Source organism: Agathobaculum sp., from assembly GCF_022775115.1.
Lineage (GTDB): Bacteria > Bacillota > Clostridia > Oscillospirales > Butyricicoccaceae > Agathobaculum.
In genome coordinates, this window is record NZ_JALFLA010000021.1 from 1 (window position 1) to 57671 (window position 57671).

At 58.7% G+C, this 57671-nt stretch carries 47 protein-coding genes and 1 riboswitch (1 of these 48 running past the window's edge); of the genes, 40 read left to right on the forward strand and 7 right to left on the reverse strand.

Annotation, left to right across the window (positions count from 1 at the left end; translation table 11 throughout):
* Positions 1 to 123: 123 nt before the first annotated feature.
* Positions 124 to 318, reverse strand: a complete 195-nt coding sequence (locus tag MR935_RS02890; RefSeq protein WP_290570872.1) for a LytTR family transcriptional regulator DNA-binding domain-containing protein — start codon at positions 316 to 318, stop codon at positions 124 to 126.
* A 522-nt stretch (positions 319 to 840) separates the two neighbouring features.
* Here MR935_RS02890 and MR935_RS02895 point away from each other — a divergent pair.
* The 6 genes from MR935_RS02895 (at position 841) to MR935_RS02920 (ending at position 8296) form a co-directional block, all read left to right on the forward strand.
* Positions 841 to 1557 (forward strand): SDR family oxidoreductase, encoded by a 717-nt coding sequence (locus MR935_RS02895; RefSeq protein ID WP_290570874.1) that lies wholly within the window; start codon positions 841 to 843, stop codon positions 1555 to 1557.
* Between the two features lie 111 nt (positions 1558 to 1668).
* The gene (locus MR935_RS02900; RefSeq protein ID WP_290570876.1) at positions 1669 to 3366 is read left to right on the forward strand and encodes a LytS/YhcK type 5TM receptor domain-containing protein; all 1698 of its coding nucleotides are present in this window, start codon (positions 1669 to 1671) and stop codon (positions 3364 to 3366) included.
* Entirely contained in the window at positions 3363 to 4070 is a 708-nt protein-coding gene (locus MR935_RS02905) for a LytR/AlgR family response regulator transcription factor (RefSeq protein ID WP_290570878.1), read from the forward strand. The genes MR935_RS02900 and MR935_RS02905 overlap by 4 nt, the downstream gene beginning before the upstream one ends.
* 244 nt (positions 4071 to 4314) lie before the next feature.
* Positions 4315 to 5736, forward strand: a complete 1422-nt coding sequence (locus MR935_RS02910) for a carbon starvation CstA family protein (protein WP_290570880.1) — start codon at positions 4315 to 4317, stop codon at positions 5734 to 5736.
* 15 nt (positions 5737 to 5751) lie between these two features.
* A complete protein-coding gene (locus MR935_RS02915) occupies positions 5752 to 5964 on the forward strand; it encodes a FeoB-associated Cys-rich membrane protein (RefSeq protein ID WP_290570882.1) in 213 nt (70 codons plus the stop codon).
* A gap of 358 nt (positions 5965 to 6322) precedes the next feature.
* Positions 6323 to 8296 (forward strand): methyl-accepting chemotaxis protein, encoded by a 1974-nt coding sequence (locus MR935_RS02920; protein ID WP_290570884.1) that lies wholly within the window; start codon positions 6323 to 6325, stop codon positions 8294 to 8296.
* Positions 8297 to 8374: 78 nt separating this feature from the next.
* Here the strand turns inward: MR935_RS02920 and MR935_RS02925 are convergent, their stop codons facing one another.
* From MR935_RS02925 to MR935_RS02935, 3 genes are all read right to left on the reverse strand, one after another.
* Positions 8375 to 8605 (reverse strand): hypothetical protein, encoded by a 231-nt coding sequence (locus MR935_RS02925; protein ID WP_290570886.1) that lies wholly within the window; start codon positions 8603 to 8605, stop codon positions 8375 to 8377.
* A gap of 18 nt (positions 8606 to 8623) precedes the next feature.
* Complete coding sequence (locus MR935_RS02930; RefSeq protein WP_290570888.1) at positions 8624 to 10924, reverse strand: ATP-binding protein; 2301 nt, start codon at positions 10922 to 10924, stop codon at positions 8624 to 8626.
* 307 nt (positions 10925 to 11231) lie between these two features.
* Entirely contained in the window at positions 11232 to 12050 is an 819-nt protein-coding gene (locus tag MR935_RS02935; RefSeq protein WP_290570890.1) for a LysR family transcriptional regulator, read from the reverse strand.
* Between the two features lie 651 nt (positions 12051 to 12701).
* On the opposite strand from MR935_RS02935, the gene MR935_RS02940 reads away from it, so the two are divergent.
* The 33 genes from MR935_RS02940 (at position 12702) to MR935_RS03100 (ending at position 52610) form a co-directional block, all read left to right on the forward strand.
* Positions 12702 to 14252, forward strand: a complete 1551-nt coding sequence (locus tag MR935_RS02940) for an acyl CoA:acetate/3-ketoacid CoA transferase (protein ID WP_290570892.1) — start codon at positions 12702 to 12704, stop codon at positions 14250 to 14252.
* 58 nt (positions 14253 to 14310) lie between these two features.
* A complete protein-coding gene (locus MR935_RS02945) occupies positions 14311 to 15012 on the forward strand; it encodes a GntP family permease (RefSeq protein WP_290570894.1) in 702 nt (233 codons plus the stop codon).
* A 12-nt stretch (positions 15013 to 15024) separates the two neighbouring features.
* Positions 15025 to 15654, forward strand: coding sequence for a hypothetical protein (locus MR935_RS02950; protein ID WP_290570896.1), 630 nt, complete (start codon positions 15025 to 15027; stop codon positions 15652 to 15654).
* Positions 15655 to 15781: 127 nt separating this feature from the next.
* Positions 15782 to 16192: a MaoC family dehydratase gene (locus MR935_RS02955; protein WP_290570898.1), complete on the forward strand. Its 411-nt coding sequence runs from the start codon at positions 15782 to 15784 to the stop codon at positions 16190 to 16192.
* Positions 16193 to 16683: 491 nt separating this feature from the next.
* A complete protein-coding gene (locus tag MR935_RS02960; RefSeq protein WP_290570900.1) occupies positions 16684 to 18483 on the forward strand; it encodes a hypothetical protein in 1800 nt (599 codons plus the stop codon).
* 36 nt (positions 18484 to 18519) lie between these two features.
* Positions 18520 to 19371 (forward strand): hypothetical protein, encoded by an 852-nt coding sequence (locus tag MR935_RS02965; RefSeq protein WP_290570902.1) that lies wholly within the window; start codon positions 18520 to 18522, stop codon positions 19369 to 19371.
* A gap of 39 nt (positions 19372 to 19410) precedes the next feature.
* On the forward strand, positions 19411 to 22050 hold the full coding sequence (locus MR935_RS02970; protein WP_290570904.1) for a hypothetical protein: 2640 nt from the start codon (positions 19411 to 19413) through the stop codon (positions 22048 to 22050).
* A gap of 40 nt (positions 22051 to 22090) precedes the next feature.
* Complete coding sequence (locus MR935_RS02975) at positions 22091 to 23314, forward strand: hypothetical protein (protein WP_290570906.1); 1224 nt, start codon at positions 22091 to 22093, stop codon at positions 23312 to 23314.
* 20 nt (positions 23315 to 23334) lie between these two features.
* Positions 23335 to 25377, forward strand: coding sequence for a TolC family protein (locus MR935_RS02980; protein ID WP_290570907.1), 2043 nt, complete (start codon positions 23335 to 23337; stop codon positions 25375 to 25377).
* Positions 25378 to 25395: 18 nt separating this feature from the next.
* Positions 25396 to 27987 (forward strand): hypothetical protein, encoded by a 2592-nt coding sequence (locus MR935_RS02985; protein WP_290570909.1) that lies wholly within the window; start codon positions 25396 to 25398, stop codon positions 27985 to 27987.
* 19 nt (positions 27988 to 28006) lie between these two features.
* A complete protein-coding gene (locus tag MR935_RS02990; RefSeq protein WP_290570911.1) occupies positions 28007 to 28582 on the forward strand; it encodes a DUF4255 domain-containing protein in 576 nt (191 codons plus the stop codon).
* 45 nt (positions 28583 to 28627) lie between these two features.
* A complete protein-coding gene (locus MR935_RS02995; RefSeq protein WP_290570913.1) occupies positions 28628 to 29404 on the forward strand; it encodes a hypothetical protein in 777 nt (258 codons plus the stop codon).
* Between the two features lie 17 nt (positions 29405 to 29421).
* On the forward strand, positions 29422 to 29805 hold the full coding sequence (locus MR935_RS03000) for a DUF4280 domain-containing protein (protein ID WP_290570915.1): 384 nt from the start codon (positions 29422 to 29424) through the stop codon (positions 29803 to 29805).
* 90 nt (positions 29806 to 29895) lie between these two features.
* On the forward strand, positions 29896 to 31602 hold the full coding sequence (locus MR935_RS03005; protein WP_290570917.1) for a phage tail sheath subtilisin-like domain-containing protein: 1707 nt from the start codon (positions 29896 to 29898) through the stop codon (positions 31600 to 31602).
* Positions 31603 to 31638: 36 nt separating this feature from the next.
* Complete coding sequence (locus MR935_RS03010; RefSeq protein ID WP_290570919.1) at positions 31639 to 32133, forward strand: phage tail protein; 495 nt, start codon at positions 31639 to 31641, stop codon at positions 32131 to 32133.
* Positions 32134 to 32257: 124 nt separating this feature from the next.
* On the forward strand, positions 32258 to 32620 hold the full coding sequence (locus MR935_RS03015) for a phage tail assembly protein (RefSeq protein ID WP_290570921.1): 363 nt from the start codon (positions 32258 to 32260) through the stop codon (positions 32618 to 32620).
* 2 nt (positions 32621 to 32622) lie between these two features.
* On the forward strand, positions 32623 to 32826 hold the full coding sequence (locus tag MR935_RS03020; RefSeq protein WP_320767085.1) for a DUF6760 family protein: 204 nt from the start codon (positions 32623 to 32625) through the stop codon (positions 32824 to 32826).
* Positions 32827 to 32846: 20 nt separating this feature from the next.
* Positions 32847 to 33551, forward strand: coding sequence for a hypothetical protein (locus MR935_RS03025; RefSeq protein WP_290570925.1), 705 nt, complete (start codon positions 32847 to 32849; stop codon positions 33549 to 33551).
* Positions 33552 to 33581: 30 nt separating this feature from the next.
* Positions 33582 to 36200: a hypothetical protein gene (locus tag MR935_RS03030; protein ID WP_290570927.1), complete on the forward strand. Its 2619-nt coding sequence runs from the start codon at positions 33582 to 33584 to the stop codon at positions 36198 to 36200.
* Between the two features lie 21 nt (positions 36201 to 36221).
* The gene (locus MR935_RS03035; RefSeq protein ID WP_290570929.1) at positions 36222 to 37079 is read left to right on the forward strand and encodes a CIS tube protein; all 858 of its coding nucleotides are present in this window, start codon (positions 36222 to 36224) and stop codon (positions 37077 to 37079) included.
* 16 nt (positions 37080 to 37095) lie between these two features.
* Positions 37096 to 37875, forward strand: coding sequence for a CIS tube protein (locus MR935_RS03040; protein WP_290570930.1), 780 nt, complete (start codon positions 37096 to 37098; stop codon positions 37873 to 37875).
* Between the two features lie 24 nt (positions 37876 to 37899).
* On the forward strand, positions 37900 to 39159 hold the full coding sequence (locus MR935_RS03045; protein ID WP_290570931.1) for a phage late control D family protein: 1260 nt from the start codon (positions 37900 to 37902) through the stop codon (positions 39157 to 39159).
* Complete coding sequence (locus MR935_RS03050; RefSeq protein WP_290570933.1) at positions 39159 to 39980, forward strand: phage baseplate assembly protein V; 822 nt, start codon at positions 39159 to 39161, stop codon at positions 39978 to 39980. The genes MR935_RS03045 and MR935_RS03050 overlap by 1 nt, the downstream gene beginning before the upstream one ends.
* A 26-nt stretch (positions 39981 to 40006) precedes the next feature.
* Positions 40007 to 40429, forward strand: coding sequence for a GPW/gp25 family protein (locus MR935_RS03055; protein ID WP_290570934.1), 423 nt, complete (start codon positions 40007 to 40009; stop codon positions 40427 to 40429).
* The gene (locus MR935_RS03060) at positions 40416 to 43478 is read left to right on the forward strand and encodes a hypothetical protein (RefSeq protein WP_290570936.1); all 3063 of its coding nucleotides are present in this window, start codon (positions 40416 to 40418) and stop codon (positions 43476 to 43478) included. The genes MR935_RS03055 and MR935_RS03060 overlap by 14 nt, the downstream gene beginning before the upstream one ends.
* A 24-nt stretch (positions 43479 to 43502) precedes the next feature.
* Positions 43503 to 45617 carry a baseplate J/gp47 family protein gene (locus MR935_RS03065; protein WP_290570938.1) on the forward strand — a complete coding sequence of 705 codons (2115 nt, stop codon included), beginning with the start codon at positions 43503 to 43505 and terminating at the stop codon, positions 45615 to 45617.
* 22 nt (positions 45618 to 45639) lie between these two features.
* Entirely contained in the window at positions 45640 to 46722 is a 1083-nt protein-coding gene (locus MR935_RS03070; RefSeq protein ID WP_290570940.1) for a phage tail protein, read from the forward strand.
* Positions 46723 to 46743: 21 nt separating this feature from the next.
* Positions 46744 to 47043, forward strand: coding sequence for an STAS domain-containing protein (locus tag MR935_RS03075; RefSeq protein WP_290570941.1), 300 nt, complete (start codon positions 46744 to 46746; stop codon positions 47041 to 47043).
* A 216-nt stretch (positions 47044 to 47259) separates the two neighbouring features.
* Positions 47260 to 47691 (forward strand): ATP-binding protein, encoded by a 432-nt coding sequence (locus tag MR935_RS03080; protein WP_290570943.1) that lies wholly within the window; start codon positions 47260 to 47262, stop codon positions 47689 to 47691.
* On the forward strand, positions 47681 to 49801 hold the full coding sequence (locus tag MR935_RS03085; protein WP_290570945.1) for a SpoIIE family protein phosphatase: 2121 nt from the start codon (positions 47681 to 47683) through the stop codon (positions 49799 to 49801). Before MR935_RS03080 ends, MR935_RS03085 begins: the two co-directional genes overlap by 11 nt.
* Positions 49802 to 49819: 18 nt before the next feature.
* Positions 49820 to 50743, forward strand: a complete 924-nt coding sequence (locus MR935_RS03090) for a DUF2156 domain-containing protein (protein WP_290570946.1) — start codon at positions 49820 to 49822, stop codon at positions 50741 to 50743.
* Positions 50743 to 51642: a DMT family transporter gene (locus MR935_RS03095; protein ID WP_290570948.1), complete on the forward strand. Its 900-nt coding sequence runs from the start codon at positions 50743 to 50745 to the stop codon at positions 51640 to 51642. The genes MR935_RS03090 and MR935_RS03095 overlap by 1 nt, the downstream gene beginning before the upstream one ends.
* A complete protein-coding gene (locus MR935_RS03100; protein WP_290570950.1) occupies positions 51639 to 52610 on the forward strand; it encodes a hypothetical protein in 972 nt (323 codons plus the stop codon). The genes MR935_RS03095 and MR935_RS03100 overlap by 4 nt, the downstream gene beginning before the upstream one ends.
* Positions 52611 to 52860: 250 nt before the next feature.
* On the opposite strand, the gene dapB is transcribed toward MR935_RS03100, so the two are convergent.
* Genes dapB through asd form a run of 3 tightly spaced genes read right to left on the reverse strand, consistent with a single transcriptional unit; the run spans position 52861 to position 55651 of the window.
* On the reverse strand, positions 52861 to 53628 hold the full coding sequence (gene dapB / locus MR935_RS03105) for a 4-hydroxy-tetrahydrodipicolinate reductase (RefSeq protein WP_290570952.1): 768 nt from the start codon (positions 53626 to 53628) through the stop codon (positions 52861 to 52863).
* Between the two features lie 33 nt (positions 53629 to 53661).
* A complete protein-coding gene (dapA, locus tag MR935_RS03110) occupies positions 53662 to 54552 on the reverse strand; it encodes a 4-hydroxy-tetrahydrodipicolinate synthase (protein ID WP_290570954.1) in 891 nt (296 codons plus the stop codon).
* A gap of 16 nt (positions 54553 to 54568) precedes the next feature.
* Entirely contained in the window at positions 54569 to 55651 is a 1083-nt protein-coding gene (gene asd, locus MR935_RS03115; RefSeq protein WP_290570955.1) for an aspartate-semialdehyde dehydrogenase, read from the reverse strand.
* Positions 55652 to 55788: 137 nt separating this feature from the next.
* A riboswitch (Lysine riboswitch) is annotated at positions 55789 to 55971 on the reverse strand.
* An 82-nt stretch (positions 55972 to 56053) separates the two neighbouring features.
* Between asd and MR935_RS03120 the strand changes: the two genes are divergently transcribed.
* Positions 56054 to 57671 carry the 5' portion of a SpoIID/LytB domain-containing protein gene (locus tag MR935_RS03120; RefSeq protein WP_290570956.1) on the forward strand. 62 nt of this gene lie beyond the right edge of the window, so 1618 of the gene's 1680 nt are visible here — the first part of the coding sequence; it begins with the start codon at positions 56054 to 56056; the stop codon falls past the right edge of the window.

Below are 57671 nucleotides of genomic sequence, written 5' to 3' on the forward strand. Positions count from 1 at the left end.
CACGTTGAACAAACGGGGTGAAAATCCACCAAGGTGCAACCGGACTACACCTGCTGACTTCAGTTTAGCAAATCCTGCGGTTAACGCACAGACTGTATTTTCATTCCCAGCTGTGATGGCCTTTCATGAGGCGTTGATAAAGCTATCGCCGAGCACGTTCTCAAATTCACTGAGGGGCATTCGCGTTGTATATACCTTGCCACCGGAAATATGGATCTCCGTTTTTCTCCCGATCACGAGGACGTAAAGAATCGCGCTGAGCGCAAGCGTGATTCTGGTTCGATTGGAGACGATCGTGATGCTTCGTGTTTCGTGCAAATCGGACGCTCCTTTTTTACTTCATACTAGGACTGGTTTAAAAATAGACGATACGCCCGGAGGGGCGCCTTTTTTCGCCTTGCCTGACGAAAAAACCTTTCAGCTTTGCGCATATCGCCCTATATCAAATAAGGTTAAGTTTATTTTATCACAATCCCATTATAATGCAAGAGAGGAGGCGGCCTGTTTTTCAAATGTATGGCATGTACCGGCAACACGCCCATGGGGCATATGCAACAAGAAGCAGGGTCGCAGCAGGCAGGGTAGGGAGGATGCTGCCACGGCTCGAGACAAGGCTTACAGGCTGAGCAAGACGCTCTGTCCAATTGTGTGCCGCGTAAAAATGCGAAAAAGGGACAAAAACCACCATGAAAATGCGGAAATATTTGACAAGAAGCGCCGTGTACGATAATATAAAGACAGATACCGCTGCATACTGTCGGTCAGTTCACGCCCTGCGAGGGGAAGCCATACTTTATTAGAAGATTGGCAAGAACAGTATGATGGGATAGGGGCATGCATATGTTTCAAAACAAGATAGTCGTGGTCACAGGCGGTGCGCAGGGCATCGGCCGGTGTATCTGCGGGGAATTTGAGAAAGCGGGCGCCAAGGTCTGCCTCATTGACCGGGAGGACAATCCCTGCTTTGTGGGGGATATTGCGGATGAAGCCACGCTGCGCCGTTTTGCAGCAAAGGTCGTAGCCGAGCATGGCCGCGTGGACTGTCTGATCAACAATGCAAAGCCGCCGTTTGAGGGGATAGACACCTGCACCTATGAGCGGTTCAACTACGCTCTGCGCGTGGGTGTATCCGCGCCGTTTTTGCTGACGCAGCTGTTTCTGCCCTATTTTGCAGCGGGCGCGAGCATCGTCAATATCTCCTCCAGCCGGGATCGCATGAGCCAGCCCTTCAGCGAAAGCTACACCGCCGCCAAGGGCGGTATCGCCGCGCTCACCCATGCGCTGGCAGTCAGCCTTGCCGGCCGGGTGCGGGTCAACTCGATCTCGCCAGGCTGGATCGACACGGACTGCACCGCCTACCAAGGGGCTGACGCGGCGCAGCACCCCGCTGGGCGGGTGGGTGCGCCGCTGGATATCGCCAACATGGTGCTTTTTCTCTGCTCGGACAAGGCCGGCTTTATCACCGGCGAGAATATTTGCATCGACGGCGGTATGACGCGGCAGATGATCTATCACGGTGACGGCGGCTGGCATTACGAGCCGGAGAAGAGGATGTGACAGCCTGATGCGCACGTCCTTTGCCAACTATTCCTGCGAAACGCTTGGGCGCATGCTGCACGCAAAAGAAAGAATGGACCTGACGCCGGTTTGAACAAGGGGATGTCAGCAATGGCGGATACGCTTTTTCTCAGCATGATGTTTAACGTCGGCTTTCTGGTGATGATCGCCAGCCTGATGAGCCGGACGGCGCTGGTGAAAAACCTGCTGCTCGGGCGGAGCAGCGGCATGGGTGGCCAATTGCTGCTGGCGCTGTTTTTCGGCATGATTAGCGTGCTGTCTACTTATATTGGCATCGGCGTTAACGGGGCGATCGTCAACACCCGCGCCATCGGTGTGCTGGCCGCCGGGCTGATGGGAGGGCCGGTGGCAGGTATGGGCGCGGCCTGTATCGGCGGCTTGCACCGCTGGCTGTTTGATATCGGCGGTTTTACCTCGGTGGCCTGCGCCTGCTCGACCATCCTGGGCGAGGGCGTGCTGGGCTGTGTGTTCCACCGCCGGTTTCAGTCAGGCCGTCTCAAAGGCTGGCAGCTGGTGCTGCTGGGCGCGGTGGCTGAGATAGGGCAGATGGCATTCATTCTGCTGCTCGCGCGCCCCTTCTGGCAGGCGGTCGCGCTGGTGCGGGTGATCGCACTGCCTATGATCGTTATGAACTCCTGCGGTATTGTGGCCTTTATCGGTGCGTTCCAGCATATTTTTATTGAGGAGAACAGTCTGGTGGACAGCCGCATCCGTCAGGCGATGCATATCGCCGAGCAATGTCTGCCCTATCTGCGCAAGGGACTTTACAGCAAGGCCGATCTCGATCGCGCGGTCGAGATCATCCGTTCTGGCGCGCACTGCGACGGGGTCGCGGTGTGCGACCGGCAGCAGATGCTCAGCAGCAGCGGCTTTGGCTTTGGTGAGCACACCGCGCCGCCTTCGCTGCTGCGCGAGGTGATGGACGGCGGAGAGACCCGCGTGGCCATCCAGACCGAGGACTGTCCCGAACTGGCGGCGCTGTTGGAGCGCCATATCGTGATCGCTGCGCCGCTCACCCGGCAGGGCAGCGCAATCGGCTGTCTGGTGCTGCTCGAACCGCACAGGTGGCTGCCGCTTGAAGCTGAGCGTGGTTTTATCGAGGGGCTTGCCATGCTTTTTTCCACCCAGCTTGAGCTGTCTCAGGTTGAGTATCAGAAAAGTCTGCTGCAAAAGGCTGAATTTCAGCGGCTGCAATCGCAGGTCAACCCTCATTTTCTGTTCAACAGCCTGAATACCATTTCGTATTTTTGCAGGGAGAACCCCGAGCGTGCACGTGAGCTGCTGTTGCTTTTGGGGCAATATTACCGTTATTCGACCGATGAGAACGATGGCTTTGTGCCTCTCGGGCGCGAGCTTAAGCAGGTGGAGACCTATCTCAAGCTGGAAAAGGCTCGCTTTGAAGACCGGATTTCGGTCTCCTTCCGCGGGATCGAGACGGTCGATCTGGAGCGAAGGGTACCCAGCCTGATCCTTCAGCCTATTGTGGAAAACGCCATCAAGCACGGTGCGGACGAGCGTGGCTTGCGGTGGGTGTCGGTCACATTCAGTCCGGAGGGGCAAGGCATAGTCGTTCGGGTGGAGGATAGGGGGCAGGGCTTTCCTCAGGAGGTGCTTACCGCCTTGGATGAGGGAAGCCTGCCGGGCAACAAGGTCGGCCTGCAAAATGTACATCGCCGTCTTAAAAGCATTTATGGCGAGGAAAACGGCTTGAAGATCACATCGGGGGCGGCAGGGTCGACCGTGACTATCTGCTTTCCGGACGGAACAGGAAAGGGGCTGTTGGCATGAAATACCTTTTAACGGATGACGAGCGCCCCGCGCGCAGCGAGCTGTGGCAGATTTTGGCTGAGCTGCGCCCGGAAGCGGAGTTCCGCGAGGCATCAAGCGGCGAGGAGGCTATTGAAATGATGGGCAGCGATGTGTTTGATGCGCTGTTTCTCGACATGGATCTGGGTGACATGCTGGGCACCACAGTGGCCGCCGCTGCGCGCAAGCTGCAGCCGGGCATCCCGATCGTTTTTGCCACGGCTTATTCGGACTACGCGGTCAAGGCGTTTGAAATGGGCGCGATGGATTACATCCTAAAGCCGTTCGACCCCGCGCGCATTGCCAAGACTGTACAGCGTCTGGGCGGCAGCCGGGAGCGGTCGGTCTCGCCGGGTCTTAACAAGCTGCCGGTGAGCCGGGATAAGAAGATACTTCTGCTCCCTGTGGAAGAGGTGATTTATATCGAGACGCGCGAGCGGGGCAGTCAGGTGCATGCGGACAGCGGCGTTTATGAGGATTCCGCGCCCATCGGCAGCTTCGAGCGTCGGCTGGCGGGACGCTCCTTTTTCCGCATTCACAAAAGTTATCTAGTCAATCTGGATCGGGTCAAAGCGGTGTTTCCGTGGCACGGCGGCTATGGGATGACGATGGAGGGCGGCGAGGAGGTTGTGCTGCCGATTGGGCGCAGCCAGTTCCGGGTGCTCAAGCCGCTGTTCCATTTATAAACACGGGGTGCTCTGTGCGGCGCATTTGAAAAACTGCACAAAGCACCCGGGGTCACTTACCCATCTCTTTCAGCATTTCATACATGGTTTTCGACCGGTTGAACATGGAAATTGACCTTTCGCCCAAAAGGGATATACATATCCCCGCTGATTATGGTAAAATCATACCAAACAAAGAGCCGGGGCGCTGGAGAGAGGTCCCGTCCTTTCACAAGATTTCCATGACAAGGAGGAGAAAAAAGGTATGGTAAGTTTCTTTGTATGTCTGGCGATTTTGATCGGAGGATATTTTACTTACGGCAAATTCGTCGAAAACGTCTTCCATCCTGACGATCGCCCCACGCCGGCTATCACCATGGAGGATGGCGCGGACTATGTGCCGATGAAGCCTTGGCGTGTATTCTTGGTTCAGCTGCTGAATATCGCCGGTCTCGGCCCGATCTTCGGCGCGATCATGGGCGCGATGTGGGGGCCCTCGGTTTTCCTGTGGATCACGCTGGGCACCATTTTTGCCGGTGCGGTTCATGACTATCTCTCCGGCATGATCTCGCTGCGGCATAATGGCACCAGCATCTCCGAGGTCGTCGGCAAGTATCTTGGCGGCGGCATGAAGCAGGTAATGCGCGTCTTCTCGGTCGTGCTGCTGGTACTGGTAGGCGTCACCTTCTCGACCGGCCCTGCCAACCTGCTGGCGATGCTTACGCCGAACGTACTGGACGCCAAGTTCTGGCTGGCAGTCGTTATCATCTACTACTTCGTTGCAACCTTTGTCCCGATCGACAAGGTCATCGGCAAGATCTATCCCATTTTCGGCATCTGCCTGATCGTTATGGCGCTGGGTGTGGCTGGCGGCCTGTTCATCAAGGGCTATGCCATCCCTGAGATCACCCTGCAGAATCTGCATCCGAAAAGCACGCCTATCTGGCCTGTTATGTTCATCTCGGTAGCTTGCGGCGCTATCTCGGGCTTCCACGCCACCCAGTCTCCCATGATGGCGCGCTGCCTGACCAGCGAGAAGAAGGGTCGCACCATCTTCTACGGCGCTATGGTGGCAGAGGGCATCATCGCCCTGATTTGGGCGGCTGCCGGCGTTGCGTTCTATCATGGTACCGGCGGTCTGGCGAACGCGCTTGCCGAGATGGGCGGTCAGTCCGGTGTTGTATATGATATCTGCTTCGGCCTGATGGGTCCTGTCGGCGCCGTTATCGCAATGATCGGCGTTATCGCCTGCCCGATCTCCTCGGCGGATACCGCGTACCGTTCTGCTCGTTTGACGCTGGCCGACTCCTTTAAACTCGACCAGAAGCCGATGAAGAACCGCATCATCCTCACCGTTCCGCTGCTGGCGGTTGGCGCGTTCCTGACCCAGATCGACGTGCAGATCATCTGGCGCTACTTCTCTTGGTCGAACCAGACGCTGGCGATGATTGCGCTGTGGGCTTGCGCTACATACTTGTTCCAGAACAAGCTCAACTACTTTATCGCAGCTGTTCCGGCTACCTTTATGTCGGCGGTCACCTCTACCTACATCCTGATGGCGGATGAAGGTCTGAAGCTTCCGACCACCATCGCGTATCCGGTTGGTCTGGTCTTTGCCGCGATCTGCTTGGGTATCTTTGTGGTCAAGGGTCCGGCTCGCGTGAAAAAGGGCGAGCTGGCATCTTAAAGGATGGCGAGTATAATGAGCGCTGTCGATATCATCATCATGGTTGCGGTCTTTGCTGTGATCGGAGTTGTGTACTACCTGATCCAAGACGCGCATAAAAAGGGCGTACCGATGTGCGGCAAGTCCTGCGGCGGCTGTCCGCATCCGTGCCACAGCGATGGCACGCCGAAAAATGCCAAGGAGAATACGCTTGCCGCCAAGGATGAGACGCAGGATGATCCGTCCTGAGTCTATCATGCGGTAAAATCCCGCTCCGCAGTGCAGACTGCGCCACGCTGCGTAAAGCATTTGAAGTCCCTGCTGATACGGCCCGCCGTGTCAGCAGGGATTTTTTATTGACAATACGCGACCCAAAAAAGACCTGCAAATTCGTTTGATTCACAGCTTGATGCATAAATATATTTGTGCTATAATAGTAAAAAATAGACACTCCATCAATTATATAGCAATTATACCGTCAGCGGCATATAGATGAATGGGTTGGGCAAAGCAAGTGACCGCTGCGGTACAAGCGATTACGTCGGTTTAAGCATTCCCAATAAGTAAAAATGGGGTGCTGAAAATAGTAGGATGGGAGAAAGTGCATATGAAATCTATCAAAACAAAGCTGATCACAATGGTGCTGTCGATCCTTGGTATCACGTTGGTCTTGACCATCTTGACCGGTATCTTTACCGCCTATGTGGCAATCAAGGGCAATGTGCGGGGCTACATGGCTTCGATGGGAGACGTTGTCGATTTGGCCATGGGCTCGCAGATCAATTCTCTGAAGGCATTGGCAGACGGACTGTCCGATGCGTGCTACGGCTTTACAGATGGAGAGGAGCACGATATGCTCGGCCGGCTGTGGGGCGCAAAGGCCACGGGCTATCTGTCGCTTTCCCTTGTCCGCGCGGATGGTATGGTTTTCAGCACGGATGACACCTTTGACGGGAGCAATATCGCAGATAAGGATTATTTCCAAAAAGCGCTCGCAGGCGAGACGACCGTCTCCACGACGGAATACGATAACACAGGCAGACTGGTCGTCAGTGCGGCTTCCAAGCTGCTGTGGACAGAGGACTGGGACGGCGTGCTGCTGCTGCGCATGGACGGGCAGGTATTCAGCGAGATCATTCGGGATATCGCCATCAGTGAAACCGGCAATGTGTTCATACTCGACCAGAATGGCACGATGATCGCCAACAAGCGTCCTGAACTGGTAGAGGAGCGGCAAAACTTCATCGAAAAGGCCAAGACCGATAAAACATATGCGACCTCGGCTGAGGTTTACGCGCGCATGATACGGGGCGAAAAGGACGTTGCGGAGTACAGCTACGAAACCGGCACGCGGATATGCGCCTTTGGCCCGGTACAGGGCTCGGATGGCTGGTCGTACGGCGTGATAGCGCCGCTGCGCGAGATGACAGCCACCAGCTCGATCAATATCGCGCTGTGTACGATTGGCGTTATCATGTTGGTGATCGGCACGTTGGTCACGATCACCTTTTCCAACCGCTTGGTTCGTCCGCTGCGGGCGATCACCGATCGTATTGCGCTGCTGGCTTCGGGCGATCTTAGCTCGCCGGTCGAGACCGTCGAGACGCAGGATGAGGTCGGCATATTGGCGGCCAGCACCGCGGATATGGTCAGCGCGCTCAAGGAATACATACACGATATCGAATATGTACTGAGCGAGATATCAGGCGGCAATCTCTGCGTCAGCACAACGGCTGATTTCAAGGGAGAATTTTTGGAGCTGAAGGCCTCGGTCGATCAGATTCATCAGGCGCTGAACAAGGCGATGCTGCGGATATCCAGCGCAGCCGAGCAGGTATCCATGGGTGCGGGACAGGTGTCTGACGGCGCACAGGCGCTGGCGCAGGGTGCCACCGAGCAGGCTAGCTCGGTAGAGCAGCTGGCGGCGAGCATCGGCAGCGTTTCCACGCATGTCCAGGATACATCCAACTATGTGCAGGATGTGTCCGTGCAGACAGAGAAGACCGGAGAGGTGCTCATGATCTGCAACCAGCATATGCAGGATATGTCTGCCGCGATGGCCGAGATCAATCAGTCGTCCATTGACATTGGAAAGATCATCAAAACCATCGAGGATATCGCATTCCAGACGAATATTCTGGCGCTCAATGCCGCCGTTGAAGCCGCCCGCGCGGGCGCTGCCGGCAAGGGGTTTGCCGTTGTGGCCGACGAGGTACGCAATCTGGCCAGCAGATCGGCGGAGGCGTCCAAGAATACCTCGGCGTTGATTGGCCAGTCTGTTGCGACGGTTGAAAAGGGTATGAAGATCGCAAGCGAGACGGCAGAGTCCCTCTCGTCTGTCGTGGAAGGCGCAGGGGTCATTACAGAGGCGGTCAGCAAGATCGCGGAAGCAGCAAAGGAGCAATCGGTCGCCCTGTCCGATATCCGTGAGGGGATCGAGCAGATATCCTCTGTCGTACAGACGACCTCGGCTACCTCCGAGGAGAGCGCGGCGGCGAGTGAGGAGCTGTCGAGTCAGGCAGAGCTGCTGCGCGGCATCGTCGCCCGTTTCCAGCTCAACCACGATGATGCTGCCCAGTAAACCGAGCGGATACCCGCATCATATCAATAGAGTAAAAGCCCGTCGCAGAATTTTCATTCTGCGACGGGCTTGTTTTATTCAGTCCTCCGGCTTGCTGTGAAAAAGTGCCTTTCGGTCAAAGACCGAAGGGGCGGTGTTGATACCGCCAAAGCGCTTGCCGCGGCCGCGGTCGTAGATGGACACGGTGGTGTCGAGCGGCGCATAGGGTGCAAAGGCCAGCTCGTCCTCCATTTCATCGTCTGGCGGAGCGGCTGGATGCTTTTTTGCTGCTATGCGGCGGTTTTGCTCCAATCCCTCAGTTGAACGCATATGCGATCCCTCCCTTTCTCAGCCGAGCACCAGATGGGCGTAAGGCTCAAAGTCCGCGCGGGTGAAGACCTTGCCGGTCTTGACAAACTCATAGCGGATGGCCTGCAAATAGTGTTTCATATGTACGTTGCCATCGCTGTCGGGGTCGGCGGCGGCAAGAAAGGCGGCGTTTAAGATACAGTTTTTGATGTTGCCGCCAACAAACTCAAAGCGCTCGGCCAAAAAGCGGATGTCCACATCCTCGGCTAGCGGCGTGGTTTTGGGGATGGTTGTTTTCCAAAGCATTTCGCGTGTGTCGGCATCCGGGAACTGAAATTCGACGATGAATTTCATGCGGCGGAAGAATGCCGGATCGATGTTGTGCTTATAGTTGGTGGCCAGCACGGAAACGCCGTCATAGGCCTCGACCTCCTGTAGCAGCAGCGCGGTTTTGTTGTTGTTAGAGGACTGGTTGGAGCCGCCGTCGTCCGACCGCTTGGCAAACAGCGTGTCACATTCGTCAAAAAACAGCACCACATTGCATTTTTTCGCCTCACGGAAGATCATGGAGATCGACTTTTCGGTCTCGCCGACATATTTGTCAACGACTTTGGACAAATCCACGCGGTACAGCTCCAGATTGAGCGCGTTGGCGATGACCTGCGCGCACATCGACTTGCCGGTGCCGGGCGCGCCGAACAGCAGCACGGACAGGCCGCGGCCATACTGGTACTTTTTCATGTAGTTCCAGTCCTCATACACCTGCTTGCGGTAGGTCATCTGCTCAACCGCGTGCTGCAATGCCTCACGCTGGTCGCGGTTCATGACGATATCGTCCCAAGTGAAGTTTGCGGGGATGCGGGTGGCTTTTTGCGTCAGCTCGTGGCTCATCTGCGCGTTGCAGGCCTTGAACAGCTGATCGCGGGGGATCAGGAGTGCCTGCGCCATTGATGCAAAGCTGCGCGCTTGATGCAGGGCGTTTTTGATTTTGCCGCCGGTGAACAGGAATTTGGTGGCCATTTCGGTCAAGTCGACCTCGTCGTCGAGCGCATAGCCTTCCGCATAGTGCTGCCAGAGCACGATGCGTTCGCGGTTGTCCGGCGTAGGCAGCTCAAGCTGGGTGAAATCCAGCGAGGTCATCTCGCGCATAGGCAGCTTGTCCTTGCTGTGGGTGAAAACGGTCACGCCATGGTCGGAAAGGCGCTCGAAAAACAGGTCCATGTAGCTGAAAAAGCGCTCCTTTTCCTCCTCGCGGTAGGAGAGGTTGGTCAGGCAGCAGCACGCGCCGGATAGCAGGCATTCACGCGCGACTGCCCACAGCGCCTGCTGGACGAACTGGAAATCGTAGCCAAACAGCTTGGCGCCGTCAACCGTGATGCAGCGCAGGTTTTTCTGCGCACAGAAGTGCCGAATCGTAAAGCGCCGCCCGGAACCCTCGTCGCCATAGAGAGAGAACAGGCGCACGCCGTCATCAAAGGAGATGGTGAGCGCGTCAAGGATGTGCTGGTTGGCGAGGAGGGGGTCAAGCGTCTGTCCGTCAGTCAGCACGGAGAAAAAGCGTTTGTATTTCTGGTCGATGCGCAGCGGGTCAGCGCCAAACAGAAAGTCGATCAGCCGTTTGTCCGGCGAGACGATGGTGGAGAACGGAAGCGAAGCGTTGATGCGCAGGTCAAACACGGGCGCGAGCTGCTCAAGCGCGCGGGACATCTCAGCATAGGCTGCGGTGATGGAGAACTGCTCGCCGAAGTACACCCGCGCGGCCGATTCAATGCTGGGAGCAACAAGACTGCTGTTCTGACCAATCACCTGAAAGATTGCGGCGTAGTTGGTTTGCGTGGAGGAGAGTACAGCGCAGGCAAAGCAGAAGAGCGAAAAATCGCTCAGTCCGAGCGTCTCGGCGAGCGTGTGCAGCGGAAGCGGCGCTGCGGTGCATGCGGCGCGCCGGCGGATGACCGAGAGCATATCGGCGACAGAGGGCGCTTGCGCATCCTCTGCGGGCAGGGGCGCGCTGATATCATCGGCAAAGGCAGCGAGCAGCGCGTCAAGCGCGCCGTCCGTCTCGGTTTCTGCCGCAGGGACGGCGGAGGTATGCTCGCCGCTATGCCCGGCTGAGGACAGAAAATCGTCCACATGCTTTTGGCAAAGGTTGCGGGCGATTTCAAGATCGGGGTACAGCGTGTTCTTCAGGCTGCCATTGTCCGCGGTGAACACATGGGTCAGGCCGGTGAGATAGGCGCTCAGTTGTCGGTCGACACAGGCAAACAGGTGCTCTGTGTACTGTGCGTAGCTATTAAAGGGGAGGGCGGCCGTATCAGGTGAAAAGAGATCGCTGAAATTCATAAAATGCACCTCGATGGCTGATGGAATAGGCAAATGTCCGCAGTGGACGGGATTTTGTGGTGTATCGTACTCCCATTATAGCAAAGAGCCGGCAGAAAAGACAACAAAAATCCGAAAACACGGCAAATGCAAAACACCCCGGAGATACCAGGGTGTTTGCTGTTTGTATGTGGCTGGTGCGATTCGTTCCGCCCGAGCGGGCCGCCCTGCCGCGCGGGATGGTTATGTCAAAGCTGCGCAAAATAGCATTGGATGTGCTGCTGGAGCTTTTCCGTGGCATAGGAGTGATACCGGTCCTTTTTCAGGATCATGGCAATATCCCACGGAAAGCTGGGGTAATCCGCACCGAGGTCAGGTTGTCCAGTTCATAGTGCTGTATCAGGTGTTGGATCATGGGATAGGGGAGCACGCCGACGCATGAGCTGAGCGAGATGGTCTCAACAATAAAAAACGGCATCAGGCATTTGTAGGCGATGTGCGGCGTAAAGCCGCAATTTTCGCATAGCTGGATAAAGGTATCCAACAGCGTTGTGCCGGAGTTGTAAGAGATAATGTCCATATCGCGCAGGTCGTTTATGTGGACCGCGGATTTGAACGCCAGCGGATGATCCTGCCGCACGAGCAGGCGCACCTCGTCCTGAAGCAGGGGGATCACGTCAAATTCCTGCTGGTTGGGCACGGGAAGCATGACCAGACCGATGTCCACATCTCCGTTGAGCACCCACTGCGCCGCCGGCTTGGAGCCGGCCTCGGCCAGCTCAATATCGATCCCCGGATTTTCCGTTCTGAATTTTGTAAGAATGGCGGGAAAGTACATATCCAGCAGCACACCGGGGCTGGAGATGCGCACGCTGCCGCTTTTCAGGTTTTTGGTGTCGCTGATCCGGCTGTTCAAATCCTGAAACTGGCTGATCAGCGAGGTGCCGTAGTGATACAGCTGCTGGCCTGCGTCTGTCAGGCGAAAGGATTTGCTGGTGCGCTCAATGAGCTTGACTTCAAGGCTCGCCTCGAGCTTTTTGATGCAGCGCGTCAGGCTGGGTTGGGTGAGAAAGAGCTGCTTTGCCGCCCGGGAAAAGTTTTTTTGCTCTGCCAATACGATAAAATACTCTAACTGTCGGATATCCATATCTTTCCCTTCCTTTCCCGCTGCTTGACCATTCTGTTTGTAAAATCTATATTTCAATATTATAATCAACGATTCGGGGTTTGTCCAGAGCGCGGGAGTGAGAGCGGCTTTTTGCAGGCAGATCAATAGGGGCAAATGGTAAACGGGAATTGGATAAATAGCACAAATAATAATGATTAATATTATATAAATTAATGTCATGTTTGTAAAATACAACAAAAATAATGGCGTTGAAAGCAGACAAACAAGGGCATAAATACAGAATGACAAAAAAATAACTATATAAAATCGGAATGGTATTTGTTCACGCTTTGTATAAATTATCTGATTTAAGGCGTAAAATTCCGAGGAGATTAGTACAAGATTTCCAATACAATATAGATATAAATGAAATGGTTTTATGGGTTTTTGACGATTTCCCTATACCTTTTGTCTCATTTTGGCGGCGTAATGGGGGCAGGGGAGAGGGGGGCCGCAGCTAAGGAAAGCGGAAACTATTCACAGAATGAAACCCATGTATTACTTTATGTAAGTGGTCAACCTGCCTGTCGTCATGCTATATTTCAAATAGACCTACATCCCCTTCATCCGGATGAATAAAGAAAACAGGTACAGTAATTTGATCTATTGATGCGAAAGGAGCACGACTGAATGCCACAGGTAATGACGGCGCGGGAAGCGGTCAAAACATTTATCAAAGATGGCGCGACCATCGGTGTGGGCGGTTTTGTTGGCGCGGCCCATGCGGAAGAGATCAGCATGGCAATCGGCGATGAGTTTCTCGCCACAGGCAAACCCCGGGATCTCACGCTGATTTACGCGGCCGGCCAGGGAAACGGCGCCGATCTCGGCCTCAACCATTTGGGGGAGGAAGGCTTGGTGCGCCGGGTGATCGGCGGGCACTGGGGTCTGGTGCCCCGGCTGCAAAAGCTGGCCATGGAGAACAAGATATCAGCCTATAATTTGCCGCAGGGCGTTATCTCGCACCTTTTCCGTGATATTGCGGCTGGCAAACCTGGTGTAATTACGCACGTCGGCCTGCAAACCTTTGTCGATCCCCGTCAGCAGGGCGGGAAGCTCAATGGCAAGGCGTGTGAGGACGAGGATATTGTCAAGCTGCTGCATATCGAGGGCGAAGAAAAGCTGTTCTATAAGGCCATCAAGATTGATATCGCGATCATCCGCGCGACCTACGCCGATGAGATGGGTAACTGCACCATGGAGCATGAGGGCGTGACCGGCGAGGCGTTGTCGATCGCGCAGGCCGCTAAAAACTGCGGCGGCAAGGTGATCGTACAGGTCAAGCAGATCGTAAACCACGGCTCATTGGATGCCCGTTTGGTCAAGATCCCGGGTATTTATGTGGATGCTTTGGTGCTGGCCGAGGAGGAGAACCACAAGCAGACCTTCGGTACTTACTACAATCCCTCCTATTCGGGCGAGACTCGCGTACCTGCCAGCTCGGTCAAGGCCATGCCGCTGGACGAGCGCAAGATCATCGCGCGCAGAGCCGCGATGGAGCTGGTGCCCAACGCCATTGTCAACCTCGGCATCGGTATGCCGGAGGGCGTGGCCAGCGTCGCCGCGGAGGAAAACCTCAAGGGTATGGTGCTTACCACCGAGTCAGGCACGATCGGCGGCATCCCGGCCGGCGGCGGTGACTTCGGCGTGACTATGAATCCGGATACCGTGCTCGACCAGCCGTATCAGTTTGACTTCTACGACGGCGGCGGTCTCGATGTGGCGTTTCTCGGTCTGGCGCAGATGGATCAGGAGGGTAACATCAACGTGTCCAAGTTCGGGCCCAAGATTGCGGGCGCGGGCGGCTTTATCAACATCTCACAGAATGCGCGCAAGGTCGTTTGCTGCGGTACGTTTACTGCCGGTGGCCTTAAAGTAAGCATCAAAGACGGCGGACTTTCCGTTGAGCAAGAGGGGCGCAGCAAAAAGCTTATCGCCCATGTCGAGCAGATCACCTTCTCCGGCGCCTATGCCCAGTCCAAGCAGCAGCCGGTGCTGTATATCACCGAGCGCGCGGTCTTTGCGCTGACGCCTGAGGGCGTCGAGATGAAGGAGATCGCCCCCGGTATTGATCTGCAGAAGGATATTCTTGAGCAGATGGAGTTTACGCCGATCATGAAGAACGTGCAGCTGATGGATCACCATATCTTCCTGCCGGAGCCGATGGGGCTGACGCTGTAAACCACAATCCCTGCGTATGAGAGTATGCAATAATTTTGAAAATGAGGAGGAAAAACCTATGAGCTTGTCCCTGCCCGGTATCATTGTGGGTCTTGTGCTGCTGATGCTACTGGCCTATCGCGGGTGTTCCATCATTTGGGTTGCCCCCGTTTGTGCCGCTGTGGTGGCCGTCATGAGTGGCTATCCCGTGCTTGACGCATATATCGGAGACTATATGTCCGGTATGGCGAACTATGTATTGCAGTGGTTCCCCGCCTTTTTCCTTGGTGCGGTGTACGGTAAGGTCATGGATATGACCGGCTCCGCGCGCAGTCTGGCCGACGCGCTCGTCAAGCTGATCGGATCGCGTTTCGCTGTTGCGGCGGTCGTCATCCCCTGCCTGCTGATGACCTACGGCGGTATTTCGCTGTTCGTGGTGGTGTTCGTTATCTATCCGATGGGCTATGCGGTATATCGCGCGGCCGACCTGCCCCGCACGTTGCTGCCCGGTGCGATTGCAACCGGCACTTTCGGCATCACCATGACCGCCGTGCCCGGTACGCCGCAGATTCAGAACCTGATCTCCGCGAACTACTACGGCACCAACACCATGGCGGCTGTCGGCCTGTCCATTGTGGCATGTATCGTGATGTTTGTTCCTGCCTATGTTTATTTGGAGTGGCGCGTCCATCAGTGCCGTAAGAAGGGACTGCACTTTGTACCCGATCCCAAGCATGTGGAGGTCGACCACAGCGAGAAGAGCCTGCCCTCTTGGCACTGACTGACCGGTATCGTGCCGCTTGTTGTGGTCGTGCTGATGCTCAACCTGTTCCCGAGCCTGCTGAAGCAAGCCACCGGTATCGAACTGGCTTCCAACTACGCTATCGTCGTTGCGCTGGTCTGCGGTATTCTGATATGCTGCCTGATGAATCTGGGGCAGGCCAAGACGCTGATGCACGCCATCAACACCGGTGCGCAAGGCTCAATGGGCGCGATTATGAACACCGCTTGTGCAGTAGGCTTCGGCTCGGTCGTCAAGGCGGTGCCCGGCTTTGCTACGCTGACCAATATCGCGCTGAACATGCCCGGCTCGATCCTGTTCTCTGAGGCTGTGGCAGTCAACCTGCTGGCCGGTGCGACTGGTTCGGCTTCGGGTGGTATGTCCATTGCGCTGGAGGCGCTCGGTCCCAAGTATATGGCAATGGCAACGCAGATGGGCATGGATCCCGGCCTGCTCCACCGCATCGCGTCCATCTCCTCCGGCGGTCTGGATACCCTGCCTCACAACGGCGTGGTGCTCACACTGCTGGCGGTATCCAACTGTACACACAAGGAATCCTATATTGATATATGCATCACAACCTGTATCATTCCTCTGGTCTCCTCGCTGCTGCTCGCTCTGATATGGGGCGTGTTTATCTAAGGCGACACCACACAATTGCGTCTTCGGCGCCGCTTTGCGAATAATGCGGCGTTACCTTAATATAAAGAGCAGCGGTTCGACCATTACCATCATACATCGTCATCCCCGATGAAAGGAGATAGCTACTATGACAATTCACGAAATGAAGATCGGCGACAGCGCCAGCATGAGCAAAACAGTTACTGAGACCGATGTATATCTCTTTGCCGGCATCACCGGCGAGCTGAACCCGGCGCACGTCAACGAGCAGGCCTCCAGCAAGACGGCCTTCGGCGGGCGCATCGCGCATGGCGTGCTCAGCGCGGGCTTTATCTCGGCCGTGCTGGCGATGAAGCTGCCCGGCCCCGGCACGATTTATCTGGGACAGGAGCTGCGCTTTACCAAGCCGGTTCGTTTCGGTGATACCGTCACCGCGACCTGCACCGTGACCGAGCTGGTTCCTGAGAAAAACATCGCAAAGCTGGAAAGCATCTGCACCAACCAGCATGATGAGGTCGTCATCAAGGGTGTGGCTACCGTCATGCCGCCTAAGGCATAACAGAGGGGAAACGCTGCGAACGCTTGCAGGAGCCGCGCGCGGAAAAGCGTTCGCAGCATAGCTCTCCGCGCCGCCGGTATACAGTGGGTCGCTGTGCGTCACCGCGGTGAACAAAAGTGCCGACGCGCCAATCTGTGAGACAGCCGCCTGTGGTATCACCGGCGGCCTGTTTCGGATCACGCCCCGGCTCACCGAGACACGCAGGGCCAGCACGTAAATCAAATAACCGAGGGAGACGCTTTCTCTGGAAGGCCGTCTCCCTTTCGTTTTGCAAGCGGCGCGGTACCCGGATAATAACGGGCGCGCGGCGGTGGAAAATAAGGTGTCGAACTTCAAAAGTTTTTGGTGATTTATGGACGAATCTATGATATGATGGAGTCAAATAGAATTGGACAGTATTGGATAAAGTCGCGGCAGGGGATATCGCGCCGACACCGGAGGGCGCGCTGCTGTATATCATACAGATAAAACGAGAAAATGGGGTGCTTGCTTTGCGTAATAAACAGCTTTTTCCGTTTGAGCGGAATCGGTACTATGTTGGCAAACTGCTGACCTCGGCGGATTTCCAAGCCGAGCAGACCTATTTTGGCAATAAACGGCGGTTTCTCAACGAAATGCTGTTTGGCGCGGGCGTTGTGTGCGGGTTGGGCGTATATGCGCTGGATGACGTGTCGCTGATGGTCGAATCGGGTGTCGCGCTGGATTATCTGGGGCGGGAGCTGGTGCTGGATACGTCGGTCGTGCGCAAGCTCAACGCGATCGAGGGCTTTGAGACGCTGGAGAGCGACCGCGCCTGCCTGTGCCTGCGTTACACGGAAACGCCCGGGCAGCCGGTCTACACGGTCAACCGCCGTGAGCAGGAGGAGTATGAGATGAACCGCCTGTGCGAAGGTGCGTCGCTGCTGCTCATTGATGCGGACAAGGCGGCGGCCATAGGCAGGCCGGAAAATGAATTCTTCAGTCGTGCGCTGCTTTACAGCAACGAGGATTATGTGGTCGAGCTGAGTATCCCGGCGTTCATTCCCTGTGGAAGCCGTGTGCGGCTGACCGTGTGTGTGACCAAGCTGTCAAACAGCGCGGCGGCGTTTTCGATGGAATGCGTGCTGCAATCGCCCGCGCTGGCGTTCGAGGATGGCACACATGAGACAACGCTCGTGATCGAGGAGACGCTGCCGGCGCAGGGTGAGCAGATCGTCCGGCCGCTCTGGCTGGCCGCGCAGCACCGACCGTCGCCCGAGTCGGTGGTCATTGCTGAGCCGGGGCGGACAGTGTTTCGCGTCGGCCAAGACAAGACACCGCTGCAGGAAAAGATCGCCGTGCGCGCCGTGATCGAGCAGGCGGATGCGGATGAGATCATCGAGCGTGAGCTGGGCAGAGTCAGTTTGGAAAGCCGCGCACTGGTGGCCGCGCCGGAGTACATATGTCTGGCCGAGCTGTCTCTACAGCGCACACAGAACAGCTGCATGATCGAAGCTGTGCGGGAGAAAGGGATCAAGCAATTTGTCCATACCGGGGCGGACGAGGCACAGCGCCGTGCGCTGCGCGCGTGCTACGGCTATGTGGGCGGTGCGTCGGCTGCTGCTGTGCCCACCGCTGAGGTGCGGGACACCGCCGCCATGGGTGCGCTCATCCCGCGCGAGCCGCTGTTTACGACCGGCCTGTGCGAGATACCGCTGGGCGGGGATGTCCGCCCGGGGCGGGTGTTCTATTCGGACGAGATCGTGCACGGTCTGGGCAAGGGGGACGTGTTCGTCAGCCTTGGATTTGAATATCTGGCGGACGATCCCAAGACGAACCAGCTGTCGCGCAGCACGATTTACGGCAATGTTGCGCTGTTTGCGGACGAGCAGCTGCCCGTGCCGGGCGCCGAGCTGGCGGTGAAAGTGATGAACGACCGGGGCAGCTTTATTGCTGCGGCAAAAATACTGGAGGAAACGGTCAATGTGCTGCTGGTGCTGCGCTGGACGGCATATAAGATCCCGGCGGCGGGCGACCATTTGGAGCGGGATATCCGGGGCAGACGCATTTCCGCCATGCCGCCGACCATCGTAATGGGCACACGGGAGAGCCATTATTTCAACGTCAAGTTCCACAATATGGAGCCGTGCACACTGACCTACGCGCTGACGGAAAAAGGCGCGGGCGAGATCACGAGAGACGGCGTGTATACCGCGCCGGCGCGCGAAGGCGTATATGAGATACAGATATCTTGCGCGGACGATCCGCTCATCAGCACCTACGCATACGCGGTAGTCAAAAAGAAGGACGGCACCGAAACGGAGGAAGAATAACGCGCGGCTGGGGCGCGGGCAAAGGGGGTGGGTAGATTGGTTTATCACACGGACAATATGCTGCTGACGCCCATCCATGAGGTGCTGCGCGGCGAGAAGAACGATGTGTTCGTCTGCCGGGATATGGCCTCGCCTGTTGAGGCGCGCTATGTGCTTTGGGTGGTGCACGACCGCGCCGCCATCAAAAAGCTGCTGCATATTTTCGAAAACGAGCCACGCGAGCTTTTGGAGGGTGAAACGCCCTTTCTGCGGCAGTTTGCGGACGGGGAAAGCATGGTCTTTCTGTTTGCCTATCGCCCGCCGCGTGAGCTGCTGCGCTTTGCCTTCGGGCAGATGGACAGTGTGCAGGCGCGCGAGCGGGTCAGCATTGATCTGGTCATGGCTTGCCTTGCAAGCCCGATGCCGTTTCCTATCCTCTGCCAGATGCTCGAGCAGGGATGCGTCAATATTGCAGCGGACGGGTCGCTCTATTTTACATATGCGGTCGATCTGGCCGCGCTGAATGAGGCGGACGACGAGGCGGTCTGCACCGACCTGTGCGTTGGTCTGGTGCTGCGGCTGCTGGAGGAAAACAAAAGGCTGAAAAGTATGCGGCTGCTGCATATGAAGCTGGAAAAATCGGCCTATCACGATCTGACCGAACTGTACCGGGATATCCGGCTGACCGTCGTGCCGGACAAGCGCGCCTCGCTGCTTACCCGTCTGCGGGGCGTCTGGCGGCGCAACAGGGATAAGTGGTTTCGCTGGCTGCTGGCGGTCTCGGTGCTGATCGTGGTATTCACGTTGTTTGTGCTGCTGTCGCAGCTGATTTTTGGCGAAGTGCCGCTTTTTCGCCTGTTTGAGCATTCGATGGATGTGGTCGGAACGGAAGTGCTGGCCAGAAAATGATAAAACGCCGCTTCCGGCGGTCTGGAGGGAGAACATGCGATGAGGAAGAAGGGACTGGCGATTGCCGTGCTTGTGCTGTTGTGCGGCAGTCTGTGCGCTCTGCTGCTGCCGGTCGACCTGCTGCCGATTGCGAAAGCCTCGCCCGGCATGGCGCTCAGCACCGGCGGAACGGCTTATCTGGCATATAATGATGAAAAATACTCCACTATTATAGGTGTGGACGCGGACGGCCGGGTGCTGACCTGCTACCGGGAGAAAAATCGCGTGAACGGGGAGCGCACGGCGGTTGGCGCGCTGGCTGAGTGGGACGGCTGCGTGTATTTCATCCGCGCGCGCGGCAATGTGGGTCTGGCGGACTTCAGCGGCTGGGAGGTGGCCTCGCTCGACCCGGCAAGCGGGGAGGCGGCCTTGCTGCTGCGAGACAATACCGCCGGGCTGCGGGTGAGCAGCCTGTCAGTGAGTGACGGCATGGTCTACCTCGGCTGCATCAGACAGAGCCGTAAAGCCGGCGCGCCGGTCGATGTACTCGAGCTTTACCGCCTTAATCCGGCGGATGAGAACGCAGCGCTGCTTTTGGTGCTGTCAGCCGATGTACCGGCAGGCAAAATGGCGGTGAGCGCCGTGCACAGCGGCGGCGGCACGCTGTGCGCGCTGCTGTCGGACGGCAGTCTGGTGCGCAGCAGCGGGCAGGGAACGCAGCTGGTCGCGCTGCCGGAGGAGGCCATGCCGCTGGGTGAGCTATCTGCCGCAAGCGGCTATCTTTGGGTGCGCGGCGCGCAGCAAGGACAGTTTTTGACCGGTACCTCCGCGCGGCTTCACAGCAGGACGCTGTCGGAGAATGTGCTGTCGGGCGTGGCAACGCCAAGTCAATTGGTCATGCGCGTCATGGCTGGGGAAAACGGCGCGGTCGCGCTGACGCGGTCGGCGGGCGAGAGCGTGACGATGTGTACGCGGCTGCATGTGCCGCTCACCATGCGGCTACGGCTGCGCTGGCCGGTCATGGCGGCAACGTTTGCCGTGCTGCTTGCGCTGCTGCTCACGCGGGAACTGCTGCACCGTTTGCTGCGCAGCCATCGGCTGCATATCCGCATGACAACCGGCGCGGTTGGCCTGTGCGCTGTGTTTTGCGTGGCTGTGGGGCTGGTCGCGGCGGGCTTTATGGCGCGCGCGCAGAGCGGGCAAACGGCCTTTGAGGCCGCATGGTATGCGCAGAACGCCGCCATGCGGCTGCAAAACGGCGTGGTGGTCGACCAGTCAGGGCAGCTGACGGCGGGCGGGCAGGCACTCGGTGAGCTGCTGGCCATGCAGACGGATGACGCGGGCGCAGCGGTCAGCTATGCCGTCTACACGGATGGCGGCGATGGCCCGCGGCCGGTGTTTGTCTCGCGCGATCAAATAGCGGTCGAGCCGCAGGTGACCGCCTGTGTGAACGAGGCGTGGAGCCGCGGCTATGCGTCGGCGGGGCGGATGTTGCTGGAGGGCAGGCGCACCAGCGTGTGCGCTGTGCCGGTGCGGCAGGTGGGCGAGGTAACGGCGGTCACCGTCTATCTGGTCACAAGCGGCGATGGCAGCGGCGCATTTGCCGACTTTTTGTGGCAGCTGGCAGGTGTCTGTACGCTGCTGCTGGCGCTGTGCGCTCTTTTGCTGGCGCTGCTGATGAAAAAGCAGCTCAGTCCGCTTGCGCCGCTGGCCGCACAGATGGACAGGCTGGCGCTGGGCGATACCAATCTGGAGACCATCTCCTGCACGGACGATGAGCTGGGCAGGCTCTGGCGCTCGCTCAAGGAGCTGTCGGTCGGCGTGGCCATACGGGACTATGAAACCGGCATGACGCTGGAGGCTTGCAGGCGGTTTGTGCCGCATGGCCTTGAGCGCCTGCTCGACCGCGGTTCGATCACCGAGGTTGCCTTTGGCGATCTGACCGTGACCGATGGCGCAATCGGTCTGATTACAGTTGCAAACGGTGCGCGGATGCGCGCGGCGCTGGACGACCGGGGCTTTATGGATTACGTCAACCGGTGTTTTCTGACCATCAGCCGAAGCATCCGCCCGCAGGGCGGCGTGCTGCTGACCAGTGGCTTTGACCTTGGCGCGATCCGTGTCCTGTTCACGGAGCAGGCGGACAAGGGCGTGCGCGCCCTTCTGTCGCTGCTGGGAGAGGTATATAACGGCGGAGCAAAAGCGCCGGACTGCTTTGCGCTGCTGCACAAAACAAGGTTCCTCTATGGCGTGGCGGGTGCGGAGGACGAGGCCTTCCCGTATCTGGCCTCTTCGGAGATCAGCTTTTTCAGCGGCAAGCTGCCGCTGCTGGCTGAGATCGGCTGCCGCCTTGTGATGACAGATGCCTATATGGAAACGCTGCGCGAGCAGTACAGCACGCGCTACATCGGCTTTCTTTCCGCCGACGAGGGGCGCGTACTGTGCAAGCTGTATGAGGTGCTGGACGGCTATGGAGAGATGGAGCGGGCAAAGCGTGTGCAATACGACGCCCGCTTGCAGGAGGCCATCCGGTGCTTTTATCAAAATGACTTTTATCTGGCAAGAAATCTGCTCCTTGCAATTTTGCGTCTCTGTCCGGATGACGGCGTGGCGCGTTGGTACTTATTTGCGTGTGAGCACTATTTTAACGCAGGCGCGGGCGAGCAGGTCAGGTATGATCTGTTTGGCGTAAAGCATTGACGCATCAGCGCAGGACGGCAGGAAGGGAGGGGACAGCGCCTTGAAACGAATATTCGACACGCTGTTTTCCGCCTTTCGGGCAAAGGCGACCGCTTTTTGGAACAGAGTACGACTGCTGTTCACGCTGTCCTTTTGGCAGACCAAGGTCGTTGCCAAGGCGCGGCAGTTCTTCAGCAGGCTGTTTGATGTTCGGCCAAGGGACAAGAACGATTATTATCCGGTCTTTCGCTGGCTGGTCAGTAAACGGTTGGCCTATGCCCTTGTGATCTCGCTGTGTGTCTGCTGCCTGCTGCTCCTGTGGCGGGTCGCCGCCGATTTGATCCCGCGCCGGGACGCAGGCGCTGTCCCCACCTACCGGTATGACTCGCTGCTGCTCAAGTTTTACAACGGGCAGGCGCGCGTGACCGCGCGGGACGGGCATGTCGCTTATGTCGGCGCGGTCGAGCGCGGCGCGGCAGAAGGGCAGGGCAGCCTGTATAACAGCAGCGATGCGCTGGTTTACGAGGGCATGTTTTCCAACAGCAAATATAACGGCACAGGCACGCTGTATTACCCGGGAGGGGGCGTGCGGTATACCGGTAATTTTGTAGACAACCTGTACGACGGCATGGGCAAGGATTACCGTGCAAATGGCACACTGGAATACGAGGGGGCGTATTCGCGCGGCAAGCGCATGGGCGCGGGCAAGCTGTATGGTGCAAGCGGAAACCTCATCTACAACGGCAGCTTTCGCGGCGGTGCGATCGTATTTGACGAGCTTTTGGGCAAGACGATGGCCGAGGCCGCGCAGATGTACATCGGTGCGCAGCTGCTGTACACGACAGAAAGCGAATCCTGCATCGATATGCGCGAAATCGGCGTGGTTTGTGGACTGAAGGACGGCTCAAATTCGCTCGAACCGGAATGGAAGATTGACACGGTGTTCATCCCGCGCGGTGAGCTGCTACTGGATGGTCAGCTGTGCAGGACGGTCAGTGAGGCCGCCGCGCAGCTCGGCTTGAGCGAGTACGAGGGTGAGACACCCGTGCTGCTGCCCGAGGCCGTTGTCATCAACCTGCTGGAGGGTGACGGTGCACTGCGCTTTGGCCGGGTGGAAATGGAAAGCGAAGCCGCCTTTGAGGAGGCGATCACCGTCCACTCATATGACAGGGCGTATCTGGCTTATATTTATTCCTTTTCGCGGGACGGCCTGCTGTATACGTTTTATGTCGACCGGCAAAATGGGGAGCAGTTTGATTTTTATTCGATCGCCAAGGCGGAATAGGCAAAGAAAGGAGGCGTCCTATGGCGGGAGTTCATATTTTGCACAGGCTTGCCGCACTGGGCGCGGCGGGTGCGCTGCTGGCGGCGGTCATATGTCCTTCGTATGCGGCGGCGGCAAATAAAACGCTGTCCCTGCCGCAGGCGCAGCAGCTTGCCGTGTCGAGCAGCAGGGACATCGCAAAGCAAAGCAACGCGCTCACGCTGCAAAAGATGAAATATGTGGAAGCGGTCGCTGCAATCAAGGCCAAGGTGAAAAATCTGCGCTCCTTCCGCTGGACGCCGCTGCTCTCCTTCAAATTTCCCGAGGCGCTGAATCTGACCGAGGAGTATGATCTGAATATCAAGCCGCTGACCTTGCAGGCGGATATCACGACTATGCAGCATAAGCTGAGCGACCTGCGGTACGCGGCGCTGCTGGAAGCGAATAACGCCTATCTGAAGGCATATGTCTTGCAGGAAAAGACCGGCTTTACAGCACAGCTGCTGGATACCGCACGGGAGGAGTTGGCGCGTAACCGGCTGCGCCTGCGTACCGGCGAGGCGACACAGGCCGATATCGACAAGATGGAAAAGACGGTCAGCACGCTCGAAAACGAGCTTGCCACGCAGCTGCGCCATTTCGAGACTGCCAAAAGCGACTTGTCCGATGTAATCGGCATGGATGTGACGACCGGCCACACCCTGCAAAACAACATGTTCACCGCAGCCATCCCGCGGGAGCAGCTTGAGAGCATCACCGCCTACACGCTGGACAATGACCACGAATACTATGCGGCCAAAATGACGGCCTCAACGGCGCGGCTCAACCTGAACGCCTATGAAAGCCTGATGAAAAGCCAATATGGCGGCAAGATGAACCGTATCATGCCCTTTGTCAATGCCGCAAAGCAGGGACAAGATATCGACTACGCGGCCTTTCAGATTGCGTATCGGGAGATGTTGACCGAGCTGGATCGTCCTTGGGCGGGGGAGTTCCGCATCCTGTTTCTGCGCTTTACCAAGGAGTGGCTCAAGGGTGAGATATCGGGCACGCGCTACATAGAGGATGAGATGTATGCGCTGTACACGGCCTGTATGGAGTATGGAAACGCAAAGACCGACCAGCAATCGGCCGAGAGGGCGCTGCGCAAGGAGGTCGCCGTACAGTATGAAAATATCGTGTCGGCCGAAAACGCTTACCGCGCGGTGCGGCAAAATGTTGCGGAGCTGGAGGCGGATTATAGCCGCCTGCTTGCGCGCAACCGTATGGGCAGAACGACCTACGAGGAGCTCAGCGATAAGCAGGCTGAGTACAGGCAGGCGCAGATGGAGGCGATGGAGCAGTTGGCGGCCTATAATGAGCTGCTCTATGCTTTCGACCGGCTGACCTGCGGCGCTGTGACCAAATATTTCAAAGGGGAGAGCCTGTCGGCGGACGCGGGCGCGGCGGCGGACAGCTTTGCTGAGATCGACACGCCGGACGGCGCATATTATCATCTGTATACCTCGGTGGAGGATATGGTGTTCACGTTCGGCATCGAGATACCTGAAGGCTATGAGCCGATGGTGACCGACTTCGAACTATGGTATGAGGGACAGCAGATCGGTGAGAAGACGCCGGCCGGGCAGGAGATACGTCATCTGGCGCTCGATTACGGAGAGACCTCAGTTTTAACTGTCCGCTTGTTTGATGGGGAGCGCTTTGTCGGTGAATGCGAGATCGACGCGCGCGTGCCGCGGGACACGCTGGACGTTTTCTCGGCGCGTGAGCCGGATGAGCAGGCGGTCAAGATCGGGACATACAGCCTGTCATCACGGCCGGTCGGCGCGCTGCATATGACCGAGCTTACCCTGTCGATCAACGCGGTCGAAGGGGCGCGGTATTTCCGCCTTGTGTACCGCGGCGGCGAGCCGGTAGGCTCGGCTGAGCCGGTTGCGATAGACGATGCGTTTCGCTATTTGACCATGCTGGCAAACAGCATCGAGGAGGTCTCGGTCATCCTGTATGACCAAAACCAACAGGAGCTGTACACCGCATACCTGCGTGAGGACGGGCAGACAGTCTGGCGCGGTGCGGCAGAATGACCAAGGAAGGAGGCTGCCATGAACAAACGAAAAAGGCTCGTCTGGTTTATCGTGCTGGCGGCTGTGCTGGCGGCCAGCGTGGCGGGCGTGATGTCAAGCGCCGTGTGGAATGAGGAACAGGCGGTGCAGTTTACCGCAGCAAAATACAGCGGTGTAGAAGATTCGACGCTGCTGGTCGGCACACATCTGATCCATCTGAGTGCACTGAACGACGCGATTTACGCGACCGCGCGCAAGTCGGCGGAGGAGTCCGGTCAGCAAAACGTCTATTACAAGTCGGAGATGGCTGATGGCGCCTGGTTTGATATCACAACGGCCGCAAGCCTTGCTGATATCACAACAGGTGGCACGCCGGTACCGCCCGACGCGCTGACCGGACTGTACCTGACGCACCATACCAAATCGGACGGTAAGACCTACGCACTCCGCACCGGGCAGCAGGTCAGCCTGCAGGATATCAACGACCCCTACAATTTGGAAGGGCTGGATGAGCTGTTTCCGCTGAGGAACCAGTATGAGCTGCTGCGTGAGCAGCAGCGGGACAGCGCTGCTGGCAGGAAAAAAATAGATCGCATCGAGCAAATCTACGCGCTCGAGCTGCATAACGATACGACCGGGCAGGCCGACCAATGGCTGGCTGCATTGCAGCGGTATTATAATGTGCTGGCTGACAATGACGGCGGCGCGGAGGAGATGGATGCGGTGCAGAGAGTGATGGATGCGGCGGATGCCGAGCGCCGCGTGGCTGTGTACACCATCGTCGAAGCCGAGCTGAAGGCCTATCTTGCCGAGCTGACCAGCATGGCGGACACCCAGAATGAGGACGGCGAGACCGTCGCGGCGGAGGGTGGAGACAGCGCGCTGCAGGCGGCGGCAAACGAGAGCTATGCCAATATTACAAGCGCGTTGATCGAATATGAGGGCAAGCTGCTCGACCCGGGGATGACGATCGCAAGCGAGGAGACTTACAGCCTGTCCCAGCAGCTCATCGTGGAGGCCATGGCAGACAATCACAGCGCGTGTGATGTGGTCGTGGCCAAGCTGCTGGCGCTGGGCAACATCCAAAAGGGCGCGGTGGTCGACCGGGAGACCGAGCTGGGCGAGCTGAACGATGTGCTGCTGCCCAAATCGGCCGATGCGTATGTGGCCGTGCTGCAAAGCGGCGAAACGGCTGAGTACCGCACGGCCAAGGCCGGGCAGTCCGCGCAGGCGCTGCTGGCCAGCCTGCGTAAGCAGGGCGTCAGCAAGGCAAATACCGCCCGCGCAGAGCTGGAAGCGTATATCGAAGCAGCATGTCTGCGCCTGACCAATGCGGAGGGAATGCGCTTTCTCGATACACGGCTGGAGCAGGCGCTGACCTACCACGATAAGGTGGCCGATGACGATTTTTCGGAGGAAATGGACGGCACGGTGGACGCACATATTGCGTTTTTGCAGCAAAAAAAGCGCGCGCTCGAGCAAAACGCGGGCGGTAACGAGCTTGACAAAAAGCTGGCCGAAAAAAGCAGCCTGCAAATGCAGCGGATGAGCGCCTTGGATAAAAACGATCTGACCGGTGCAAAGGCCTTGGAGGAGCAGATCGCAGCGCTGGATACGGCGATTGGTGCGCTGCAAGCCGAGCAGAGCAGCGCGCTGGCTGCGCTGCAAAAGCAACGCAGCGATTTGCAGAAGCAGATCAATGCAGCGGGCGACGACGCAGATACCGCCAAGCTGCAAAGCCAGCTTAACGCGCTGGATGCCGAGCTGGCCGGGGTGAGGGCAGTGATGACTGATGGCTCGGTCGGCAGCCTGATCGGCACGCTGCAAAAGGAGTGCGCAGATATCATTGATACCGGGAACAACGATAAGGCTGCGCTTGGCACACTATCCGACAAGCTGCGCACGCTCGGCAGCCTGCTGGACGGCAACGCGGCTGCGGTTTTCCCGGTGCTCAAGGAGCTGCATGGCAAAATGGCGTTTGCGCGCGATGTCAATGGCGACAACAGCTATAACGACGCGCTCGAGCTGGTCGAGGGCTTTATTCTCGACGGCGCTTTGGCGTATGAGGATGCGCTGCGCGCCGACCGCCCGGTGGATGCGCTGAACGCCTTGCTGGACGGTGCCACACTGAGCGGCTTGGACGCGGAGCAGCAGGCAGTCGCGCGTGTGGCGGCGCTGTCGGCCTATGCTGTTCAGACGGGCTCAAAAAATGCACAGACCGAGGCAGCGGCAGCGGCAAACCGTGCGCTGGCCGTTGGCAACCCGTATGTGTTCGGCGCGCTCAGCGACGGTGTGGCCGATTTTATCCCAACACAGGTGCTCGGCATAGCCAGCGGCATGCGCCATGTGTGGAACAACCGCTATCAGGCGGCAACACTCGCGCGGGGGCTGGACTATTACACCTTCTCGGCCTATTCGGATATCGTCGAACGGGATAAGACCGGGGACAAGGTCGAGTACTTGTCCAGACCGACCAAATATAAAAACGCCATCTATGTGCCGGAGGATTACGCGATGGAGCAGTTCGGTACACAATGCGAGCCGGTTTTTGGCACGGACTTGGCTGTGGCGCTTAACGAAACAATGACGGCTGCGGCCGGCCAATTGCTGGCCGCGCTGCTGGCCGGCTGACAGGAGGGAGAGATGCAGCGTGGCAGATTATCCGATTATAGCGGATGTTTCCAATTATATCGTGCGTATGCTGCGGGAAAAAATGTGCCCGGAGCCCATCCCGTCGCCCAATAACATTGAAATATCCACCCCGGCGGACAGCGATGTGGACTATATCCTCGGCCTGTACCTCTTTGATGTGCGTGAGGAGGGTGAGGTCGCCGTGCCCGCGCTGGTGCACAGCGGCCGCACACGGCTGCGCAGGCCGTCCCATCCATACAGCCTGTACTATATGCTGTTTTTGAACGGCTCCTCGCAGATGGGACTGAAGGGCGGCGATATGCAGAAGATCATCGGCAGGGCGGCGCAGATCGTAAATGACCGTTCGGTCGTCTCGCCGCGGACGCTGCAAGCATGGCTGGAGGATGACGAGCCGCCTATTGTGCTGTCGCCCGCCCGGATGAGCCTGGAAGAAAAGGTTCGTGTCTGGTCGGCGATCAACAAGCCCTATCAGGTCAGCCTGTTTTATAAGGCTGCACCCGTGTTCCTATCCAGCGAGGTCGTAGTTGACACGCCGCGCGTGATCGATGCAGAGATTCGTCTGAATATCCGCTAAAAGCGGGCGGGTTGATACCCACACAGAAGGAGAAGGAGGCTGGTAATGGAGCAACCAGTAGTCATAAGGCACAGGGCGGGGCTGATCGTGCGGCTGATTGACACGGCCACCGGGCAGGAAATCGTGCAGGCGGGCGGTACATTCGTGCGCGACGGCGGGCGGGTGCATCCGATGCAGCGGCCGGACGGTATGCTGGTCTTTTCGGATTTTTCCGCGCAGGACTGCACGTTTACCGTGCAAACAACACGTTTTCTACCCAAAACCGTACAGCTTTCCGCGGAGCAGCTGGCGCAGCGTCCGCCGCTGGTCGAGCTGCACCTGATACCGGATGAGACCTACGCAGCGCGGTATCCATGCTGTACGCTGTCCGGCGTGCTGGACGGGATAGAGCAGCTCGATGCGGTGCGCATGGGTGATAAGACCTGCCTCGCGCGTGCATTTGACGAGCGGCGGCAGATATTCCATTTATTCAATCCGCACCATCTGGTGCTCGACCGTACCTATTACGCGGTGGTCGACCCGGATGCTTGCAGATATGAGCCGATCGAGATCACAGAGCATCTGAGCGGTGAGAAATTTCGTCTCGCCGCGCCGCTGCAAAGGCCGTTCGGCAACCATTTTCCGGTGGCGCGGCGCGTGCTGGGCGCGGTGCGGCGGTCGGGCGAATATGTCTTTCGCGTGCCGGAGGACAGCACACGCACGCGCTGGCTGGTTCGCTGGCGCAGGGAAGGAGAAGAATTCTTCCAAACGGTCGATTTTGCGCTGCCGGATACCATGACGCTCGTCTCTCCGCCCACAGCGGCGGAGGCAGGCGAAGACTGAAAGGAGGGGACGCTTCTATGGCGACAGCGGTGGTTGCGGGGGCTGCGGTGCAATGCACGATGGGTTCATCACCGGGACAGATTCTCGTCACCTCGCAAATGATGGTGCTGGCCGGCGGCAGACCGGCAGCAACGATAATGGACGCCGCGCCGGTGACCAATATCACACCCTGCGGGATGTGCACGTCGCTTGCCAACCCCACGGTCGCGGCGGCAACAGCGGCGGCACTTGGGGTGCTCACCCCTATGCCTTGCGTTCCCGCTCCGATGGGTGTCTGGAGCTGCGCAGGTACACCGCTGATCGGCGGGATGCCGGCGCTCTCGAGCGAGGCGACTCTGACATGCGCGTATGGCGGCTGCCTGCGCGTGATTTCCCCCGGCCAAGCGATTGTCAATTATTAGCATCGTTTGTTCCATTGCGTTTCATTATAAAAAATGAACATATAGAAAGGAGGCCGGTTTTAAGACAACGCGCTTAAAACCAGAAACAAGATGGCTGAATACTTATCTCCCGGCGTTTATGTGGAGGAATATGATTCCTCACCCCGCGCGATCGAAGGCGTCGGCACTTCGACGGCGGGCTTTGTGGGCATGGCGGTCAAGGGGCCGACGATCGGCGCGCCCAGCCTTGTGACCAGCTTTGCGGATTTTCTGCGCCAGTTTGGCGGTTACCTGAGCGAGTACTCTCACGGGGACTATCGCTATCTGGCATACAGCGTCGAACAGTTCTTTGCAAACGGCGGCACACGCTGCTATGTAGCGCGCGTCGTGCCGGAGGACGCTTCGGTAGCCTTCGCCGAGCAGGGCATCCTGCGGGTGAGCGCGGCCAACGAGGGACGTTGGGGCAACCGCATCCGCATCAGCCTGGCAAGTGCCAACCGCCGCAAAATGCAGCTGATCGCCAAGGAAAGCGACACGGTGTACACCGCCAAGTCGGTGGCCGGGTTCGGAGAGGGCGATCTGGTCGAGTTTGCCGGCAAGGTCAACCGCATCGTTTCGATTTTCGACGCCTCGGTCACCTTTGAACAGCCGTTTGAGGGCGAACCGGTCGATATCGACCTTGTGCCCAAAACCGTGCTGTACTCGCTCGAGATGGATGTGACCGTCCGCGCGGACGGCGAGACAGAAAGCTACACCGGCGTGTCTCTCAATCCGCTTTCTGCCAACTATATGCCGCGCCGTATGGCGGGCAGCCAGCTGGTATCGGTACAGCTGGATGAAAGTGACGCGCTGGAAAACCCGGTTTCGGCCATTATGGGCGAGGGGCAGCTGAGCGGCACGGTCACGCTGGCCGGCGGCTCGGACGGCTCACTCTCCGCAATCAACGCGGGCGTGTATATCGGTGTGGACGGCGGGCCGACCAAGCGTACCGGCATTCAGGCGTTTTTGGAAAACGCAGTCGTCAGCATCATGGCGGTGCCCGGCGTCACCATGCCGGAGGTCATCGTTTCGCTCGTGGCGCACTGTGAAAATGAAAAGAGCCGCTTTGCCGTTATCGACATGCCGCGCGACATGATAAAGACCGATGATCTGATGGGCTACCGTGAGATGATCGACTCGAGCTACGCTGCGATGTATCATCCGTGGATACAGGTTTATGACCCGGTCGCTAAAAAGCCCGGCTTTGTCCCGCCCTCGGGCGCGGTATGCGGCGTGTATTCGCGCACGGATGTTGCGCGCGGCGTGCACAAAGCGCCCGCCAACGAGACGGTCAACTGCTCCGGCCTATCCACCTATTACACCACGCGGGAGCAGGATATCCTCAATCCGCGCGGCATCAACCTTATCCGCGCGCTGCCTGGGCAGGGTATCCGGGTCTGGGGCGCGCGCACCGCGTCGAGCAACGCGGCGTTCAAATATGTCAACGTGCGCCGGCTGTTCATCTATGTCGAGCAGTCGATCAAGAACGCAACAGGCTGGGTCGTGTTTGAGCCGAACAACTCCTCGCTCTGGGGGCGGGTGCAGATGACGGTCACCTCCTTCCTCGAGACCATGTTCCGCTCGGGTATGCTGGCCGGCGACACGCCGAGCGAAGCCTTCTTTGTCAATATCGGCCCGGCTACGATGAGTCAGGACGATATCATGAACGGCCGCCTGATCTGCGAGATCGGCATCGCGCCGAGCCGCCCGGCCGAGTTTGTCATTTTCCGCGTCACCCAGTTCACGGCTGAGGCCGGCGGCGGAGAAGCTGCGGAATAAGGCAGTCTGGAATACATGGAAAAGGAGAATAACTAAATGCCTGTACTGAATTCTTCGGGTATGTACTATCCGCTTACAAAAATGAACTTCGTCGTCACTGTCGACTCGGTGAGCGGCTTTGCCGCGTTCAGCGAGGTCACCGGTGTCGATGCAACGGTGGATGTGATCGAGTTCCGGCAGGGCAATGCCGGCTCACTCGCGCCGGTCAAGATCCCCGGTCTGGTCAAGCATGGCAATATCACGCTGAAAATGGGCTACACGCGCGCACAGGATTTCAAGACTTGGATACAGCAGTGCGTCTCCGAGCGCCGCAAGGAGGGCATCCGCCACAATGTGGTGATCGAGCTGATCGACATCGTCTCCAAGGACGCGCCGCAGGCGGTGTCGGACGGCGAGGATTCGACGCTCACTTGGATACTCAAGGACGCATGGGTGTGCAAGTATACCGGTCCCGATTTGAATGCCTCGACCAGCGAGGTTGCCATCGAGTCGGTCGAGCTGGCGTACGAGGAGCTTGTCATCCCGAACTGACGCGCCGCAGCGCTGTGAGCGGCCGGGGCGGGTGCTCCGGCCGCCGGCGGCGTTGTCCGCAGGAGAGACGGCGGTTGGGAAAAAACAGCGCGGCGGTTGCCGCAGAGCAGAAAGGTAGCGCAGAATGACTACGGTATATGAATTTGAATTGCCCAAGGGTTATGTGGACAGTACCGGTGCGGTGCATCGGCGGGGCAAGATGCGGCTGGCCACGGCGGGGGACGAGATCAGCGCAACGCGCGACCCGCGCGTGCTCAGCAACCCCTCTTATCTGACGATCGTGGTGCTGGCCAGCGTGATCACCGAGCTGGAGGGCGTCGAGGCCATCGTACCCAATATCATCGAGCGGTTTTTCACCGCCGATCTCGCGTTTTTGCAGGATATGTACCAGCGGATCAATAATATCGAGCCGCCGACCATGACCGTCGTCTGCCCGGATTGCGGCAAGGTGTTTGAAGCGCCGATAAATTTTACACAAGAGGGGTAAGGCTGTACCCGGAAAAGGAGTTGTACCGCGAGATGTCTTTTATCTCGTATTACTTCCATTGGAGCAGCGAGGATGTGATGCGGCTTGATCACAGCAGCCGCAGGCGCTGGTGTGAGGAGATCTCGCAGATCAACAGCAGCCTGACCCCCTCGGAAAACAAGAAAAAGGAAAAAAGCATCCTTGAATTTGGCAGGCGCGGCAGATAGCGCGGAAAGGAGCAAGCACCATGCCGGACGAAACGACGGGCGGCGGGCAGCCGACAGAGCCCCAAGGCTTGGAGGAGCGGTATGGCGTGGCCTCCGCGCAGAGCCGCGATATCTCGACGGGAAACAGCTTGGTATGCAGCGCGGGCATCAGCCCGGTGCCGAGCTATAATTTCATGCTCCGGGTCGAGGGGATCATGGATCTGCCCTGCAAGTCGGTCAAGGCCTTCTCCAAGGAGCTGGAGTTTGAGCTGATACAGGAGGGCGGCCTGAACGACTATGTGCATATGCGCCGCAAGCCGATCAGCAAGCCGTTTTATTTTGAGGTCGAGCGCTATATCGGGGTGGACTATATCGACCCCCTGCCGCTGGGCGCCGAGTTGCTGCTCCCGGTCATTTTGATCGTCAGCCGCAACGCGGGGCAGTTTTATCCGCTCGCCTCCGCCCGCACATATTTTTTCACCGGCTGCACAGTGACCAAAAAGACCCACGGCGAGATGAGCGCCGACCGGTCGGGCTTGTTTGTCGAAACGACGACCATCGCATACCGGGAGATGGTGTGCCTCAATGGGCCATGGTCGGAGGCGCTGCCCTATATGCCGGAGGATCCTGACCCCAAGCGCTCGCTCAGCCAGCGAAACCAGCTGGCCGAGGATAAAAAGGCGTTTGAAGACGCGCACAAGGCCGCCGCAAGCGGCATGGATGGTGCGGCGGACGAAGAAGGATAGGCGGGTAAAGGAAAGGGGAGAGAATAAGCAGTGCTGATTGTAAAAGAGCCGATACGGCTGCAAAGCGCGGCTAATATGATTTCGGTGCAGAACGGCTTTGGCGAGCGTATACGGGACAATTACAGCCTGCTTTCCACTCAGTTTACACCCAAGGAGCTGCTGTTTTTGCTCAGCGGCACGCCGGAAGCGCCGGAGGAGCAGGGCGGCATGACTACGCTCGTGACGCAGAACAGCCTTTCAGTGCAAAACGGCATGACTGTCGAGCTGTTCACGCAAATCGTCAACCGCATCCTGCTGACCCAGCATACGCCCTTTACCTATCAGGACAGTGTGTATATCACCACGATGCTGCGCCGCGTCGGTATCACCGATGTTTGGCAGTTCATGCGGCAGGTGCGGCAGCTGTCCGAGCAAAGCGCGCATATCAGCAGCCTGTCAGCACTGTATCAGGCGTATCACAGCACGCTGCGGCAGGCCGCGCCGCAAAACAGTCCGCGGGCCAACGCACCGGCGGCGGACGCAGCGCAGGACGAACAGCCGTCCGCGCGTGAGCGGTATTTTCTGCACAGCGCGATCTACCGCCGCCTGCAAACCGCCGCGGTTTACCGCGAGGTGTCCGCGCTGCTGACGAGTACATCATCCGCCAGCCATGTGGTGGAGATGCGGGAGCTGGCGCTTGCCGAGCAGTACCGTGTCAGCGAGCTGCTGCGGCTGGCTGAGCTGCGCCAGCAGACGGTCGACCGCGGCCAATCCATGACCTTGCAGCATGTGTGCAATCATTATGAGCGGGGCGATTTGCTGCCCGCGCCGGAGGATGAGGAGCAGGTGTTCGCGCAGCTCGCGGCTGCCGTTCTGCTGAATACGGTGGACAAGGCGATGACGCTTGCTGTGCGGCGGAGCGTGCAGCACAGCGACTTCTGGTTAGACCTGCGGCAGGCCGTTCAGCAGTCGATCGACAATACGGTGTTCCGCTTTGAAAGCTGGCATGAGGGCGCGCGGCGGTATGACGGAGACACGCTGCTCGCGGATGAGAGCCGCAACAGCCTGTACCGTCAGGAGTACGCGCTGCTGCGGCAGCTGATCAAGCGGACGGACAAGCGGCAGAGTACCGCCGTGCAGCGCGGCGGAGACGAGATTGTGCGGCAAACGATGAACGCGCTGTCGCTTACGCTGGGGCAGACGGGGGATGAACGGCCGGAGGCCGAGACGCCCCCCGCGCACCTTGCCGAAACGCTGCGCGCGTTGCTCGCCATCGAGCGCATGGAGGATGCGCCGGTGCAGGTGCTGCACCGCACAGCCGGGCAGTTTGCGCAGCGGCTGGCTGTGTTGACGGGCAGCCTGTCCACCGGCAGCGGCGCACACCCCGCGACGGAAGCGCCGCAGGATGTGTCCCTGCTACTGCTGCATGACAGCGCGCAGACCGAGACCGAGCTGCTCCGCGCGGAGTTTGACCGACTGGATGAAACGACGCGCACGATGCTCGAGCGCAGCTATCAGCAAAAACGAAGGGAGCTGCTTGAGCACAGCGATACGGTCAGCGCGGAGGATATGCAGCGCATCCTGACCGAAACGCTGCATACGGCGGCGACCCGGCAGACCGCGCGTGAGCAGACCGAGCAGCGGCACGACGTCGAGCGCAGCAGTCTGCTTGACCGAAAAACACGCGAGGTGCTTGAGCGTATGCGCAGTCTGCGCGTTGTATACGGCAGCGAGCACACGGCCGAGCACAGCAGCGAGCAAACGCTGTATCATTCGGAGCAGACAGTCACGCAGGAGCAGCGGGAGGAGCGGCAGGTGCGGCAGGTGGATACCCAAACGCTGCGGGAGCAGCTTGACCTGATCGACCGGCACAACCGGGAGATGCTCGAGCGGGTGCAGCGCGCCTGTATCGAGCAAGTCCAAAACCAGAGCACGATGATACGGCGCGGTGATACGCGCCGCGTCATCGACGATGCGCTGCGCGCGATGGATGAACCGGAGCAGATGCTTCGGGATGTACTGGCACGGCCGGAGGAAAAGCGTGATGCGCTGGTGCTGTCGCCTGATGCGCGCACACTGCTGCAGCAGGCGGACGAGCCGACACGGCGGATGCTGGAAGCCGTCATGCGGTATCAGGCCGACCCCACAGTTGAGGCAGCGACCATACTGCATACGGTAAGTCCGGGGGCGTTCAACATGGATACGGCGAGCGCACGGGAGAAGGCTGCCGCTTCGTCCGGGCACCCGCCGCGCGGTCAAGACGCGCCGCAGGACGCGCTGATTCACGGCGCGGCGCGTGAGGTCATGCACCATGCGTCCGTGCGCCGCGCGGGCGATGCCGCAGAGCAGGGAATGGCGCGCACGCCGCCGCCGGTGCAGCTGACGCATAAGACCGCGGTGTCTGCCGTCTCCGAGGAGCTGATCGAGCAGATGGAGCAGCGCCGCGAAACGCTCCGCCGTATCGAACAGACGCAAAGCACCGAGCAGCACGAGCGGGTCGACCGGCGGGAGATCGACCAGACCGTGCACCAAACGATCGAGCGGACGGGCGAGGATGTGACCGAGCTGATCCAGCGCACACTGGCGCGGCAGCTTGGCGCGATCTCGGACAAGGTGTACAGCCAAATGGAAAAACGCCTTCGCCTGGAGCGTGCACGGCGCGGCAGATAAGGATGGAAAGGGGAAACCACGATGTCGATCGGCGGGCAGTTGCTCAGCAGCGTAACAGGAAACACCAGCAAGGCGTGTCTGGTCGTGCATGATGTGCGGGCACAGGGTACAGAACTGGAAAATACGCTGGAGGACACGGTGAGTGCGTTCAGCAATATATCCGGCGGCTTTGGGCAGGCTGGCGGGCAGATAGGCCCGATGACACAGCGCGCGGCGCAGCTGCACCAAAGCGTCCAAATGCTGAAAAGGACGCAGTCTGCGCTGCGGGGAGAAGCGGACTATGCTGCCGCAGTGTCCGGCGGTACAGGTGCGGATAAGATTTTTTTCGTGCAGTTTAACCCCGGCAGCCTGACGCTTTATTCCTCCAACCATATGCACAAGAAGAAGGATGTCAGCGGCAGTAATAACGACCAGAACACCGTCAGCGACACGGTCACACCGCCGTCGGTCGAATTGACAACCACGCTGCTCTTCGATAAGATGAATATTTACGATGCGTTTATGTTCGATAAGCTCACCGGCGTCAGCGCGACGACCGCGACAAATGCCGCCACAATGCTGCGCGGCGAGACTTTTACAGTGCAGCCCTATGTGGAAGGCCTGATCAGCGCCCTGCGAAATCCATATACTCGCGCGATGACGTTCCAATGGGCCAACTTTTCCTTTACGGGCATTTTGATCGGTGTGCAGGCGAAATACACGATGTTTTCGGTTTCTGGGCGGCCGGTCCGCGCGGAGCTCCAGCTGCGTCTGCGTCAGCGCATGAACAGCACGGATGTCAGCAAGTGGCATGCGGCGTTCCATGAGATGCTGCGTAAAAACGCCTCTATGGACGGCGCGGCGCAAAAGGTGAGCAGCCTGCTCAACCTGAGCTTGTGATGAAAGGGGTTTGTATATGTCTGCTTTGGAGCACCTGAAAGATATCGGCAGAAGTGTGGCCGGCTGTCCGCAGAAGGCCGTGCTGATTTTTGACAGCGCAGCGGGCGGTGGGACGCCCGGCGCAGCGAGCGGGGCGTCTGCTGCAAGCATGCTCGCGTCCACTGCACGGCGTTTGAATGCGGGCGTGCCGCAGAGCACAGCGCAGACGGGTACGGCGGTCAAGCCGTATCTGGAGGTGCAGTACAATCCGGCCTCGATCCGTTTTTCGGCCAACGCGGAAAGCGTCAACATGCGCAGCCTGCAGAACACGCTGCAAAGCGATGTGATCAACCAAACCTGCGTGCCGCCGTCGGTACAGATGTCGGTCGAGCTGATCTTCAACGATGTAAACGTCAAGGATTCGTTCATGGCGGATAAGTTCCGCGTTTCGGCCAATGATCTGGTGACAGACACGGCCTCCATCATCAACGCGCTCAAGGGTGGGTATTCCGTGCAGCCGCAGAGCAACGGCCTGCTCGCGGCGACGCTATGTGATTCCAACCGCTCAGTCACCTTTCAGTGGGCGGACACCTCTTTTTCCGGCGAGATCGTCGATGTGCAGGTGCGGTATACGATGTTCTCTCTGTCAGGCGAGCCGGTGCACAGCGTCGTTACGCTGTATATCGAGCAGCAGATCGAGGGCACAGCAGAGGACAAGCAGTGGAATCAGGCCAAATTTGATGCATGCTTCAGCGGCAAGCAGAGCAGAAGCATCGGGCAGACGGTAGGCAACCTTTTGAATATCACAGGCTTTTGATGGGCGGCAGTAAGGAGCGGTAGCATGTTTTTGTCGGGCGCGGCATCTATGCTGAGCGGCATGAGGAGAGGCATGGCAGGCGACAGCGCAAAGCTGACCTATGACAGTCTGAAAAAGACCTACAAGGAATTTGCCTCGCCGCAGGCCGCGGTTTTTTTCGGCGGCAGCGCGTTTGTCAACAAGGGCGATTTTGTCATTGACGATATCCATATCGAGCTGACAAGCGGCTTTGAGGCTTCGGTCGCGGTGTTTCGCATTTACCATGTGTATGACCAGACAGCTTCGGCCTTTCGATACGGCGAGCTCAAGGCACAGGTGTGCATGGGTAATACACTGGATATCGCGCTGGGATATTTGGGTGTGGGACAAACGGTGTTTCACGGCTTTATTGCGGGACTGGATTTCCATTATGACCAAACGAGCGTGCCGTACATTGAAGTGACCGGCATGGATATCAAGGGCATTATGATGGCAAACTGCTATGCGCAGCAGGTCGTGGCCGCGTCCTACGGCGCGGCGGTGCAGCAGATTCTTGCCCGCACTGTGTACGCCAGCCTGATGCAGGGTATGAGGCTGCAGCTGACGCCCACGCCGGATGCTCCCGGTATGGAGGGCGGATTGCCCGGTGCGGCACGAGGCGGCGCGGGTGCGGCCGCGTCGGCCGGCACGATAGAAATGGTTTCCGAGAGCGATTATGAGTTTGTCGTAAAAGCGGCCAAACGCTTTAATTACGAGTTTTTTTCCGACAAGCATACGATTTATTTCCGCCCGGCCAAGTCGGACACCGCGCCGCAGGCCGCGCTTTCAGTCGGCGGCGGCATCCTTGATTTCCATATCGGTTACAGCGTGACCGGACTGGTGGGCGCGGTTGAGACGCGCGCGGTGGACGCGGGTACGGGCAAGCTGATCAAAAGCGAAAAGAAGCTGGCGCAGGATGCCGCGATCGACAGCAAGGCGCGCGCGCTGGTCAATGCGGCGCAAAAGGTATATATCGACCCCTCGATCACCTCGCAGCAGGACGCGGATGCGCGTGCCTCGTCGCTTTATGAGCAGATGCGCTACCGTCTCGGCTCGTTTGAGGCGACCTGCGTCGGTATCCCCGACCTGTCCCCGGGCCGATTTTTGATGGTCAGCGGCTTGGGCGCACCGGCGGACAACAGCTTTTATATCACGTCGGTGACGCATCGGCTCAGCAGTGAGCTGGGCTTTCGCACCGAGCTAACCGGCAAGGCGGCGACACTCGGCGGCACAGCCGCGGCAAGACCGGGCATCGGAGGATTGTAATGAGCTTATACGACATTATCGACGATATTTCGCAAAAGCAGGTCAGCAAGACCGAAACCGGCGATGAGCGCATTTTCGGCGTGGTGATTGGCACTGTGACGCGCAATTATGAGCAAAGCATGGGGGGCCGCATTTGCGTCAGCATACCGACGCGGGATGAGAGCGCCAATGAACTGCGCTGGGCGCGTCTCGTTCAGCCCTCCTCAGGCAAGGAATGGGGGCATTATTTTCTGCCCGAGGTCGGTGATCAGGTGCTGCTTGCCTTTGAAAACGGCAATATTGAAAAGCCGTACGTGCTGGGCGGCGTGCCGCTGGATAATAATAAGTTCCTGACCGGCTCGGTCGACCGGGATAATAAGATCAAGCGTATCGTCACCAAGCACGGCAGCACGATCGTGTTTGAGGACAACGCTGCCGACGAGCAGGGCGGGCAGGATAAAATCATCATCCAGACCGCCGGGGCAGAGTTGACGCTGGAAATGGACAACGGCGGCGACAAGATCAGGCTGCGGGACAAAAAGGGCAATAACACGATCGAGCTTTCCACCGTGGAGGAGCAGGGCAGCCTGACCATCAAAACCGAGTCTCGGCTGACAATCAAGGTGGGCGATACGATAAAGCTGACGATGTCGGGCGAGAGCGGAGCGGTCAAGCTGTCGGCGAGCGAGTTTACAGTCGAGACAAGCAAATCGGCGGCGGTGAAAACAGACGGCATGCTCAAGCTGGAGGGGAGCACGGTCACGGAGAAGGCTTCCTCCGTATTGAAGCTGGAGAGCAGCGGCGCTGTCACGGTGGCGGGCAGTCCGGTCAAGATCGGCTGAGGAGCGAGGTTTGGAGGGCAAGCGGCATGGACAATCAGCGTTTTTTGGGCAGCGGGATGAAATTTCCGCCGCAGATCAATAAGAGCACCGGGCGGTTTGCGCTGTCTGACGGCGCGCAGAGCGTAAAGGAATCGGTCTACCTCATCCTGATGACCCACCGGGGAGAGCGGTGGCTTGAGCCGATGTTCGGCGCGCATCTGCTTGACTACGCTTTTATGGATACATCGCCCACCATGCTCGGGCTGATGAAAAACGATCTCATCAGCGTAATTTTGGAGCAGGAGCCACGCATATCCGACGTCAATATCGACATAGATCCTCATGTGCGGGACGGATGCCTGCTGATCCATATCAGCTATGTGATCGCGCAGACCAACACAAGGGATAATCTGGTATTCCCTTTTTATCTGAATGTACAGCCGGAGGAAGCGGACAATGAGCAGCTTTGAGGAATATCGGATCGATCCACGCACAGAGAGTGACCTGCGCGCGCAGATGGCCGAGCTGGCGCACTCCTACACGCCCGAGTGGGCGTTTGACCCGGACAAGCCGGATATCGGCTCGGTGATCGGGCTGTTGTTTGCCTCCCAGTTGGCTGGCAATATCCGCCGGCTCAATCAGGTGGTGGACAAATATCATACTGAGTTCATCAATCTGCTCGACCTGTCGCTCAAAGCGGCGCTCCCGGCGGCTGGCGTTGCGGTGTTCGATATGATACCGGATACGGTCGCGGGCGTCCATATACCGCGCGGCGTTAAATTGCTCGCGCAGGGTGAGGGAGACGCGCGCGTTGTGTTTGAAACGCAGCAGGATGTGTTCGTTACCAGCGCGCGGCTGACCGATTTGGTAGGCGTGTCAGGCCCATGCGGCAGCATCCACCCGATACGGGGAGACTGGCGCAAGGAGCCGCTTCTGCCAAGGCGGCTGAGCGCGGCGGACGGCATCAAAGAAGACGCATCGGCGGCGGACGGCGGAACGGACGAGGCGAAGTCGGAGTTTCCCATCGCCTTATTTGACTATACGGGGGAGAACATCGCGCGCGGCGCGCTGCTGCTGTATCACAGCAGCCTATTCGACACGGCGCCGGGTGTTTCCGTGCTGGTTTACGCCAAGGAGGCGGTCACGGGTGAAAGCATGGCGGCGGCGCTGTGCGACGCAGACAGCTACCGGTGGAGCTATCTTTCTCCCGAGGGGCTGACGCCGATCGCGGCCAAGGCCGGCGCGGACGGCAGTGTGGTGCTGGAAAAGGGCGGCGACAACCGCCATCTTCTGATAGATGGCACGGAATACGCCGTGCTTTGTGTGGAAACGGTCGGTATGCCGCCGCATACGGTCGATTTGCGCTCGATCGAGGTCAGCTCCTCCTGCGCGCCGACCGCGCCCGACTGCGTCATTCATAATGATGAGCAGCTGGACAGCCGAAGCTGCCTGCCCTTTGGCGCGACAGCTTCGATCTTCGATGAATGCTATATCGGGCATGACCGCATCTTCCGGCAGCAGGGGGCGGAGATCGAGCTGACCTTTCACTTGGAATACGAGGACAAGCTGGTCGATCTGCTTCCCCAGCAGGTGCAGGAGGAGCTGAAGATCATCAAGCGCCGCCCGCGCCCAGCCCAGCTTGGGCGGGCGGAGACCTGTGTGCAGCGCATGGCGCTCGAGTATTTCAACGGCCGCGGTTGGTACCGCTTGCCTTGTGACAGCGACTGGCAGACACTGTTTGACAGCACGCACGCGGGCGAGGTGTCCATTCGCTTTCAATGCCCGGAGGACTGGCGGGAGAGCGTGATGGGCGGTGTGGAGGGGCGCATGATACGCTTACGCGTGATGCAGGCGGACAACTGCTTTTTGCAGCCTTGCCTGCACCGGATGCCGCGGCTGCGCGATATGCGTCTGCGCTACCGCTATGTGGGTTTTCGGCGGCTGCCGCAGCGGATTGAGCGTATTTGCGGCACGGTGCGCGAGGATATCACTGCGGCTGTGCAGCAAAGGCAGCCGTTTACCGCGTTTGCGCCGCTGCCATACCCGGAAAACGCGCTGCTGCTTGGCTTTGACCGCCCGTTTGACGGCGCGCCGGTCAGCCTGTTTTTTGATATTGAGGAGAATATCCATTTTGCGCGTGCGCCGCTCCAGTTTTACTATTCCGCTGCGGGTGGTTTCAAGCGCTTGCGCATTGTCGATGGTACGCACGGTATGCGGCAGTCCGGCACGGTACTGTTTGACCCGCCGGAGGATTTTGCGCCATTCCCCGTGGAGGGACGGCGGCGGTACTGGCTGCGCCTCACCGATGAGGCTGGGGCGTTTGACCGGCAGGCGTGCTGTCATGCCGTGATACGCAGCATTCTGCTCAACGCGATCGAGATAAAAAACATCGAAACACTGCCCGAAAAGCAGTTGTATATTGAAGCGGCGGTGCCCAACATGGCTTTCCCGCTGGATACGGACAATATCCTGTCCGCCGAGGTGTTCGTCAACGAATACGGCGCGCTGACACAGGGAGAGATGCAGTCCATGCTGGCCGGGGAACCGGATAATGTGCGCGCTGAATACAATCTGCTGGGCGAGATCAGCGCGTTTTTCGTCCGCTGGACAGAGGTGGACAGCTTTGACCGCTCCGCGCCGGGCGAGCGGCACTATGTGATCGACCGTATGTTGAGCCTACTGCGCTTTGGAGATGGTGTGAACGTCAAGATCCCGCGGGCGCAGCATGGCGTGGCGGTCACGGTGCGCGTACAGCGCTGCGAGGGAGTAGGCGGCAATCTGCCGGCGGGCACGGTCAGCAGTCCGTACCGCAATATGATGTATATCGACCGTGTGTATACACCGGTCGCAACCACCGCGGGCAGCAGCCTCGAAACGGTCGAGCGAGCGCGCCTGCGCGGCACCAACCTGATAAGCGGACAGGATCGGCTGGTCAGTCTGTCGGACTTCAAGCGAGCTGTACAGTCCTATTCCTCGGCCATTGAGAAGGTGCGGTGTATTCCGGGGCGTGCGCCTGACGGCAGAAAGGATGCGCGTTTGATTTCAATTGCTGTGATGATGCGCGACTATCAGCAAGGCTCCTATTCCTTTCATCATATGAAAAAAACGCTCAGCGCCTATCTGCTCTCCCACTGTGAAGCGACCGTGTCGCCGGACGACCTGTATCTGACAGAGCCGTCCTACATTACGCTTTCGGTCGATGTCTGGGCGGAAACCGCCCAGACTGATCTGGCGTTTCAGGTGCAAAACGCGCTGACAGCGCGCATTACAGCCTTTCTCGACCCGCTGGGGAGCGGCAGCGGCAAGGGCTGGGAGATCGGCTCGTTGCCCGATGAAAGGCAGATCGGCATGATGCTGCGCACGGCGGAGGTCAACGCGCTCGTGCGGCGGTTTGCCGTCCATGCGCGCCGCGTCGAGCCGGACGGTGTGCATGAGTGCAGCCTGTCCGAGCTGCCGCGGTCGCCCTTTATGATCGGCGTTAACGGCATCCATCGCGTGCATATCGTCCACGCCGGGTAAGGCGGCGCACGAACGGAGGTAACCATGCTACATAGTATCAAGCTCAACGATCAGGAATATGATGAATTGCTGACGGAAGCGCTGTCGCGCATCCCGCTGTATACCAATGAGTGGACAAATTTCAATGTGTCCGACCCCGGCATCACGATGCTGCAAAACCTTTCGTCGTTCTCCCTTTTGCAGCAGAGCCTGATTGATGAAGTGACCGACGAGCTACGCCTGAAGCTGCTCAAGCTGCTGGGCATCACCCCCATGCCGGTGCGGGCGGCAAGGCTGCTCGTCGCGCCGGAGCAGGCGGCGGTGCGTGTGCTTGCTATGCACGAGGCGCTCATGCTGGGCGATCTGCGCTTTGAAACGCGCGCGCCGACTGTGCTGCTTCCGTGGTCGATCGCGGGCGTTTACGCGGCGATAGGCGGCACGATGCGCGAGCTGACCGATCCGCTGCGCTATGCGCAGCACACCTCCGTGCAGGTGTTCGGCGCGGCGCCGCGTGCGGGGGATGCGCTGCTCTGTCTGCTGGAAGGCCCGCTCGAAGCGCGGATGACACTGCATTTTTATGTCGGGATCGACAATGAAAGCAGGCGCAATCCGTTTGAGCAAGCGGACGAGCCGGTGTTTGCCAAGCTCAGGTGGCAATATTTCACGGCGGACGGCTGGGCGGACGCCGCTTGCGCCGATCAAACGCACGGCTTTCTGACCAGCGGCGGCATCCGCCTTACCTTGGGTGCGGCCGAGCCGGCCGTCTGCACAGAACTGCCTCAGCCCGGCATGGCGGTGCGCTGCCTGCTCGAATACGCCGATTATGATGTCGCGCCGCGCATCTGTGCGCTGAGCGGCGGCTTGTTCGAGGTCGAGCAGCGCAGCACCTGCGCGGCATCGTTTCTGCTGCCCGGCAGCGGGGTTGTGCGCATTCAAAGCGCGATGACACGCTACGAGAACCTGTTTGTATTTTGCCGCGAGGCTGCGGACGGGTGGTACTTCCGTTATGAGGCTGACCGAGGACAGGGCGAGGGACGCTTTTACCGGCGAGAGGATCGACCGGACGGCACGGTTGAGCTGGGTTTTGACAAGGCGCGCTTCGGCTTTGCGCCGGACGGAGGGGACGAAGCGGTCTGCGCGGTCTGTTACGATGCAGAAACACTGAACCACTATTGGATCGGCACGGCATATGGATATGAGGATCAGGTGCTTGACCTGACCGGCATGGCGTTGGTGCTGCCCGAGGATTTCAGTGTGTTGGCCGAGCTGACGCTGCCGGACGGGCAGACAGCCTATCGTCGGATCAGGCCAAACGACCGGCGGGAGGACAGCCTGCAATATGAGGTGTTGGCCGCCGAGGGCGCGATACACATCGTGCACAACGGCCTGGGCAGCGCGGCGCGCCTGCTTTTGTGCGATTGCGCGGTCACGGCGGGCGCAGCCGGCAATGTGCGTGCCGGCGCGCGGCTGAGCGCGGCGCCCGACCCGTATTTTCCCGAGGAGGCCCGCGGTCCGTTTTATACAGCACCGGGCTGCGGACACGGTGGCCGAACGGCGGAAACGATCGAGCAAATGCGGCGCCGCTTCATCCGTATGCTGCACAGCCGTGTCTCGGCAGTCAGTGAGCGCGACTATGAACAGGCCGTGCGCACGACGCCGGGGCTGTGCATCCACAAGGTGCGCGCCGTGGCGGATGAGCAAAATAATGTTGCAAGGATCGCCGTGAAGTGCTATACTGATACGGATAAGCAAGGTCTTCCAAATGGTTATTTTGCACAAATTATGCGGCGTATGAATGCTTTTCGAATGATCTCCACACGCATTGAGCTGCGCGCGCCGCAGTATGTGCCGATTGACGTGGCGGCCGTCATCCATGTGCGGAACTACTATGATAACGCCCGGACGGAGATCGAGCGGCTGCTGCGCAGCGAGCTAGATTATGTGTCGGACGAGCACAGCTTTGGCGAGGTTGTGCACTTTACCGAACTGTATCAGAAAATAGAGCGGTTGGAGTGCGTCGACAGTATTTATTCGCTGACGATGCTGCCAAGGCCGGGAACGGATACAGTGATGCGAGGCTCGGATATCCTGCTGGGAGAAAGCTGTTTGTGCCACTTGGGTACACTTTCGCTCGAACTGAACAGGGCGTTGCCGCGATGAATGGCAGGCAGGGGAAAAGGTCATGGAAAAACTGCTGAAAAAATATAATCTGGGCAGCAGCCGCCTGCGGAGTGGCTGCCTGTACGGCATGGAGGCGGACGAATGCGGCGGCGTACATACCATGCCGGAGGAGAGCTATCATGCGATGTTTCTGACGGCACTGGACTCCGGCAAGCCGGACTGCGAGTGGGGACGATTCGTGCTTGAGGCCGCGCTGCCGCGTGACATGGTGATCGTGATCCACGCGCTGGCATCGGATGAGAGCCGCATCTTGCGCGACGGGGAGACCATCGAGACCGATGTCTTCCTCCGCCAGCCGGAGGAGGGTGCAAAGCGCAAAATGCGGCTGTTCGAGCTTTCAGACTCCATCCGTCAAATCGGTGCGACCGATATCCTGCTCTACGGGCAGCGCGGCCGCTACCTGTGGCTGTGCGTTGAGCTGATTGGTGTGGGCAGCGCCACCCTGCGCGGGCTGCGCGTATATACGCCGGGCGATAATTTTTTTCAGACCTTTCCCGAGGTTTATCGGCGTAACGGCGCGTTTCTGCATCGGTATTTGTCGGTGTTTTCCGCGCTGTACAATGATTTACAGGAGGAGATAGACGGTCTGCCCGCGCTGTTTGATCCGGACACGGCACCGCGCGCGCTGCTGCCCGTTTTTGCCCAGTGGCTGGGTTTGGAGCTGGACGGCGACTTTCTGAGCGAAAAACAGTGCCGGAAGCTGCTACGATCAGGCTTTCGCCTGTTGTCCCGCAAGGGAACGAGGGCGGCGATCGAGGAGATCGTGCACCTGCTGGTCGATGAGCCGGTCTATATCCTTGAGCGCACGGGCGCGGAGGGACGGCGCGCGTTTGGCGGGGGCGATGATCCGTTCGCCTTTACCGTGCTGCTCGCGTGCCGCTCGGATGAGCAGCTGCACGCTAAGCTGCTGTACTTAATTGATCAGTTTCGGCCGATCCGCACGCAGGTGAGCATCATTTTTCTGGGAGACTGCGTCAGTATGGATGACCACTGCTATATGGACATCAACGCCATGCTGGTGCAAAGCGTGAGCGGCAGCTTAAACAGCGGCGCGGCGCTGAACGGCTTGACTTACCTACAATAAATACACAAAGGAGACAACATGATGACGATTCAAACAAAGCAGGATGGCGCAACGCTCACCCTTGCCATTGAAGGGCGCGTGGACACGATGACAAGTCCGCAGCTGCAGCAGGCCGTGCTGCAAGCGTTCCAAAGTGCAGGCAAGGTCGTGCTGGATTTTGCCAAGGTGCCATATATCAGCAGCGCGGGTTTGCGGGTGCTGCTCATCGGCCAAAAGACTGCGCAGTCCAAGAACGGCTCTATGGTGCTTACAAATGTGGGCGAAACGGTACAGAACGTACTGGATACGGTCGGCTTTAGCTCGGTTATGACAATTGAGTGAGGAAAAGGCGGGAAAGGGTAGATTTTGCGGCTCTTTTTCGCTTTTTTTGGGCAAGCGGAGGAGCAGAAGGACGGGGAGCGTGCGCTCTCCCGCGCATAGCCGTGGCAGGCAGCTGCCTGACGCGGGGATGATATGTTAGGCATGTGTAATGCGTGCCGAAACGGCGCAGATGCTGTACCGGCTGGACAGTTTTCATACAAGGCAGGAGGTAAGCAAATGAAAGAATTGGTCGTTCCCGCCAAGCCGGAGCATTTTGACGAGGTGCTCGCCTTTGTTGACGGCGAGCTAACGCGCATCGGCTGTGAAGCGTGCGCACAGTGCGAAATATTGGTCGCGGTTGAGGAGATATTCGTCAATATTTTCAGCTATGCCTACCCGCCTAAAGAGGGGGACGCGACGATTCGCATGGAGATCGCCGGCAACCCTGCAGTGGTGCGGATCGACCTGATTGACCAGGGAAAGCCGTATGATCCGCTGCAGCGCGAGGATCCGGATATCACGCTTTCGGCAGAGGAGCGCAAAATTGGCGGACTGGGTATCTATATGGTCAAGCAGTCGATGGATAACGTGACCTATCGCTATGAAAACGGCAGCAATATCCTGACGCTCTATAAAACGGTTGGAAAGGTGGAGCAGCATGAAGCATAAGGGCGGGGCAAGCACGATACGCGCCAAAATATCCCGCATCGTGCTTGGCGTATCCATGCTGGCGCTTTTGCTGAGCGCTGCGGTTTCATTGATCGGTATTCAGTCCGCCAAGCGTAAGATGCTCGACAGCAGCGAGGCACTGGGCAGCACGGCGGCGGCTGACAGCGAGCAGGCGCTGATCGCGCAGGCAAAAGAAAATCTGATCGTGCAGGCTATGGAAAAGGCCGACCTGACCGAGCAGCGCTTGCTCCGCATCAAGGCACAGGTCAGCCTGATGGCCGCGTACATAGCGCCGCTCTATGAGCAGACGGTCGTCATTTCGGACAGTCGTCCGCAACGGGATGGAGACTGGGTGATGCAGTACGCCAATGTGAATACGCTGGCGGACGAGCAGGTGCAGCAGGAGATAGCACGCACCAAAAACGCATTTTATGTGCTGCAGCCGCTGTGCAGGCAGAATGAACAGGATATTTCGTCGGTCTATTTTGCATCAGCAAGCGGCTTCATGCTTTCGTATGACCCGAAATCTGAGGACAATGCCGCATCTCTTTTTCAGGACGATCACTTTGACCCGCGTGACCGCGATTGGTATACCAATGCGGTCGAGACCGGGGAAGCGGTGTTTACAAAGACTTATCTGGATGTGTTCAGCAGGCTGATGGTCACCTGCTCCACGCCCGTATATGCTGCGGACGGCAGCGTCGAGGGCGTGTTTGGCATGGATATTTTGATCGAGGACATCAACGCTTCGATCGTGGGCAGCTCGGTCGGTGAGAATGGCTATGCTTTTCTGTTCAATAATGACGGAGAGGTGATATCCTCTCCAAAGCTCACGATCGGGAGCGACGGCAAGTACCACACCACGCTGCTGCGCGATGAGCCGGGCTTTGCGCAGATCGCGGACGCGATGGTAGCGGGTGAGAGCGGCTTTCACGAAACAGTGGGGGAGGAGCTGTTTGTCGCCTATGCACGGGTGCGCTCGACGCATTGGGGGCTGGGGATCGTGCTGCCGCGCGATGAGGTGGTAGCGCCGGCCGTGGCGACGCGCGACCATATCATCAGCCAGACCAATAAAGCGACGGATGAGATCAGCAGCATGATCGCCATGATGCTGCTGCTTGTCGCTGTGGCGATCGTGGTCATCATCGTGATCGTCACGTTGACGACCGAAGTACTCTCCCGCCGGATCACCGAGCCGATATTGACGTTGACCGACGGCGCCAAGATCATCGGCTCGGGTGACCTTGATTACACGGTGTCCATGCATACAGGGGATGAGCTGGAGCTGTTGGGAGACACCCTTAACCACATGACGGTGTCGCTCAAGGAGTATATGAACAATCTGGCCGCGATCACAGCTGACCGCGAACGCATTGCGGCCGAGCTGGGCGTTGCCACAACGATACAGGCCTCCATGCTGCCGTGCATTTTTCCGGCGTTCCCCGGGCGGAAGGAGTTCAATATCTTTGCCAATATGCACCCGGCCAAGGAGGTCGGCGGCGATTTCTATGATTTCTTCCTGACCGATCCCGACCACCTGTGGGTTGTGATCGCCGATGTATCGGGCAAGGGCGTGCCGGCGGCGCTTTTCATGGTAATCACCAAAACACTGCTGAAAAACTATGCCGCATTTCATGCCCGGCCGGGCGAAGTGCTGACGCTGGTCAACACGCAGCTGTGCGAAAACAACGACGCGGGCATGTTTGTTACCGCTTTTATGGGTGTTTTGGAGATATCGACAGGCAAGTTCACCTTTTCAAACGCCGGACACAACGCGCCGCTGCTTTATCATGGCGGCGCCTATGCGTGGCTGAAAACCACGCCCGGCTTTGTGCTCGCCGGTCTGGACGGCATAACATTCAGCGATCATGAGATCGTTTTGAGCAAGGGAGACCGGCTGTTCCTTTACACAGACGGCGTGACCGAGGCGCTCGACCCGCATGAGGAGCTTTACGGCGACGACCGGCTGCTGCACATGCTCAATACGGAGGCGGTCAAAAAGCTCCCGATCGACCAGACGGTGCGGGCGGTGGAAGAGGATATCCGGCGCTTTGCCGACGGCGCGGAGCAAGCGGACGATATCACAATGCTGACCTTGGAGATATGCTGAGGAGGAGATAGAGAAAGCGTGGTTAACTTGGATTTTCGCCCGCCCGGGCTGGAAATGCGGGCTGCATTTGAGGAGATCGTTTGGAGAGAGAAGATATCCTCCTGCCAGTTTGCTTTTGCGGCGGTGTTTTCTTTGCAGGATAAATACGGGACAGAGGTTTGCATCATAGAGGGCAGGTTGTTTCTGCGCAGCCGCCGCCGGACGCCGGGGCGCGTGGATTATTTCGCGCCGCTCTGCGCGGCGGAGCACTTCGCGGAAAGCGTTGCAGCGGTCGAGGCGAGCGCCGCCGATGAGGGATTGCCCTATGCGCTTTTCGGCTTGACTGAGCAGAACGTTGAAGCGCTGCGGCGGATAGCGCCGGGACGCTATTTGATAGAGGAGCAGCGAGATTGGGCGGAGTATATTTACGATACGAGGTCGCTGGCAACGCTTGAGGGTAGTGCGCTCAAGCAAAAGCGCAAGGATGCAAGAATCTGTCGCAAAACCTATGGGGAGCGCCTGACGACTGAGCCGCTGACCGCACAGAATGCGGCAGACGCATGGGTGTTCCAGCAGGAGTGGTATGCATATCACCAGAACGGCGGCGAGGCGGGCGAGCAGCTTGCGGCCGAGCACCGGGCGATCCGGTGTGCGCTGACGCATTATACCGCGCTGGGACTGACCGGTGTGCTGCTGCGGCTGGAGGGACGGGTGGTAGGTTATTCCTACGGCTGCCCGGTTGGCGGACAGACCTATGATATTCTGGTGCAAAAGGCCGCGCCGGATGTAAAATACCTGTATCGTGTCGTGTTTCAGGAGGCTGTGCGGCAATGCGCGATGGACTGCGCCTATGTGAATGCGGAGGAGGACATCGGGTTGGAGGGACTGCGCAAGCTCAAGCTGTCCTACCATCCGCTGCTGCTGCTGCGGAAATTCAACGCCGTACCGGGGGAGGAGCTGTAATGAGCAAGCTGGAGGCCAATCTGGTTCTTCTTTCCATTACTTTTTTCTGGGGCATCCAATATGTGTTTCTCAAAAACATACCGGAGGATATCTCGACCTTTGCATTTCTGGCGCTGACAAACGGCATCGGTTTTTTGATCATTGCTGCCTTTTTTGCGCACGAGCTGGTCAAGCTGACCCGAAAGGTGGTCAAAGACGGCCTGCTGCTCGCGGTGCTGCTGTTCAGCATGAACACAATGCTGACGATTGGTTCACGCACGTTGGAAGCATCGACCACATCATTTTTCACGGCAGCCTATATCGTGTTCGTTCCGCTGGTCATGCTATGCTTCGGCAAACGGTCGAGCGCCAACAACTGGGCGGGCATTGTGATCGTGCTGGTCGGCCTGCTGCTGGCAACGGGCGCACGGTTTGATGGACTGGGCAGCGGTATCCTCTTTGTCGGCGCGGCGGATATCCTGTTTGCGGTGTATATCGTTGTGCTTGGGCAGATCATCGGCACTGTAAACCCCATTTTGATCTCGATTTGTCAAATGTTTTTCGGCACACTGTTTGGTATGGCGGGATGGCTGGTCTCCCAGCCGGAAACGTTGCTTTTGCTGCCGCGTGATATACAGTTCTGGAGCAGCGTGCTGGTGATCGCGGTGTTCGTGCGCGGCTTTACCACCGTGATGCAGATCTATGCGCAGCGGTATGTCAGCGCGCTCAATGCCTCGCTGATCTTCTCGCTGGAGGTGGTTTTTACGCTGCTCACTTCGCTTTTTCTGCCGGCCATGCTGGGCGGACAGACCGAAACGCTCACACCGCATAAAATAGCGGGCTGCGCACTGATCCTGCTGGGCGTGCTGCTCTCGGACGGAGCGCTGCTGTGCAGGAAAAAAGGAGGCGTGTCGGCATGAAATCGGCAATGGAAGTACGCCGCGCCGTGTGTGCGCTGCCGCGCATAGCGCTTGCCATGCTGCTGTTCGATTTGCCGTTCCGTAAGATTGCGCTGCTCGGGCTTGCGCCCGTCGCTGGCCCTAAAAACATGCTGCCCGTGCTTTTCGGTCTGCTGTATGGCCCTGCGGGCGCGCTGGGCAGCGCGCTTGGCGTTCTGCTGTCTGCGCTGGTCAGGTTGCGGATGACGGCGGACTGCGCCGCCGAGGCGGTGGGTGCATTGGCCGCCGGCTGTATTGTATGGGCGATTTGGTATCGCCTGCCCGGATTGCGCCGCCCCAGCTGCAAAACGGCGCGTGAGATGGCCGGTGTGCTGTTTTGCATCGCGGCGGCTTCTGTGGCTACAGGCGTATGTATGCTTGTCGTGCCGGAGAAGACACTAGGTGTGCGTGCGTGCGCGCTGGCCTTAGAGATGGGCATGAGCACAGCCGCATGGTCGCTGCTGTTGGGTATGCCGTGCCTGATTATGGCGACCTCGATGTTCGGCATCCGGCCGGTGGCGCCGGACAGCTGGGCGCGGCAGCACAGGGAAGATGATAAGCCCGATTTCGAAAGAACCGTGGTCAACGACCCCGCCAGCATTGGAGAACTATGCAGCGAGGTCGATCTGTTCAGTATGACGCATGGCTTGCCCCCCAAGCTGGCCTACGCGGTGATGAGCTGCGTGGAAGAAATGAGCTGCCTGATTCTGGAGCACTTGCCGGCGGGCGGCTCGGTGCAGGTCATGCTGACCAAAGGGGACAGTATGCTCCTGCTTTTGCGCTACGCGGGGGAAAAATACAACCCCATGGCCGGGCGCATACGGCCGCAGGAGCTGACCGCCGATGCGGAATGCTGGTCGATTTTGGGCACGCTGATTGTGCGGGAGATGGCGGTACACATCAGACACGGATATGCACAGGGTGTCAATGAGGTCAAGATCATCATTTGAATGGGCTGCCATCAGGTGCATATTGGGTATATGAGCGGTATTGTGGTGCTCAAGTCATAGCTTTGCACCGTGTGGTAGAGCGCACGCAATTGGATGGAGCAGCCGGTAGGGCAGGAGGCGTGAGGGGCAGACGAGGAGCGCGGGTGGCTATGCATCTGCATAAAAAGGAGGAGACTGTGCGGCAGCACAGTCTCCTCCTTTATCGTGAAGTGCACGTATCAGCGGCTTGGCTTGATGCATTGGTTTTCCGTCAAACCCCGCGTGCGGCAATCACATCGTTCATATCATACATGCCGGGCTGCGTGCAGCCGGCCATGAACACAGCAGCATCCACCGCGCCGACCGCGAACACCTCGCGGGAAAGCGCGGTGTGCTTGATTTCGATGATCTCATCGCGCCCGCAGAACAGCACACTGTGCTCGCCGACGATCGTGCCGCCGCGGATGGTGGAAATGCCGATCTCGTGCGCGGGGCGCTTTTCGCGGCGGGTATGCCGGTCGTACACATACGCAGGCTGATAGGGCAGCGCGGCGGCGACCGCGTCCGCCAGCATCAGTGCCGTGCCGGAGGGTGCATCGAGCTTCTGGTTGTGGTGCTTTTCGATGACCTCAACATCGTAGCGCTCGCCCAGTACGGCGGCACATTTGCCAAGCAGGTCGCTCATCAGATTGATGCCCAGCGACATATTGCCCGAGCGGAAGACCGGCACGGCTGCGGACGCTTCGCGTATGCGCTGCAGCTGGGCGGGGGAGTGGCCGGTCGTGCAGAGGACGATGGGCGTATGATGCTTTTCACAGTAGCGCAGCAGCTGTTCGGTACATGCGACATTGGAAAAGTCAATCATAACGTCGCACTTGCCCTGAAACTCAAATGGATCGGAAAAAATCGGGAAATCAGCGTATTTCGCGGTATTGATATCAAACCCGGCGACGATCTGTATGTCCTCCCGCTGGGAAACAATATCCGCAATCACATGGCCCATCCGGCCGGAACAGCCGGAAAGTGCGATTTTCAACATCTTGCTTAAAACTCCTTTGTCAGACGGGCGGCTTTATCTTTTGCAGCCCGCGGCTTCCAACGCGCGGCGGATGCGGGAGGTATGCTCCTCGCTCGGCTCGACTAGGGGCAGGCGCAGCGCGCCTGTGTTCCAGCCGAGCAACTCCATCGCTTTCTTCACGGGAATGGGGTTGACCTCGCAAAACAGCGCGTCGATCAGGTCGTGGTATTGCAGCTGCATCCGCGCGGCCTCGGGGTAGCGGTTTTCCAGACAAAGCTGGGTCAGCTCGTGGGTCTCCCGCGGGGCGACGTTGGACAGCACCGAGATAACACCCTTGCCGCCAAGCGCCATCAGCGGCACGATCTGGTCATCGTTACCCGACCAGATATTCAACTCGTCGCCGCATTTAGCCATGGTCTCAGCCAGCAGGGTAAAATTGCCGGAGGCAGCCTTGAGTCCATTGATGTTCGGGTGCTTGGACAGCTCATACAGCGTATCGGCGGTGAAGGACACGCCGGTGCGGCTGGGCACGTCGTACAGGATGATCGGCAGATCGCTGCAATCCGCGATAGCGGTATAGTGCGCGATCAGACCGCGCTGAGTGGTCTTATTGTAATACGGCGTGACGGATAGGCCGGCGTCCGCGCCGCATTCGGCGGCAAATTTGGTCAGCGAGATCGCGTAGTCGGTATGGTTTGAGCCAACGCCCGCGACCACGGGCACGCGGTGGTTTACATATTCGCAGCACCAAGCGATGGCCTGACGGTGCTCCTCGTCATGCAGGGCAGAGGCTTCGCCGGTCGTGCCGCAGATGACGATCGCATCCGTGCCGTGCGCGATCTGGTGGTCAACGATGCGGGCAAATTCCGTATAGTTGACTGTGCCGTCGGCCTGAAAGGGTGTGATGATGGCGACGCCTGCGCCGGTAAATACGGGCTTTTTCATAAGATGTATGACCTCCTTAACGGTCCATATACCCCTCGGCGCAGAGCAGCTCGGCCATCAGAACCGCGCCGCCCGCCGCGCCGCGCAGGGTGTTGTGAGACAGGCTGACAAATTTGTAATCATACAGGGCATCCTCGCGCAGTCGGCCGATGGATACGCCCATGCCGCCTTCCAGATCGCGGTCAAGCCGGGTCTGGGGACGGTCGTCCTCCTCAAAATAGGTCAGGAAATGGGCGGGTGCGGAGGGCAGCTTCAGCTCCTGCGCGCGACCCTTGAAGTTGCGCCAGCGTTCGATCATGGTCTCGCGGCTCGGCTTGTTTTTGAAGCGGACAAAAGCCGCCGCCATATGGCCGTCCGCCGCGGCCACGCGCAGGCACTGTGCCGTGATGACCGGGCTGACCGCAGGCTCGATATGGTCGCCCTCGATATGTCCCCAGACCTTCATCGGCTCTTTTTCGCTCTTTTCTTCCTCGCCGCCGATATAGGGGATGACGTTGTCGACCATCTCCGGCCAAGTATCAAAGGTCTTGCCTGCGCCTGAGATGGCCTGATAGGTGCAGACCGCGACCTCGGTCGGCTCAAAGTCGAGCAGCGCGGACAGAGCCGGTACATAGGACTGGATCGAGCAGTTGGACTTGACGGCGATAAAACCACGCTTGGTGCCCAGACGCTTGCGCTGCGCCGGGATGATCTGCGCGTGGGCGGCGTTGATCTCCGGGATGATCATGGGCACGTCGGGCGTCATGCGGTGCGCCGAGTTGTTGGAGCAGACCGGGCATTCGAGCTTCGCGTAGCGCTCCTCCAGCGCGCGGATGTCCTCTTTTTTCATATCGACGGCGCAAAAGATGAAATCGACCTTGGAGGCGATCTCCTCCGCGTCCGCGTCTGCGTCGTACATCGCCATGTTTTTATATTTTTCCGGCATGGGAACGGCCATTTTCCAGCGTCCCTCGCAGGCCTCCGCATAGGTCTTGCCCTTGTTGCGGGCAGAGGCGGCAAGCGCCGCGACCTCGAACCACGGATGGTTTTCCAGCAGCAGGGAAAAACGCTGGCCAACCATGCCCGTCGCGCCGACAATGCCTACTTTGTAGTGCTTCATTTGTATTGATTCCTCCCAAAAGATTGACTGACGATTGGTAAATTTTCCACCCGGACGAAAATAAAGAAAAAATACCGGTTGAAAAACCGGTATCATCTATACTATAATAGAAGGAGCGGACAAACCGAATTCTTCTAAAAAAGGATAGCTCTCCACCGGCATTTCTGCTGATGACAGACGCAGGGATATTGTCCGGCAGCGTCCAGCGCAGCCTTGCCGCAACAAGGACCGGCTTCGGCGGCAGACCCTTTCTCGGCTGCTAATCGGGTTTACGGACCCTCCCAGACGATACTGATGAAAACCGCGCCTCTATCTTCGATCAATGTACTTGTCTTACCTATTTTAGAATAAGGGCTGTTATTTGTCAATAGAGGGCGGAAAAAATGATAAGGGGATATCAGGATGAAACGTATTGTATCTGTGCTGCTGTGCATACTGACTATGGCGGCAGGGCTGTGCGTCACGCCTGCGGGCGCGGTGGATACCAATATGACGCTGCGCGTCGGACTGCTGGCGCAGGGCGCGCTGGACAGCCCACAGCTGGAAAACGTCAGTGGCTTTGCCGGTGGCTATGCGTTCGGCACGATGGAGGGGACGACGTTTTCCCCGGTCAAGTCGGTCGGCAACACGCAGCTCACCATGCGCGTGGTGAACGGCGCGGTGCAGGCGGCTGACACCGCGACGGGCGAGGTGCTCTTTACCGCGCCGGCGGGCAGCGAGCTTGCCGTGCAGCCGAACAGTGAGCAGACATGGTTTAAGGGCTATAAGTGGAAAGGCAGCTTTGCATACCGCATCACGGACGGCAGCAAGCTGGTTGTTATAAACTATGTGCCGCTGGAGGAATATGTGAAGGGCGTGCTGCCATATGAGGTCGATCCGAACTGGCCGGCCGAGGCGCTCAAGGCGCAGGCGGTCTGCGCCCGCTCGTTTGCGCTAGGTACGCGCAAGCATACGAGCGAGGGGTTTGACCTGTGCAACACGACCAACTGTCAGGTCTATCTGGGCACGAACAAGGCAACTGCGGCCTCTGACGCAGCGGTCGAAGCGACCGCCGGAGAATACCTGACCTATGCGGGCGAGCCGGTCGTCGGCTATTTCTTCTCGTCCGACGGTGGTGCGACCGAGGATGCCGCCAACGTATGGGGCGGCGATTATGCTTATCTCAAGGGCAAGGTTGACCCCTATGAGGAGAAGGTAGATGAGTGGAGCGTTACGCTGACCGCTGAGGAGATCCGCGCCAAGCTGCTGGATGGCGGCTACCAGATCGGCACGGTGGCCAATGTGCAGGTCACGGGGCGCACGGCGACTGATAACGTAAACGAAGTGACCGTGACCGATACGGAGGGCAAGCAGGTGACGATTCGGCAGAGTGCGGTTCGCACGGTGTTCGGACTGAAGAGCATCCGCTACACCATTACGCCAAACACCGGCACGGGCGCGCCGCTGGCGACGAGTCTTGCAATCGTGCCGTCGGTGCATCAGGTGACGGTCGACGGCAGCACGGCCGCGCCGCGCGGCTACAACATCGGCGGAAATAACTATTATAAGCTGCGCGACATCGCGTACATCCTCACTGATACGGAAAGCCGCTTCAATGTGACTTGGGACAGCGTCAATAACCGCATCGTGCTGACCCCGGGTGAGGCGTATCAGCCGGTCGGCGGTGAGCTGGCCGCTGCCGATGCGGTGCAGAGCTACATAGCGTCCGATGCCGAAATCGTGATGGATGGAAGCGTAGTGCTCCTCACCGGATACCGGATCAACAACAACAATTACTATAAGCTGCGGGATATCGGTGAGGCGCTTGGGTTTGGCGTTGACTTTGCAGACCAGACGGTGCTGATCCGCACGGGCAAGAGTTCCGAAGAGCCGGATACTGTACCACCAGCCGCAGACGAAACCCCGGCACCGTCGGAGCCGGTGGTATCTGTCACCGGCGCGGCAAGCTATACCTTCCATGGCAAAGGCTGGGGGCACAGCGTGGGCATGAGCCAATGGGGCGCTTACGCGATGGCCAAGC

Coding starts and splice junctions, on each gene's coding strand:
- MR935_RS02895 (WP_290570874.1), top strand. CDS start 841: ATGTTTCAAAACAAGATAGTCGTGGTCACAGGCGGTGCGCAGGGCATC.
- MR935_RS02900 (WP_290570876.1), top strand. CDS start 1,669: ATGGCGGATACGCTTTTTCTCAGCATGATGTTTAACGTCGGCTTTCTG.
- MR935_RS02905 (WP_290570878.1), top strand. CDS start 3,363: ATGAAATACCTTTTAACGGATGACGAGCGCCCCGCGCGCAGCGAGCTG.
- MR935_RS02910 (WP_290570880.1), top strand. CDS start 4,315: ATGGTAAGTTTCTTTGTATGTCTGGCGATTTTGATCGGAGGATATTTT.
- MR935_RS02915 (WP_290570882.1), top strand. CDS start 5,752: ATGAGCGCTGTCGATATCATCATCATGGTTGCGGTCTTTGCTGTGATC.
- MR935_RS02920 (WP_290570884.1), top strand. CDS start 6,323: ATGAAATCTATCAAAACAAAGCTGATCACAATGGTGCTGTCGATCCTT.
- MR935_RS02925 (WP_290570886.1), bottom strand. CDS start 8,605: ATGCGTTCAACTGAGGGATTGGAGCAAAACCGCCGCATAGCAGCAAAA.
- MR935_RS02930 (WP_290570888.1), bottom strand. CDS start 10,924: ATGAATTTCAGCGATCTCTTTTCACCTGATACGGCCGCCCTCCCCTTT.
- MR935_RS02935 (WP_290570890.1), bottom strand. CDS start 12,050: ATGGATATCCGACAGTTAGAGTATTTTATCGTATTGGCAGAGCAAAAA.
- MR935_RS02940 (WP_290570892.1), top strand. CDS start 12,702: ATGCCACAGGTAATGACGGCGCGGGAAGCGGTCAAAACATTTATCAAA.
- MR935_RS02945 (WP_290570894.1), top strand. CDS start 14,311: ATGAGCTTGTCCCTGCCCGGTATCATTGTGGGTCTTGTGCTGCTGATG.
- MR935_RS02955 (WP_290570898.1), top strand. CDS start 15,782: ATGACAATTCACGAAATGAAGATCGGCGACAGCGCCAGCATGAGCAAA.
- MR935_RS02970 (WP_290570904.1), top strand. CDS start 19,411: ATGAGGAAGAAGGGACTGGCGATTGCCGTGCTTGTGCTGTTGTGCGGC.
- MR935_RS02980 (WP_290570907.1), top strand. CDS start 23,335: ATGGCGGGAGTTCATATTTTGCACAGGCTTGCCGCACTGGGCGCGGCG.
- MR935_RS02985 (WP_290570909.1), top strand. CDS start 25,396: ATGAACAAACGAAAAAGGCTCGTCTGGTTTATCGTGCTGGCGGCTGTG.
- MR935_RS02995 (WP_290570913.1), top strand. CDS start 28,628: ATGGAGCAACCAGTAGTCATAAGGCACAGGGCGGGGCTGATCGTGCGG.
- MR935_RS03000 (WP_290570915.1), top strand. CDS start 29,422: ATGGCGACAGCGGTGGTTGCGGGGGCTGCGGTGCAATGCACGATGGGT.
- MR935_RS03005 (WP_290570917.1), top strand. CDS start 29,896: ATGGCTGAATACTTATCTCCCGGCGTTTATGTGGAGGAATATGATTCC.
- MR935_RS03010 (WP_290570919.1), top strand. CDS start 31,639: ATGCCTGTACTGAATTCTTCGGGTATGTACTATCCGCTTACAAAAATG.
- MR935_RS03015 (WP_290570921.1), top strand. CDS start 32,258: ATGACTACGGTATATGAATTTGAATTGCCCAAGGGTTATGTGGACAGT.
- MR935_RS03025 (WP_290570925.1), top strand. CDS start 32,847: ATGCCGGACGAAACGACGGGCGGCGGGCAGCCGACAGAGCCCCAAGGC.
- MR935_RS03035 (WP_290570929.1), top strand. CDS start 36,222: ATGTCGATCGGCGGGCAGTTGCTCAGCAGCGTAACAGGAAACACCAGC.
- MR935_RS03040 (WP_290570930.1), top strand. CDS start 37,096: ATGTCTGCTTTGGAGCACCTGAAAGATATCGGCAGAAGTGTGGCCGGC.
- MR935_RS03045 (WP_290570931.1), top strand. CDS start 37,900: ATGTTTTTGTCGGGCGCGGCATCTATGCTGAGCGGCATGAGGAGAGGC.
- MR935_RS03050 (WP_290570933.1), top strand. CDS start 39,159: ATGAGCTTATACGACATTATCGACGATATTTCGCAAAAGCAGGTCAGC.
- MR935_RS03055 (WP_290570934.1), top strand. CDS start 40,007: ATGGACAATCAGCGTTTTTTGGGCAGCGGGATGAAATTTCCGCCGCAG.
- MR935_RS03060 (WP_290570936.1), top strand. CDS start 40,416: ATGAGCAGCTTTGAGGAATATCGGATCGATCCACGCACAGAGAGTGAC.
- MR935_RS03065 (WP_290570938.1), top strand. CDS start 43,503: ATGCTACATAGTATCAAGCTCAACGATCAGGAATATGATGAATTGCTG.
- MR935_RS03070 (WP_290570940.1), top strand. CDS start 45,640: ATGGAAAAACTGCTGAAAAAATATAATCTGGGCAGCAGCCGCCTGCGG.
- MR935_RS03075 (WP_290570941.1), top strand. CDS start 46,744: ATGACGATTCAAACAAAGCAGGATGGCGCAACGCTCACCCTTGCCATT.
- MR935_RS03080 (WP_290570943.1), top strand. CDS start 47,260: ATGAAAGAATTGGTCGTTCCCGCCAAGCCGGAGCATTTTGACGAGGTG.
- MR935_RS03085 (WP_290570945.1), top strand. CDS start 47,681: ATGAAGCATAAGGGCGGGGCAAGCACGATACGCGCCAAAATATCCCGC.
- MR935_RS03095 (WP_290570948.1), top strand. CDS start 50,743: ATGAGCAAGCTGGAGGCCAATCTGGTTCTTCTTTCCATTACTTTTTTC.
- MR935_RS03100 (WP_290570950.1), top strand. CDS start 51,639: ATGAAATCGGCAATGGAAGTACGCCGCGCCGTGTGTGCGCTGCCGCGC.
- dapB (WP_290570952.1), bottom strand. CDS start 53,628: ATGTTGAAAATCGCACTTTCCGGCTGTTCCGGCCGGATGGGCCATGTG.
- dapA (WP_290570954.1), bottom strand. CDS start 54,552: ATGAAAAAGCCCGTATTTACCGGCGCAGGCGTCGCCATCATCACACCC.
- asd (WP_290570955.1), bottom strand. CDS start 55,651: ATGAAGCACTACAAAGTAGGCATTGTCGGCGCGACGGGCATGGTTGGC.